A 57,671-nucleotide genomic window follows, 5' to 3' on the forward strand; every position below is an offset into this window, starting at 1 on the left:
TGTATATTTATTATAACAGAAAAAAACTTGAACGCAGCCACAAAGAAGACATTTTGCTGGTTCGTATTCGAAACCTGATCGAACAATGTGATTTCCTCCAGGCGGAAAACGAAACTTACCTCTCAAAAACAAATGTACACACAACTCAATCTGAGGATAACCATAATGAAAACCGGGCAGATGCCGCATTTTTAGCACGCGCTTTAGAACAAGTGGAAAAGAATCTTGATGTTCCGGATTATTCTGTCGAGCAGCTCAGCCGTGACCTTTGCATGGACCGGACAGGGCTTTATCGTAAATTAATCGCATTATTAGATAAATCACCCTCTTTGTTTATTCGGAATATTCGTTTGCAAAGAGCAGCCGGTTTAATACTCGAAGGAGAACTCAGCATTACAGAGATTACTGAAAAAGTTGGCTTTAGCAGTTCCAGTTACCTGAGCAAATGTTTTCAGGAAATGTATGGCTGTCGCCCGTCGGAATACGCTGAAAAGATGAAAAAATCAACATAATTACTGTTTATTTCAACATGGTTGTTGTCCCATTTTGTTTGTTGTTGAATACTTTTGACAGTAAGAACCACATATAATTAACAACTTATGAAATTTTATAAAAAAACCTGCCTTTTAATGGTCTTCGCAACATTTTTGGCAATGAGTGGAAACGCTCAAACTATCCAGCCAACAAAACAAGGAGTAAAATTTTCTGTACAGGACCAGGATATTCAAATCGAATTCTATTCGAATAATATTGTACGGGTGTACAAAACTCCCAAAGGTGTCCCATATGACAAAAAAAGTCTGTCTGTTGTCAAATCTCCCGAAACAACCTCGGTAAAATTTGAGCAAAAAGGAAACAACACCTTATTAAAAAGCAATGCCATCCATGTTGAAGTTAATCCTGAAACCGGAGGTATCTCCTTTTATGATGCATCGGGAAAATTGCTGCTTAAAGATAAAGATTATGGTGCACAGTTTTCTCCGTTAGATGATGCTGGCATTCCGTCTTATACAGTACGGGAAGGCTTTTTGCTTGACAAAAATGAGGCTGTGTATGGTGTTGGGCAGATTATGGATAATAAGTTTAATCGCCGCAACTCATCGCATCACATGCAGAATGAAAACATGTCAACTTACTCTCCGTATTTTATGTCAGTAAAAGGATATGGCGTTTTTTGGGATAACTATTCTATTTCGGAATTTAAAGATAATTTGCAAGAACTTTCTTTTGAAGGTCTGGGACATTGCTCCGATTATTATTTTATGTATGGCAAAAATGCAGACGGGGTTATTTCACAAGTTCGTGACCTGACAGGCAAGGCTCCTATGCTTCCTTTATGGGCTTATGGTTTTTTCCAAAGTAAAGAACGTTACCATACGCAAGACGAAAGCCTGAACGTTTTAAAAAAATACCGTGAACTTAAAGTCCCTCTTGATGTGGTAATTCAGGATTGGCGCTACTGGCCTGAACATAACAAGACCGACAGTACATGGAACTCACAAAGTTTTGACAAGGAAAGGTTTCCAAATCCTAAGGAATGGGTCAATGAAATTCATAAGCTGCATGCAAAACTATTGATCGTTACCTGGCCCGGATTTGGTCCAAAGACAGAGCAGCGTAAAGAATTTGACAGTAAAAAGATGATAATCAACTTTGACACCTGGCCGCCAAACAGCGGTGCGCGGCCTTATGATGTATACAATCCTGAAGCCCTGAATATTTACTGGCGTTACCTCAACAAAGGAATATTCAGTTATATTGGAAATGATGGCTGGTGGCTCGATTCAACAGAACCTGACCATATCAACAAAAAAGAATCAGATTTTACACTTCCAACCCATCTGGGTACGTACCGCAGTGTAAAGAATGCCTATAGTATGATGCATAATAAAGGAATAGCAACTAACCAGCGCGCAACAAACGGCAACATTCGCCCGGTAATATTAACCAGATCAGGATTTATCGGTCAACAGCTTTACGGCTCCAATACCTGGAGTGGTGATGTGGTTTCCTCTTGGGAAATGCTTGAGAAACAAATTCCTGCAGCATTGAACTATACTTTGATGGGGATTCCTAACTGGAACAGTGATATAGGAGGCTTTTTTGCTGATCGCTGGAAAAAAGACGGAGGCAATAAAAGCCCGGAATTTCAGGAATTATATGTCCGCTGGATGCAGTTTGGTGCCTTTTGTCCAATGATGCGTTCACATGGAACTGATCTTCCCCGTGAAATCTGGAACTTTGGCGATCGCGGAACATGGTGTTTTGATGCACAGGAAAAATCTATTAAGCTGCGTTATAAATTATTGCCGTATATCTACAGTACATCCTGGGATGTCAGCCACAATAACGGAACATTCATGCGTCCGTTGATTATGGATTTTGCAGCAGATAAGGAAACACATAACATTGGTAATGAGTATTTGTTCGGCCATTCCCTTCTCGTGGCTCCCGTAACTCAATATAAAGCAAAAACATGGCCTGTCTACCTGCCACAAGGAAGTGATTGGTATAATTTCTGGACAAATGAATATTTTAAAGGCGGACAGACAGTAAAAACCGATACACCTATAGATATGGTTCCACTCTATGTAAAGGCTGGTTCCATACTCCCTTTTGGACCGGAAGTACAATATTCCACCGAAAAAAAGTGGGATAATCTTGAAATTCGTATTTATCCGGGAGCCGATGGTGAATTTGTACTGTACGAAGACGAAAATGATAATTTCAACTACGAAAAAGGAAGCTATTCTACGATCAAATTCAAATGGAATGATACCAAAAAAACACTTACTATAGAAAACAGACAAGGCAATTTTGCCAGTATGCTCAAATCCCGTAAGTTCAATGTTGCTATTGCCGGTCCTAAGCAGGCAATAGGCGATGCTCCTGCAAAACTAATCAAGACCGTTTCATACAATGGAAAAGAAACAGTTGTAAAACTTTAAGAGAATTATTTCTCAAATTCCAAAAAACCCTTTAAAATCAGTGATTTTAAAGGGTTTTTAAATTTTGCCTTTTTTTATCCGCCCTCTAATGATGAACTAAAATTCTTAAATTAAGGAAAACCGTAAAAACAGCATTACTCAAAAACCGAACTTTAGGCAAATAATAAAATGTAATGCTAAAAAGAACTATTTTAATTGAAAACAAGTTTTCGATAACTACAAAAAATAACCAGTTAGTTTTAAAATCTGAAATAAAGGAAAGTTCTGTCCCAATTGAGGACATTGGCTTTCTTGTTCTTGACCATAATGAAATCTACCTCAGCATTCCTGCCATGAATTTACTTGTTGAAAATAACACTTCTATTATTATCTGTGGAAAAAATCATCTTCCTAATGGAATGTTGCTAAACCTCAACAGCCATCACATTCAGCAGGAAATATTTAAAAATCAAATTGAAGCCTCTATACCTTTAAAGAAACAATTATGGCAGCAGACTATAGTTGAAAAAATTAAAAACCAAGGACAGTTACTTGAAAAAATAACCCATTCCAAAAATAGTTTTGGCTTTCTGGCAAGTAAGGTTTTAAGCGGAGATTCCTCTAATATGGAAGGAGTTGCTGCACAGCAGTACTGGAAACATTTTCCGCAGCCTAACTTAGAAATGAACGGAATCAAACGAGAACGATATGGAGACTATCCTAATAATTTCCTGAATTACGGCTATGCCATCTTAAGAGCCGCAACGGCAAGAGCCCTTTCCGGAAGCGGGTTACTAAATACGTTAGGAATCCATCATAAAAATAAATACAATGCTTTTGCACTTGCCGATGATATTATGGAACCGTTTCGTCCTGTTGTAGACGAAAAAGTCTTTGAAATCATGCAGCTTTTTAATGAACAGGAACTAACCACAGCTATTAAGGCCGAGTTATTACAAATCCTGACAAGGACTGTTTATTTTAAAGAAGAAAAAAGTCCGTTAATGATCGCACTGCAAAAAACAGCTAGCTCTTTACAGCAATGTTTTACAGGAAATCGAAAAAAAATTAAATATCCGGAATTATGGAGCTTAACGGATACCGAATAATGTGGCTGTTTGTTTTTTTTGATCTCCCCACAGAAACAAAAAAAGACAGAAGAAATGCATCCGGATTTAGAAACAATTTACTGAAAGATGGTTTTTCGATGATGCAGTATTCGGTTTATGTACGCCATTGTGCGAGCAGCGAAAGCGCCGATGTACATGAAAAGAGAATCCACAGACTGCTGCCGCCTTTAGGAAAAGTAAGTGTACTCCGAATAACCGATAAGCAGTTTGGTAATATTTTGAATTTCTGGGGAAAAGCAGCCGTACCCTCAGCACCTCAGCCCACACAATTAGAATTGTTTTAAATTATTTTCAAAAAAAGTATCAACTGTCCATTTATCAGGATTTGAGTCAATATAATTACTAATGTTTAGGTATGATTTTTCATTTCGTATAATATGATCATGAAAAGAACGCTGCCAGGCAAAATCTAAAAAACCATATTCATGAATTATTTTAGATGATGTTGTTTTAAAAGCTCCTATTAAACCCGACAATGATTTTATTTTGATTTCTTCATTCTGTACAGATAAGTCACGACTTGCTCCAGATGATTTCCTACTATCAATTTCAATAATAACATGAACATGATTGGGCATTATAACAAAATTATGAATATCAACATATTGATATTGCTCCGACAACCAATACATTCGATTCTGTACAATTTCTCCAAATTTATTTAATTCCATTTTTTTTAAAAATTCATTTGGATTGGATTCATTTGGATTATGTAGGGACAGGTCGCGACCTGTCCCTACCGCGGATTCGATTAAAATTACCGATCCCAAACAACACAACCTATCCTGAACACACATCGTGACGAAATATAAATTATCACTTGAATAATCAAATCCTTTCATCCGATTTCTTTTTCTATTCTTCATAATTTTATAACATTTCTGGTATACAGAGGCAGATACTACCTGACATAGCCATATTTAATTGTGATTTTCATAATAAAAATACAGCAATACAATCATTACAAATAAAAAAATGCTTCAATCCTGGGGTATCAATCCAAAAAAGAAGCATTTTTTTATACGATATTTCGATTCAATCCTTTGATTATTAGGAGATAATAAGCCAACAGATATCGTGTTTTCTAATCTTTAATCAAACCACAACGTTTCGTAATCAAGATCGATAGTTTTTATTGATATCGTGTTTTCTAATCTTTAATCTTATCACAATAAGGCTATATGCCGTAGGTGAAAACCTTTAGTCCTGCTTCGGTGGGACTTTTCTATTTTTATAGTATAATTTATTTCCTAGCCATTCGGTATAGGTTCTTTCAAATAGACTTTATCCTAAAAAACAAAAACCCCTATTTTGAATCAAAATAGGGGTTAAATATTAATTGGAGAATAACTTAATTAAAGTCCCCATCCATATCTTAATCTGAATACTCCCGAAGCATTTACTGTTTGCAGTGTAATGTTAGTACCGCTTCCTCCTCGTGATTGAAGACTATACGAATCACCATCTCTTAATCCCGGCCAGTAAACGCTGGCAATTTTATCGTTTCTGCATACATCGCTGGTAGATACAATATACGCTATTTCATTATCAGTCTGTGGTCCGTTTTGATAATCTTTCCCTGAATTCATAGTAGCACCAAATTCAGTAATAACGGTACGGGCACCATAAATTCCGATTCTGTTACGCCAATCTGTTTGCCAGGCAGATGCACTGCGTGTTGCCCAATATGCATAGTTGTGCAATGATAATAAACAACTGGTAAAACGACTATCAGCACCAACACCTTTTACATCTTCGCTATATCCGGTTCCAGATAATAATATTCTACCCCTTGGCACACCCGGATATCTGGAAAGAAATTCAGCATAAATAGGTGTTAGTTGACTAAGTGTATAACCATGCGGCTCATTAAAAACTTCAAAATACACCCTGCTATTACCACTATATTTATTAACTACAGTTGTCCACATATTCCAAAACTTAGTGGTATCATCTATTTTTCCATCTTTTGACGAAGCAGCTTCCCAACAACCTATAATCACGTTCCATCCTTTGCTCGTTGCCTTGTCAATAACAGCATTGTAACTATTCCACCAGCTTTCTGAAACTGATGGCGGATTGATTGGAATACGAATGGTATTTACACCATTTATATTAGTTGCAAAAGCATTTAATACAGCATCAGTTTTTGCAGAAACTGTAGCATAACTGTCACTAGCTTCCAAACCGGACGGAATTACCCAGCCATCAACAAAATTATCCCTGCCGTCTGCCCAGTTTACACCTGCTATACCGTTAACACCAAGAGACTTGCCTGTAGGACTAGGTTGTGCAACTGCTGCATTAGCGGCTTCCGCCTGTGCGGCTTCGGTATCCGACTCATTTTGAGTACAAGAATTTAATGATCCCAATAAGACCACACTTAAAAATAAAAACGAATTTAGTTTTTTCATAAAATAAGATATTTAATGTTAAAAATGAAAGCCAAAAATATGCTTATTTTACCCACTCAACAGGGGATGAAATTGAAAAATTAAGGGGGCAGTTTTGCTTATTTTTAATAATTATATAATTAAATCGTTAATTTTTTTAATTAAACTACATTTTAAAATACAATTAATGAGTTTTTAATTTTTATATTTTATTCAAAAAAATATCATTAAAAACAACAAAAACAACACATAAAATACCATTTTATAAAAATACATCATAATAACACAAACATTGAAAAGAGCTCAAATGATGCTTTCTATTGAATTTTAAAAAAAACTCCCAAAACAGATTTAAATAAATTCTGTTTGGAAGTTTTTCATTATTGCAATTCTATTTTTTAAATTAAATAACTGATTGAATATAATTGATTAAAATCTTATTTGATATAAAACAAATCAATCAAAAAGTAAAAATTCGAGTCAATATACTTCCAGAAATCATTGTAACCCTGAGCGGAGTCGAAGGTTTTTTCGTGTAAAAAGCCTTCGACTCCGCCTGACATCTATTTTTGAATTATTCCCAACGGGCTTAAATATTGTCTTGTTTCTGTTTTAAATAATCCGACGGAGAAATTTTGCAGGATTCCTTAAAGCACGTACTGAAATATCCGGGGCCATTAAACCCGACTTTATAGGCAATATTGGCAATATCTGTTTCGCCCGCATCAAGAAATTGTCTGGCTCTTTTTATCCGCATGTCCCTGACAAATTCTACCGGTGTCATATTGGTTAAGCTTTTAAATTTTCTATTAAATGTTACTCTGGACATATTCAGTGAATTTGCTATAACATCGATATTAAATTCCGGATCAGTTAAGCTGTTTTCCACTATAGCTATAATATCCTTTAAGAACTGCTCGTCTTTGGTTGTAATGATTATTTCTCCCGGTTCCAATGCAATAGTTTTTACATTAGTCTGCAGGCGTTCAAAAATTTTCTTTCTTTGTTTAATTAAATTTTCAATAGAAGCCATTAGGAAATTGGTATCAAAAGGCTTTGTAATGTAATAATCTGCTCCATAATTCAATCCTTCGATTTTATTCTCTACAGAAGATTTTGCAGTTAATAAAATTACCGGAATATGACTCGTTTCGGTTGAATTTTTAAGCGCATCAAGCAGCTCGATACCATCCATCTGAGGCATCATAATATCACTTAAAATTAAATCCGGCAGTTTGTTTGCGGCTATCGCCAAACCTTCTTTTCCGTTTTCGGCTTCTAATATGCGGTAAAAACGCTGCAGCTGACTTTTCAAAAATGCCCTTAATTCATTGTTGTCCTCTACAATAAGAACCACCGGTAAATTAGTATCATCATTATTTTTAAATACCTCATCTTCCTTATTTTGCTTACTGGCAATATGCTGTAATTTTTCTTCTGCTGCTAAGTTTACCTTACCAGCTTTGCTTTGAAAAATTTTGTTGCTTAAATCTATTTCTATAGAAACCGTCAGACCTCCCCTGTCATTATTTACGGCATAAATAGTACCCTGGTGTAATTGTACATATTCCTTACAAAGTGCCAGGCCAATTCCGGTTCCTACATTTTTACTTTTGCCTGTATCTGTTTCATAATAAAGCTTAAAGATATCTTCAAGCTTATTTTCATCTACACCGGTTCCCTGATCCGCAACATTGATTTTTAAAAAAGTACCATCCATTTTAACTTCAACTGTAATAAGACTATCATTTGAAGAAAATTTAATAGCATTAGACAATAAATTATAAATTATAATATCCATTTTTTCTTTGTCCAGATTTACAGTAAGAGTTTCAGAATTGGATAGTGTTTTAATTTTTATGTTTTTTTCATATGCAGCCTGGATAAACAACGTGTTTATTTCATTTATAAAGGATACCAGTTCAACAGGCTCGATATTAAGCTCTTCATTGCCGCTTTGGACTTTTCTAAAATCAAGCAGCTGATTCACAAATCGTACCAGCCGGTTAGTGTTTTTTCTTACTGTCTCTATATAATCATTACCCAAGGGGCTTAATTTTTCGTTTCGGGCAATTTCCTCTATCGGGTTAACGATCAGGGTAAGCGGTGTTCTTAATTCATGCGAAATATTGGTGAAAAAACTCAATTTTAACTCCGTCATTTTTTGTTCTACCACAACTTTGTTTCGTAACCGAATCATAGAATACGCTATTCTTCTTGACAGTTCAAGTAAAATAACAATGATTATGGCATATAAAAAATAAGCCCAATTGGTTTTCCAAAATGGAGGAGCAATTGTAAACGACAAACTTTTTTGAGGTGTATTGGTATACAGCTCCGTGTTTAGGCATTTCACTTCAAACTGGTAATCTCCGTGCGGTAAATTTGTAAATGTTGCTTTTTTCTGGTTTTTTACCTGATGCCACGTATCATCCAGACCTTTTAATCTGTAGGCATACAATTGCTTATTATTGGATCTGTAATCTAAAACCGTGTAATAAATACTAATGGTGTTTTCCCGATAATCTAATTGAATATTGTTATTGTAATTTATATCTGCTTTTAAAGGAAATTCTGCAGATTTTACATTTGAAATTTTATTGTTGATTTCAAAATTAGTAAAAACCATTTTTGTTGTATTCTTTTGATTTTCAACTTTTTTTGGATTGAAGGTTAAGTAACCATTTTTGCAACCAAAAATCAAGGTTCCGTTTTGTAATTTTGAATTCGATGATTCTGAGAATCTGGTTTTAAGCAATCCATCATAGGAATCGTAATTTCTAAAGGCGTGATTACGCAAATTAAATTTTGAAATACCATTTTCAGTAGCCAGCCATAGATTTTTTTGATCGTCCTCAATCATACTCAGGATAAAATCACTGGGTAAACCATTTTCTTTTGTGAAATTTTCAAACTTTAATCGATTATTTTTCGTTTCAACAGCCAAATTAAGCCCGCCCCCGGCTGTTGAAATCCACATTTTATCTTCTGAATCTTTATACATGAACAATACATCATTACTGCCCAAACTGGATTTATCACTGGAAACCTTTACATATCTTGAAAATTTTAACTCATTTGGATTGTAATTTCCAGGATTAAACGTTACCAATCCATTTGTTGTTGCCACCCAGATTTGACCTTTATAACCTTCAGTCAGATATCTTACTTTGCCGGACTCTGTAACAGGAAAATTTTTAAAATTATGTGTAAAACTAAATTCACCATGATTTTCTTCCACCAAATTGATTCCATTATCATAAGTCCCTACCCAAATATGTCCTTTCTTATCCTCTAAAATAGAATAGATTAAATCACTGCTTATACTTTTAGGATTATTTTTATCAGCTTTAAATTGTGTTAATATGTATTGCGTTTTTTGAATATTTACAGGAGTTGCCTTATACAAACCTTTTCCTTTTGTACCCAGCCAAACATTTCCTTTTGCATCTTCGGTGATGGTGTATATAAGACCAATATCCTTGGTTTTATAATTCAAAAACAGGTTTTTTAATTCCTGATTATCCTGATAAACTTTTAATTTTCCTGCTTTTGAGGCAATCCATAATCTATTTGTTTTATCTGTAAAAATAGCCCTGATCTCATTCTCATATTTATTTTTAGCATTCGGAACCAAAATTTTTTGCTGAAAAATATCTTTTTGAAGAATAACTTTATTAATACCTCCATCATTAGAGCTTATCCAAAGAATCCCCGAATGGTCAAAATACAAGCTGGAAATGATATTTGAAAATTTCTGGTTTTCGTCTCCCGGTTTATTAAAAAAATACTCCAATGCATTACTTTTGGGATTGTAATATCCAAAACCGCCGCCTTTTAATTTTATCCAAACCCTGTCAAAATTGTCTTCAAAAATCCCAAAACTATTTTTTGTCTGTAAAAGAGAAGCATCCTTTTTTTGTGAAAGGAATTGAATATTTTTTTTCTTTGGATTAACCATCAGAACGCCGTTATCTTCGGGCTCAACCCACAACAAGCCTCCTTTGTCCTGATAAATTTTATAAACCGGGGAATCTGAAATTTTAAGGATAGATTCTGTTTTTAAAGTTTTTATATTAAAAGTAATGAGCTCTCCTGCAGAAGAAGTAATAAATAATAAATTTTGATTTTTTGATTTTATTATTGAGTTTATGCTTTTTTTGGAAATAGAAGTTTTCGAATAATTTTTATGAATTTTATTATAACAGAACAACTCCCCTTCATTGGTACCAAACCAAACACTATCATCTTGTGAAAAGAAACATTTTATATTATTTTTTGATATATTTTTCCTTTTATAATCCTGATTTTTAGATTTTATTATCATATCCAATCCCTTGTCAGAGCCAACCCAAACAGTGTTGTTTTTGTCTACGGAAACAAAATTTAAATCATTGGAAGCTATTGAAAAATTGTTTTTGGAACCCTGTTCGAAATGAATAATTTTAATTTGGCTGTTGTCTTTTTTTTGTGCCAGATAAATACCCTTATTATCTGTAGTCAGCCAGACATTTCCGTCACCGGCTGTATAAATATCTTTAAATTCAATTTTGTTGGTTCCTAAAATATTCGCGAGAGAAAGGAAGGATTCGGTACTTTTATCGAATCTGTAAATCTGATTATCATAAGCCTTAAGCCATATATACCCGAAAGAATCTTCCTTGATTAAGTCGATACGATTGTTGCCCAAACTACTATTATCACCGGCAGTTGCCTTATAAGTAATAAAATTTTTCCCGTCAAACCTATTAATGCCATCCCAGGTTGCAAACCACATAAAACCTTCTTTGCCTTTTATTATATCCCTGATAGCATCATGGGAAAGCCCGTCTTCTGTAGAGTAATTTTCTATTTTGCATTTTATCTGAGCTTTTAATTCATTTGCTGAACTAATAAATAAAAGTGCAATTAAAAATTTAGGGAATAGAAGTTTTTTCATTTAGGAATTCTGGTTTTTTATAAAATATATACAATTGACTATATTACCCCATTGGTACAACACAAAATAGATGTCAGGCTGAGTCCATTCGGCTTCGCTCAGGATAAACTTAGTCGAAGCCCTTTTCATCTAAAAATCCTTCGACTCCGCTCAGGATGACTTCTGGAAAATCATCAATATTTCCTTCCTCTTTTTAAAGTCTATTATTCAAAATCATTATTTAAATACAGAACCTGTCAGTCATACCTTACCAAACAGATCCGGTGATCAAAATTTAGAAGTAAATGACCAAAATTTAAAAGTCATTACTATTTTATTAAAATACATTTGACGCAGGATTAAATTACTAATCAATCAAAAATTTGGCATTAAAAAAACTGTATTGATAATTTATTTTGACCAAATATAAATATTAATTGCATTTATACCTTATAAATCTATCAATTCTACACTTAAAATAAAATCTTATCAGATTAGTGTTTTATCACAAATACACAAAAAGAGCTAAACCAAACTTAATTACTATCTAACCAAAAATTTATGAAAAAACTTGACTTTCTTGTCCTCTTTATTATAGGACTGTTATCATTTAATCAATCTAGAGCGCAAAGTTTTAATCCTGATATTGTAGTAGATATCAACGGATCAGGAAATTTTACTTCCATACAGGCGGCTATTAATGCAGTACCGGCAGGCACGCCGACAATTATTTATGTAAAGAGGGGGTTATACGATAAGGAAAAATTAATTGTTCCTGCCAATAAGACTAAAATTACCCTAATTGGAGAAAGCAGGACAGAAACCATTATTTCTTATGATATATACAACTGTAATGATGGCGGTGATGGCTTATGTCCTGACAATAAGGTGGCACTTTGGAGCAGTAATACTGATTTAGTAAAAACAGCTGCTACGCTTACCATCATGGCAAATGATTTCAAAGCCGAAAACATAACTATTCGAAACACTGCAGGAAATGTAGGTCAGGCGCAAGCCCTAACAGTTCAGTCAGACAGAAATGTATTTGTTAATTGTGACATCACTGCCTATCAGGATACCATTTATTTTTGGATGGCCGAAACTTCACGTGCTTATTTTAAATCCTGTATGATTTTAGGCCGTACTGATTATATCTATGGCCGCGGCATAGCTGTTTTTAACGAATGTGAAATTAGAAGTTACGGCGGAGCGTGGATAACAGCACCTTCAACTGAAATAACACAAACCTATGGCTTTGTATTTTATAAGTGTAATTTAACGTATCAGCCAAATAGTCCAAGAGTGGGCGATGATGGAATGAAAATCAAATTTGGGCGTCCATGGCATGCCTATCCCAAGGTGGCATGGCTTTATTGTACAATGCCTGCAGAAATTGATCCTTTAGGATGGGGAGATAAATGGAATATGGACTATGCAGATACAAGTACAGATCTGCATTTATATGAATGGATGAATACAGGTGCAGGAGCCGATATGAGCGGCAGGGCAAACTGGGCAGGTCTTAGAGCCATGACAGACCAAACTGAAGCTAATCTTTATGAACCAAAAATTGTATTGGCAGGTTCAGATAATTGGGATCCTACTGCTATACCTCCAACAGTAACAGTATTTAATTGGGATGGAGGTGCCGCTAATACAGGATGGCTGGAAGCAGACAACTGGAATCCTAATGGTGTGCCGGCAATTTCAGAAGCAGCAAATGTTGACGGTAATTTTACAATAAATGCAAATGGTGGAAATTTTGCTGCAGATTTAAACTTAATGAATGGCGCAGCCATTGACGTTTCTGCAAATAGTTCAGCCACTTTGCTTACACTGAATCAGGCAACTGTTTCTTCATCAGCCAGTGCATCATTATCTGGTACTATTAAAACAAAAGGAACGGTAACTATCAATACTTCTGGTAATCTTAATATTACTGCAGTTATTACTGGAGTGCACCAAATAACCAAGACCGGCACTGGAATATCACAATTGAACGGCAATAATTCAGGTTACACCGGCAATTTAATTATTGAATCAGGTGATTTACAAGCCAAAGCAGCAAATTCACTTGGAAATGCTGGAAAAATAACTGTTAAAACCACTGGAAAGCTAACTATAGATGTTAGTACAGCCATTCAAACAAAAACGGCTCTTTATACAGAAGGAACAGCGTCAATCGTATTGAATCAAGACATTACCATTAGTGAGTGGTATGTTGACGGTGTTTTGAAAGTAATGGGGCAATATGATGCAACCACTAATCCAGGCACCATTAGCGGTACTGGAAAAATAATTATAGGAAGGCCAAGTCAGTTTAATTTTGTTGGAGGAACAGTAAATAAAAACTGGGATAATTCAGCTCATTATTCTCCGGCTTTATTACCAGAACTGGGAGAAAGAGTAAATGTGAGCACAACTTACATAGAAGCTGTAGCATCTGTATTTAAAGGAAATATGTATTTAAGTAATGGCAAATACATTCTGTTAAGAACAACCTCAACTTTGTCTGAATGTAAAGGACCTGTAACAATGGAACAAGGCACTTCCATTAATTATGCAACAAGCGGTACAGGCTTTTATTTAAATGCTCCTGTCATATTAAATGGTGATATCACATTATTTATGAGCAGCTCTAATGTTGCGGGCAGTACTATGGATTTGCCAGGCACCTTTTCAGGCAATTATAAAATAAAAGTAAATAATAATAAAAGCGGAACTGCAAATACAGCAACTGTAAAATTAGGTGGAAATAATAGTAATTTCATAGGAACGTGGGACTTGAGTATCGCCGCAACTACCGCTGGAGGATCAACTGCAATTAACGGAACAGTAGAAAATGCTTTTGGAAAAGGAACAATTAACCTGGCTTCCACTAATAAAGCTATTTTTAATCATGCGAAGTGTGCCGGGGATGAATTAACTATGAATATAGCCGGATCAGCTTCAGCAGTATTAAACGTAGCTGTTACGGTTAAGAAATTTACTTTCAACGGAACTCAGCTTGCAAACGGAACATATAGTGCAACAACACATCCCGGTTTGTTTACAGGCACAGGTTCAATTACTGTAAATTCTGCTAATTTAAGTGTAGATGAAAAGGTTTATTTAGAATATGGTATGTTGAGAGTAAATGGTACACTTGAAAATCTTGACGTTTACTCCCTTACCGGCCAGCGCGTATACCATACCAAGTCTGCTACGGAAATAGATTTAAATGGGTTAAAGACAGGAATTTATATTGTTCGTTATAAAATTAATGGCAAACAAGGGGCAGTTAAGGTTTATAAAAAATAAGACGACCTCTTTTAAATAAATACACACAAAGTATCTGTTTCATATACCCAATAATTACATAAAATAAAATAAAATGAAATCATTATTCTCAAAATTATTCATTGGTGTTTTTGCTTTTTGCAGTTTTATTTCTGCGAATGCACAAATTACCCTTCATACCATTGGTGATTCTACCATGGCCACTTATGACGAAAGTACTTCCGATATACGAGGCTGGGGTATGATGTTTCAACAGTTTTTCACTTCAGGAGTCACGATTAATAATCGTGCAAAAAATGGCGCCAGCAGTAAAAGTTTTTATATGGAAGCACCTTATTGGACAACCGTAAAGCAACAGATAAAAACCGGTGACTATGTCATCATTCAATTTGCTCATAATGATGAAAAAAACGGAGGTCTCGATGGCGGGACTGACGCTTTAAATCCAATAAACGGAACTGACTATAGAGGGACAAATCCACAAACAACTTATAAAGATTATCTTAGAAAGTATATTGATGAGACCCGTGCTTTGAACGCTACACCAATTTTAGCAACCTCTTTATGCCGAAAATATTTTAGCGGAGGTACTATTACGCGTAAAGGTGCTCATGATTTAGGTGCTGACTTTAGTCTTCCTGCAACAGATCATACTTATGATTATGCCTATGCTATGAAAGAAGTTGCAACAGAAAAAGGAGTGCAGCTTATCGACTTAACGACCTTAACAAAAGCATTGGTTGAATCTTATGGCGATGCTGCCAGTACTGCCCAACTTTACGTATCTGCAGATTCTACACATCCCACGGCACTATTAGGAACATTAACTGCCCGATTATGTGCTCAGGAAATGGTAAAACAAAATATTTTAGCTTCTTATATCAATACATCAACAGATGTTCTGATTAATCCGACCAGCTGTGATTTTGGGGATGCATACACAGGTCAGACACTTACAAAAGAAGTAACTATTACCGGTTTTGATCTTGTTCCCGATGCAGGAGCCTTTAGCCTATCCGTGAGCGATGGTTTCTTAATTGCTGCAAATAAGACAGACACTTTTGGTTCTTCTATCAATATGAATTACACAGGCGGTAATCTTGCATTTACGAAATTTTATATTTCAGTAACTCAGTCTGTTGGCGGAACTAAAACCGGAACACTTACTGTTACTAATGGAACCGTGACAAAAACAGTTCCTCTGACAGCTAATTTTATTACATTGACAGGAGGAACTGAAGTAAGTGTTTTATGGCCATTAATTACAAATAATACGCCGGTGTTGCAAGGTCCGGCTACTGTTGTTGATCAAACTCATTCAGGCATGTCTGTTCAGTCGTATGCTGCACCTAACGGGACTTCAACTATATGGCCTGCCGGGAGTGGGTATGATACCACAAGAAAAACACAAAGAAACCTGATTGATGGTGGTGCGTGGCCAGCAGGAGAGATTGATGAAGTCTCAACACGTTATATTCAATTTGGAATTAAAGCCAATGCCGGAACAGAATTAAATATTGATTTGATCAGTTTATATGTTGGCGGCGCAGGAGGAAGCGGTATGCGTTGTCGTATTTCTTATTCAAAAGACGATTTCGCTACTACATTTGTTGCAGGAGAATTTCAGAGTATGACATCCAATACGATGAACGCTGTTTCAAAGATACCGGTTATTAAACTTGTTAATGGAGAAACCTTAAAACTACGCGTATATCCTTGGTATAGCTCAGCATCTACAGGAAAAACAATATGCCTCGCAGATGTTAAGATTCATGGAATGGCTATGCCGGCCTCAAATTTATCCACAGATGATTTTTCGAAAAACCAATTACAATGGACAATAAAAGATGGTTATATTAAGATAGAAAATGCTCCCGAAAACAGTAAATTAACAATTTATGACTTAACCGGAAAACAAGTACACAAATCATCAATCATTAGTAGTGATTCAAGTATAGAATCTCCAAAAACCAAAGGCGTCTATATTGGTAAAGTTGAATCACAAGAAGGTATAAAAACAATAAAGTTTTTGGTTTTTTAAAATGGTAATTAAATACTTGCGAAAAGCGGGTTATGAATGTTAAATAATTAGGTTTATTAAAAGGAAAGAGACTAATCTCTTTCCTTTTTCTGTTATATCTAACTAATAAAATGCAAATTGAAACAGACAATAGTTATTTCTTAACAATTGTTATCGTTCAGATTTTTAATAAGAGGGACTTTTGTGCTGTAAAATTTTAAACAACACAAAAATGAAAGTAGTAATCGTCTTCAATCATCCTTACGATGGAAGTTATTGCAATGCCATCTTAAATTCTGTAATGACAGGACTTAAAAAAAACAACCACGAAACAGATTTAATCCACCTTGATAAAGAAGGTTTTAATCCCGTAATGACAGCTAATGACCTTAAAGCATTCAGGGATAAAAATCCTGTTGATCCAAAAGTAATAGAATATAAGAAAAGACTTCAGGATGCTGAGCATATAATTTTTATATTTCCAATCTGGTGGGAGCTAATGCCGGCAATGATGAAAGGTTTTGTAGATAAAGTTATTTTTCCGGGTGTCGCATACGATTACAAAAACGCTAAAAATACATTGATGAAACCTTTGTGGAAAGAAGTAAAAGGCATAACAATGATTACCACAATGAACACACCGAATTGGCTCTACTATTTGCTTTTTGGAAATGCAATCAAAAAGGCTATGATACTTGGTACGTTTTGGAAAATCGGTTATAAAAACCGAAAATGGATTAGTTTCAATATGGTAAAGATGGTTTCAGATGAAAAAAGAAAAAAATGGTTAACCAAAGTAGAAAACAAATTTGAATCTTTGTAATGTAAAGTGCTAACAAAAAACTGCCTCATTTAAATTTCCTTAAACGAGGCAGTTTTAAAAATATTATTTCTTTGATTTTATAAAAACTTTTCTAAACTCTTTTAATAGTTTCTCCAACTCCAAAGTTGATTTACGGGCCCTTGCTCCTGCTCCTTTAATACCTTTTCAGTAAGTGATTCAGACTCTGTTTTAAATATTTCGATTTCTGCATTGATTTTTGCTAATAGATCTTTCATGTTTTTCTTATTAAATTACAGAGAATAAAAATAAAAGATGACTGACTTATATATCCAATTTGTTATTAAAATTGACCTCATCGCATCTAGGCATAAAATTACATCTCCATAAGCTGTCATTTTCTTATTTGAATTAAATAATGACTTTTTTAAGCATAGAAATAATGAAATTTTTATAGGACTTTTTATATACCTTTGATGCTTTTTGCCTTGTATCCTAACTAAACCATTTAAATAAGTACAACTAAAATGACACTATCTAAAGTACTTTCTATCCTACTATTTTCTTTTTTGATTAGTAATTCCTTTGCGCAAAAAACCAAACAGGAATTACTCAGATTAATTGAACAAAAAGATTTGTCTTTAGAAAAAAAAGGAGATTATTTATGTGAATTAAGTTGCATTTATAAAAAAACAGATTCCATAAAAGCTTATGGCTATGCTAATCAGGCATTGAAAATTGCCCGGGAAACAAAAGCTGTAAACAAACAAGCTATTGCTTATGAAGTTTTATCAGATCTGGAACGATATCTCGAGAATATCCCTCAACAAATAAAATTTGCCGATTCCTGTTACCTATTAGCATCAAAATCAAAAGATCCGGAGGCAATGGCTTATGCAAATTATGCGATTGCTTATAAACATGAAACCATCGGAAACATAGAAAAGTACATTTATTATATGCTCAAGTCCCTCTCATACTTTGAAAAACATAAAATAAGATATGATAAACTGGTGAATGGATATGAAAATCTGGCAGCAAGTTTTGGCGATACTAACGACTTGAAATTTATTGAGAAATACAGTAAAAAAGCCCTGGAATTAAGTTACGAAAGTAAAAATCAGGTCAATATTGCAAATGCATTGACTACTTGGGCCTTATTTCTTGTAAATAGTGCAGAACAAAAATCACCTGCTGATTTAAATTTACTAAAAACAGCCGAAAAAGATTATTTAAAAGCCATAGCCATATTTGAAGATGAAAAAAAGAAAGGCAATATAAATTTATCTTATGGCAGAACCTGCTTAAACCTGACGAATCTTTATTTGTATCATTTTGAAACCAACCCTGACAAAATATTAGAATATTTAAAAAAAACCGAAGAAGTCTGCCTTAAATTTAATGTGCCAATACAGCTAATGGTAATGTATGGTCAGCAAGCTCAATTTTATATGAACTTAAATGACATACCTAAGGTTGAAAAAGTGTTGGAAAAAGTAGAACAGAACATTGCGAAAAACCCAAAAATAAGCTCCCGATATTATGTCTTATTATATAAAAATTATATGGATTTGTCCGAAATAAAAAATGACTTTCCTTCTTACAGAAAATACTTTGGGTTATACGATAAAGCGTTGAGAGTGATGATTGAAAAGGAAAACACTGCCAAAGAGTACAATGCTTCTATACGCTTTGAGGCTGAGAAAAAGTCGCAGGAAATTCAATTATTGACAGATAATTTAGAATCACGAAAAAAAATTAATTACCTGTATATCGCACTTTTAATTTTTGGTTTTTTTACGCTTTTATTCATGCTGCGTTCGTACCATTTCCGACAAAAATCATATATTAAAACAAACCTGTTACTCCAAAAAGCAAATGAAGAAGCTACACTTTTATCCAAAATAAAAGAGGAAGAAGCAATGATTGCCCTGCTGGAAACTGAATTAACAGAGAAAGAGCTTCAAATTGCCATTCAGGAAAAAAAAATAAACGAACAGGAAAAAATTAAATTGCAGCAGGAATTAATGACCAATAATTTACAGTTAGAAAAGAAAAATGAAGTTTTGAAAGACATTCAAAATAAATTATCGGTAATGAAAGCAGAAAAATCTACAGACATCAAAACGATTTCTAAAACCATTGATAAAAGTATGGAAGTAGATGACGAATTTGAGTTGCTTAAAACAAGTCTTGAAAATACAAATCCTGTCTTTTTTTCGACTTTACAGGAAAAAGCTTCAGGTACACTTACAAAGCTTGATTTTAAATATTGCGGTTACATAAAATTAGGAATGAGTACCAAAGAAATTGCCAATCATATGAATATAGAAACCCAAAGTATGCGAATGGCACGTTACCGAATTAAGCAAAAATTAAATCTTGACAGGGAAACTGATCTGGACTCTTACATCACTTCAGTCCAGTAAAATCAACAGATACAGCGTTTTTAATTCAGAATATTGTGCTCTTTGTAGATACAAAATAGATACCCAAAATAAGCTCTGTAGATGGTTAGTATATACAAGATTTAATTTTTTTTGCAATTGCATGAGTAGTTTTGTATTGAATTTTAAAAACTATAAATCATGAACAAAAAGACTCTTTCCATTATTTCGTACATCACTATTATCGGATGGATTATCGCTTATGTAAATTACAACAAATTAACTGTAAAAGATTCTCTGACAAGATTCCATTTAAAACAAGGATTAGGAATTGCTATCGTAGGAATTATAATTTCAGTTGCCTTAAGTATCATTGCAGTAGTAGTACCTACTTTGGCCAGCATTTTAAGTTTAGTAAATCTTGTTGTTTTAGTATTATGGGTTATGGGAATTATTAATGCAAATAACGAACAGGAAATTCCGGTTCCAATTGTAGGTAAATTATTTACAGACAAATTCGATTTCATTAAATAAAAATTAAATTAAACCAGTATAAAACCTCATGTTTTGTGCTGGTTTTTTTAACTGAAAATTACACATTCTCCCAATTATAAAAATGAAAAAATCAATAATACTATTTTGTCTTACGCTATTGGTGAGCAGTAATTTTATTTATTCGCAAAGTGATTGCGAAAAGCAAAAGCAGGATTTGGCACAAATAATCAGTGGTCAGTACAAATGCGAAATTAACACAATAAAATATGGTGGCAGCGGCGATTACGTAAAATCAACCGGGACAGTTACCATAACAAAAATTGGAGAGAATAAAGTTAAAGTTTCTTCCAGTGCAGGTTCATATACCATTAGCGATCTTTCGGTAAATGGAAATACTATGATTTTTGGCGAAGGCCCTTCTTCTGATAATAACGGAATGAAGGATATTCATCTGAATTTATATGAAAAACCGGCAGTAATCAGTGGTCGTTCATCAAATGGAACTTCTTTATTAGAAAGAAAATCATGGAATTTTGAAGGAGTTGCTTCAAATAATAATAAACCGGAAAGTTTAAGCGACGAGCCGGCATGTAAAGAAATATATTTAAATTCTGCTGTAGAATTTGGAGGTAAAGTAATTAAAAAAAGAGATTTTCCTTTATGCATTTTGGGAAAAGCAGCTGTGGGAACAGGTACTCTTGCAGTAAAAAGAGCTGCAGATGAACAGCAGTTCTCTGATGTTTTGGTTCTTGAAACACCATTCCCGGAAGACGCTGCATGGAAAAAGAATGCGTATGAAGCACAAACCAAACGTTATTGGGAAGAAACGAATAAACCATTTATTGATAAAGCAATTGCTTTAAATGCAGAAATTCGATGGATAAATGACCCCAGACTGGATAAGAACAAATATGCAGAAAAGCCGCATGGAGCTAATTTTAACACCACAAAAGATGGTAAAAACATTAGCAGGGTTTTAAGCTATACACATTTTGAATATCAATATTTGTTAGGCAAAGGCTATATTCTGGATACCGCAACAGGTTTAATGAAAAAATAACTAAGCAACTAAAATGAAAAAAAGCTGTCTTTTATTACTCTTAATTTCTTTCTCTAATTTGATAAACTGTCAGGTTATAGATAATAATATTCAAGGATACTATCAAGCCAAATCCGATTCAAATATGTATTCGTTTTTTGAGTTTGACGGGAATGGTAAAGTAAATATCGTCGGATTGGGGACCGGCGATTATTTTACCAAAGGCGACTCGCTGATTATATATCCCGACAAAAGTATTTTTAAGTTTAAAATAAAAAACAATACACTGGTTGGAGTTTCAAGCTGGGTTGAAAACGAAACATGGGTTAAAAAAGATACCACCGTTACCAATAACAGAAAAGATGCAGCTTTATCTAAGAAAAAAGCAGCTTTATTGCATGAATATTATAAGATTGCCGATACTAAATCAGCACTTGATTTTATGCTGGATGATGCAGCTGCAAAAGCAAAAACTGAAAAAATAAATAAACTGTGCAATCAGGGTTTGAGTAAAGCCTGTTTGGATTATTTTGGGATCCTGCTTATACAAGATCAGGGGTTAGGAGCTCTTTTGGATCCGCAAAAAAATGAAAAGGCAAAACCGCTTAATCCTGAAATTATTGCTCTTGGAAATAAAATTATTGCTCAGGGAGAACCTGAAGGTCATACGGTATTAGGCACCTATTATTATATATTAGGCAACAAAGAAAAAGCTGAAGAACAATGGAATATTGGTGTTAGTAAAGGAAGTCAAAAGTCCGGAATGGCATTATTTCAAATTGAAATGGAATAAATTAAACATTAATTATGATAGAATTAATTACTACCATTATGCTGGTTTTGATAAAAACTCTTGGCGAACTTTTAATTTTAATTTTATAGTTGATTTTAAGATTTGTTTAAAGTAAATTCAAATATAGCGAGGCACTAAAAATTTAAAAATATAAAATGAAAACAAAAATTACACTTATAGTTTCTGCTTTATTATTTTTTGTCTTACAATCTTGTAAAATGGAAAATACACCCGAAGAATATTTTGACATAACCTCTTTAAATACAAATCTGGTAGCAGAGTTTGGTGCCAGGGATTTTAAAAGAATGGGAGAAGCAAAAAGTTCCAGCCAACTTTTGGCATTTGATGAAAAAAGTACATTTCCTGCAAAATCTTACGAAGACCATATTCTAAGATTTAAAATTCCTTATATTAATCAAACTATTGAAAAAATAAAGGATTTAAAACCCACAGAAGAAACTACTCCCATGATTAATGCTTCATTAGATCTATTTAATTATGTAAAAGAAAGATACCAAACAGATTATGTAAAAATAGCCCGTCTGATGGATAGCAAGGCTCCAAAAGAAGAAATTGAGAAAGCTGTTTTTGAAATGGAAACAGTAACCTTTGCTACTTTTGATGAGAAATATAAAAAATTATGGGATCTTGCACTACCTTATGCAAAAGAACACGGGATTGAAGTAAAGACTTTTTAATGTTTAAGTAAGAATTGTCAAATAAGCAAACTGAAATTTTATTCTTAAGATGACTTGTTATCATCAAACACATTGGGATAAATTTAGCCCACAAAAAAACTCTAAACCCTCTTCACAAGAGTTTAGAGTTTTTTTATTATAAATATTCTTTGTCTAAACTTGTTGAAAAAGTCAGACAAAACGATTGCAATGATTTTATTATTTTATAAATTCAAGACTTCCATCTGTTAAATTATAAAATACGCCAACAATTTTTATCTCTCCTTTGTCTTCCATCTCTTTAAGAATAGGGCTCTTTTCACGAATTTGCTCAATAGCATAATGCACATTGTTTTCTGAAACATGTTTTACAAATTCGTCATTTTTAGAGGTTTTATCACCTGTAAAATCCTGGCTCATTTTCACTGCCGGTTTTATCTTTGAAAGCATAGCTGTAATATTTCCAAGTTTCACATCATCAATTGCACCTTTTATAGCGCCACAATGTTGATGTCCCATTACTAAAACTAATTTTGCTCCTGCCACTTTACAAGCAAACTCCATACTGCCCAATAAGTCTTCGTTTACAAAATTTCCTGCTACTCTTCCAACAAAAATATCACCTAAGCCCTGGTCAAATACATCTTCAACCGGTACACGGCTATCTACACAACTTAACACAACTGCTTTTGGAAACTGTCCCGGTGCTGATTTTCTGGCTTGTTTACTATGGTCTCTTACAGTAGTTGTACCACTTTGGAAACGTTTGTTTCCTTCTATAAATTCCTGCAAAATTGCATCAGGTGTGAGCCTGGTTTGTTCTTCCTTAGTCATTACATGAGAAATTACAGGCTTTACATCTTCTTTTATGATAGAAGGCGAATTTGATTTCTCTGTTTTTGTTCCGTTGTCACAAGAAAACAAAAGTACTGCTGCGGATAGCATTACTATTGATTTAAATTGATTCTCCATTCTTTTTTAAATTAAATCTGCCTACTTTGTAAAACGGTGTTCAGCATGTCCGTTATTATTATTTTTAAATGCTCATGCGAAATTGCGACTTTAAGAAAAGAAGGATTTAACCTTCGGCTGTCTGCTTAATGATTATTCCGGAGCAAAGCAGACTATTATTTTATTGATCTTTTCGTGGCTCAAAATTAGATACTTTTTTACTTCTTTTTATTTTTTTCTCATGGATTCTTCTGTAAATTAAGGCATATTGAGTATTCCGTAATTAAAGTTTGACACTAATAGTTTTTATCATAAGTGAAATTAACCCAATAAAAAACTCCATTAAAAATGGAGTTTTCTTTCTTTATTATTTTATTTAGATAACTTACTTTTTTCAAATGATTAGTTTCGAATAACCTTTGCCGTCTTATTTCCTGTTCCGGAACTCAGGTTCACTATGTATGCTCCTTTTGAAAGTGTTGATGCATTTACAGTATACCTAAATTCGCCAGGTTTTGTAAGTCCCAAATTCTTAGTATAAACAGTCTGTCCCGACATATTTGTTAATGTAACGGTAATGCTTGCCTCTGATTTATTGTACATAATTATTTCAAATTCATTACCGCTTGCAGGGTTAGGTACAATAGAAAGGCCTCCATCTTCATCAGTAAAGGGTTCGTCTGATGCGATATCGTCTGTATTTGTCATTCTTGCAGTTGACGAGCTAATATATTCGAGTGTCCACTGCTGGTTAAAACTTACACCGCTTGGCCAGAATTGCATAACAGCACCATCAGTCGTTACACCGCCATTATCTACACATTTACCATTTGACCTGTTGGTTATTTTATAATAAGGGCCGGCAGCACTTATCGTCCATTGCTGGTTAGTACTTGATCCTCCTGTCCACTGCCCTACAGTAGAACCATCGGCAGTATGGGCAATATTATCAAGATACTTACCGCCTGTAACACATTTTAGTTTATAATAACCTCCGGAATAAGTAATTACCCAACGCTGATTATTAGACGAACCGCCTGCCCATTGCGCAACATTTGCACCATCTGTCGTAGCTCCCATATTGTCTAAATATTTACCCCCATTACGGTTTACAAGTTTATACGTGCCATTTGGTATTATCTGGCTTGCACTGCCCGGCACTGGCCATCCGTTTGACCAGCTCAGTGTTGTGGTCATAAGTTTTGGAGCACCACCATCATTTCCGTCATAAAAATGATAACTCAGCGTCGACTCGCCATATCCCACATGCCCGGGACCAATATACCTGCCATTTTTATTTGGCAAAAAAGTGGTTCCGCCATCATTCATAAGGCTGATGCCGTTTTGATCTAAATAAGGTCCGGTAATACTTGTAGAACGCCCTACCTGAGTATAATAACCGGAATTTACACCATTACAACATAAGCCTCTTTGAAAAAACACATAGTAATAGCTTCCGTTTTTCATAATATACGGAGCTTCTACATTTCCTGCCACAAGATCCCAACGGCTGGAGTTAAGCCTTAATCCGGTAGAAGGGTTAAGTTGTATCAGGTCAATACCGCTTTGCCAGTTGCCATAAACCATATACATATTTGAGCCATCTACTAAAACTGCAGGATCAATAGCGTTATTTCCGGCAACTATCATTCCCTTGTCCGTCCATGGACCCGATAAGCTGGTAGCTGTCGCCAAACCAATAGCAGCAGGAGCGCCATCACCTGCGCAGGAATAATAACAATAATAGGTGCTTCCTATTTTTATAACATCCGGTGCCCAAAAATTACCGGCAAAACCACTAACATAGTTTGCAATCCAGCTTGGCCAGGTACCTATAGGAAAAACAGTGTTTTCTGTTTGCCAGGTGCCAAAACTTGTAGACGTTGATGATATTGTGTAGATACCATTACCAGTAGCAAAATGCCAATATCTGCCATCAGTATTTCTAACGGTAGATGAAGGATCGTGTATGCCAGGTTGAGCAAACAGTGGCATTACTGTACAGAGAAATAGAGTGAGTGTAAGAATGAACGCAGCATTCTTAGTAAAAAAGCTTGCCGGAAATTGCTTGAATTTCTGGTCGAATTGGAGAAATCGTAATTTCATAAGTGGTTTGGTTAAAGTTAGTATGCAGATATATATTGTCCTGATTCGTGCACTAATCAGGATGAATATTAATTTTGAACTGAAATTCCGGGAAGAATTTCATGATAATTTTAGCCTATACTTTTACATTTTACTGGTTCTAAAACCAATTATCACTTAATCAGACTGGATAAGTTATTAAGTATTACAACATTCTATTATTTGGAATAAATTTTATTTTTAAAAAAAAATAAGTGTATTTATTACATTTGTAAAAATAACAAAATAAATCCGATAAAAAAATGAATGCATAAGAGTAGAAGCCGTCAACGCGAAAGTGCTGAAAATAATTACGAAGTTTTGTTATGAATAATTCAAAAAAAATCTTAATCTGAAGTTTAAAATAGATTAAATTTATTAGTTGTACAATAAGTGTAATGATATAATAAAAATGAATTATTTGTATAATTCGTTAAAAAACAATGAATTAATCTACTTAAAACACAATAGTTCAAAATTTCTTTAATTGTAATAATCTGTAATCATTTATAATTATAGAATAACGTTTAGTAAATAAGCACTTTATCCATACTTTTTCTTGAATCATAAAAATGGATTTTACTTTCTTATTCTTCAAGTAAAATATTTTTAAAAAAAATGAACAACGTTCAAAAAAAATACATATATTTGCAAAAGAAAATGATATTTATGAGTGTAGCAGATAGAAAAGCGCGAGAAAAAGAAGCATTAAAAGCATTGATTTTAAAAGGAGCAAAAAAACTTTTTTTAGAAAAAGGAATTGAGCAAACAACTATTAGAAATATAGCTGATGAAATAGATTATAGTGTTGGAACCGTATATGTTTACTTTAAAGATAAAAATGCTATTCTGCATGATTTGCACTCTATTGGATTTCAAGAACTTGGAAGAAATTTTCAGGAATTGTTTACTATTGAAGATCCAATGGAGAGATTAAGAAAAATGGGGATTGTATACATCAAGTTCGGAATCGAAAACCAGGAAATGTATGATTTAATGTTTAATGTTAAAGCACCAATGGAGTATCTTGAAAAATCCGATAGCGATCTTTGGGATGAAGGCGTTGTAACTTTTGACCTGGTTAAAAAAACAGTTGAAGAATGTATCAATAAAGGACATTTTGAAGGACATAATGTAGAATCGCTTTCGTTTATGATTTGGAGTTTAGTACATGGTATGTGTTGTCTTGAAATCAGACAAAGAACAAAAGGTGTGAAATTCACGAACCCTGATACTATCCTATTTGACGGATATAATGCCTACTTGAAAATAATAGATAAATTATAATTTTTTTTTGTTCAAAAAAATGAACAATGTTCAATAAACAAACAATGTGATAAAATGAAAAAAACACTAATTCTAATGACAATTTTACTTGGGTATTATGGATATTCCCAGAGTAAACTAGACGGTTACATTGAAACCGGATTAAAAAATAACGAAGTAATAAAGCAGCATAACTTTGACATTAACAAAAGTATGTATGCTTTAAAAGAAGCGCGCTCCCTGTTCTACCCTACCGTTTCCTTAAATGGAAGTTATACCAAGGCTGAAGGAGGAAGAACAATTGATATTCCGATTGGCGATATGCTGAATCCGGTATACAACACTTTGAATCAAATTACAAATTCGAATGCTTTTCCAACTTTAGAGAACCAGTCTGTTCTAATTAATCCGGATAATTTCTATGATGCTAAAATTCATACCACAATGCCTTTGCTGAATTTTGAAATTATTTATAACAAGAGAATCAAAAACCAGCAGACTTCATTACAAAAAATAGAACTGGAAATATATCAAAGGGAATTAGCCAAGGAAATAAAAATAGCCTATTACAAATACCTTCAATCGATTGAAGGAATTAAAATTTATGAGGATGCTTTAGCATTGGTTAAAGAAAACCAACGAGTAAACAAATCCTTATTTAAAAATGAAAAGATAAACCGTACAGCTGTCTTACGAAGTGATAATGAGGTAATACGCATACAGGCAAACCTTGAAACGGCAAAGCAAAACAGTAATAATGCCAGGTCTTATTTTAATTTTTTGCTTAATGAAAAGCTGGATGCTGTAATTGAAATCGATGAAAATGAAACGCCACCAATTGACGCTGTTTCAGAGAATACTCAAAACAGGGAAGAATTAAAAAAACTCACCCAGGCAAAAGAAATAAACGATAATGTAAGCAAACTCACGCAGTCGTATTGGTTTCCAAAGGTGAATGGTTTTGCTGATTTTGGAATTCAGGATTTTGATTTTGAAGTAAACAAACAATCACGCTACTATTTTGCAGGAGTAGGTTTAGAATGGAATATTTTTTCAGGAAACAAAAACAAATACAAACTCAAACAAACTGAAGAGGACAGTAAAAAAATAAGTTCGCAAATCGACAATGTAAAACAGCAGTTACTGCTTCAGTTTCAGGTTTCCCGGAATAATTTAAAATCTGCTTTGGAGCAATTCTACGCTGATAAAAATCAAAAAGAATCCGCCAAAAAATATAATGAGGATATAACTAAATTATATAAAGAAGGTCAGGCTATCTACATTGAACTTCTGGATGCACAAAATCAATGGGTAAATGCCCAACTTAATACCAATATAGCCCTTTATAATTCCTGGATCGCTTTTGCAGAATTAGAAAGAGCCAATGCAACTTTTACTTTAAACAATTAAAAATTAAGATCATGAAATCAAAGATTATTACATCCGTTCGCCTTTCAGGCTCGGGTCACGAATACCAAAAAAACAATTTTACACTTATGAGTAATAAATCAATAATTATTTCCCTATTCGCATTACCTCTCTTCTTCGCTTGCAAAGAAGAAAAAAAAGGACACACACCTTTCGAAGCTGCAGATGTTATTTCCATTAAAACTGCAACTGCCGAATCTTTGGCACTTACGAATAATATAAGTGCATCAGGATTGGTAACAACAGAAAATCAAGCCAATTACTCGTTCAAAATTGGTGGAGTTGTCAACCATATTTTTGTGGAAGAAGGACAGTTTTTCAAAAAAGGACAACTTTTGGCAACTTTAGACGCAACCGAAATCGGTTCAGGCCTGAATCAATCTGATTTGAATGTTAAGAAATACGAGCGTGATTATACCCGGGCTTTAAACCTTTATAAAGACAGCGTATATACTTTAGAGCAGCTTCAAAACACAAAAACAGCTCTTGACATTGCCAAAAAACAGAAAGATGCCGTTGCTTTTAATGCCCGTTATGCAAAAATTTATGCCACAGCCGATGGTTTTGTTACTTCAAAAATTGCTAATGAAGGTGAAGTTGTGAGTGTAGGATCTCCAATTTTGGCAATAAACGAAACCCGCCAAAACAACAATTATTTGCTAAAAGTCGGCCTGACAGACCAAGAATGGGCAGCTGTAAAAATAGGTCAAAAAGCGACTGTTACCCTTGATGGCTATCCTGACGAAAGTTTTGATGCCTCTGTTTTTAGAAAGTCGCAAGCGGCAGATGCTGCATTGGGTTCTTTTCAGGTAGAATTAAGACTGAATATGAAAAACAGCAAGCCTGCAGTTGGTATGTTTGGAAAGGCAGAAATTAAAGCAGATAAAGCCGAAGATTTTATCATCATTCCTTATAATTCACTTATTGAAGCCGACGGAAATAAAGCCTTTGTATTTATTGTAGAAAACAACAAAGTAAAACGCCAGCCTGTTACGATTAATAAATTTGAAAAGGACAAAGTATCTATCAAAGACGGGCTTCAAAAAACCGATCAAATTGTTATTTCCAACAGTGCTTATCTCAACGAACAATCAACTATCAAAATCATTAAATAACGAATCGTATGAAAATTACAAACTTTTCCGTTAAGAATTATCAGTTCACACTGATTCTGGCGCTATTAGTTGCTGTGGTAGGGATCCTTACCTTATTCACAATGCCAAGATCGGAGGATCCTTCAACACATCCGCCACAATATTTGATTACCGTTATTTATCCCGGTACGAGTCCAAAAGATATGGAGGAACAAGTCGTAAAACCTATTGAAAATAAGATTTACGGATTGGAAAATATCGAAAAAATACTAACAACCGTAGAAGATGGCGTAGCCGCTTTTCAGGTAAAATTCAAATATGGAGTGGATATTGACAATAAATATCAGGAAATATCTACTGAAATGAATGCCCTCAAGAATAGCGAACTTCCGAAAGATATTTATCAGATAAAAACCGAAAAAAATTCGTCTTCGGATGTAAAAATTCTTCAGGTAGCCTTGGTTTCCGAAAATGCATCCGACAAAAAATTGCGTGATGAAGCAGATAAACTAAAGGCAAAAATTGAAAAAATAACCAATCTTAAAGAAGTGAAATACTCAGGAATTCCGGAACAGGAAATTCGGGTGGATTTGAATTTGGAAAAATTAGCACAATTAAAAATCCCATTAAATGTAGTAATGGGAAGTTTACAAAGTGAAGCTGCCGATATTCCTGGTGGAAGTATTGATTTGGGTACCAAAGTATTCAACGTAAAAACAAGTGGTAAATTCAAAAATGCAGATGATGTTGCCAATACGGTGGTTTACAATGCCAACGGAAAAATCATCTATATGAAAGATGTAGCCGAAGTAAACTATAAATCTGAAGTTGTAAATCATATTACAAGAATTAACGGACACCGATGCGTTTTGGTTACTGCCGGAATGAAAGACAATGTAAACATTAGCGATGTTCAAAAAGAATATTTGCCACTAATAGATGCATTTTCTAAAGATTTGCCTGCTAACATCAAACTAATAAAAAACTTTGACCAGGCCGATATGGTATCAAAGCGTTTGGGACATTTAGGTTTTGATTTTGGATTAGCTATTCTTTTGGTTGTTATCACATTAATTCCATTAGGAGGAAGAGCGTCGCTTATTGTTATGATATCCATACCGCTGTCACTGGCTTTGGGATTAATTGCACTGAATGCCTTGGGATATTCCTTAAACCAATTGAGTATTGTGGGGTTGGTGGTCGCTTTAGGATTACTGGTCGACGACAGTATTGTGGTTGTCGAAAACATAGAGCGCTGGCTCCGTGAAGGACATTCTAAAATGGATGCCGTTTTAAAAGGTACACAGCAGATAGGTATTGCGGTTGTAGGTACTACGGCTACTTTGGTTATAGCCTTTTTACCACTGGCTTTTCTTCCTGATATGGCAGGTGAGTTTCTAAAAAGCTTGCCTATGGCAGTTATCACAAGTGTACTGGCTTCTATGATTGTGGCGCTGACATTGGTTCCGTTTTTGGGAAGCCGATTTTTAAAAACACACGAACACGCTCAAGGAAACATCTTTCTTCAATATTTGCAAAAGTTTCTTACCAGAGCTTACAGGGATATTATGCCAAAAGCATTGAAATTTCCAAAAACGACTATTGCCATCTCTCTGTTTTTAAGTGTTATTGCTTTTGGATTGTTTTCGGTAGCCGGATTTAAATTGTTCCCAACTTCGGAAAAACCAATGTTTTTAATCAACATAAAAATGCCACTTCAAGCTAATATTTCGGAAAGTGACAGGGTGACAAAACTTGTGGAAAAAGAATTGAAAAACCACAAAGAAATTATTTTTTACACTTCAAATGTGGGACACGGAAACCCGCAGATTTACTACAACGTGCATCCTCAGGACAGAAAATCTGATTTTGCCCAAATTTTCGTGCAATTGGACGATGAAGCAAAACCTTCAGATAAAACTAGTCTTATACAAGAATTGCGTGAAAAATTTAAAACGATGCCTTATGCTAAAGTGGAGGTAAAAGATTTTGAACAAGGACCGCCATTGGAAGCTAATATCGTAGTGCGGTTATTCGGCGAAGACCAAGCGGTTTTACGTAAGTTATCTTCTCAGGTAGAAACTATCCTGAGAAATCAGGAAGGAACAGTTTATATCAACAACGAGTTGAATACCTATAAAACCGATGTCAAAGTAAAGATTAATAAAGAAAAAGCGAGAACATTGGGTGTACTGACCAGTGAGGTCGATAAAGTAATTCGACTTGCTGTTGCCGGTTTAACAGTTGGAGATTATATAGACGACCGTGGAGATGCAAGAAACGTGACCATTACTTTACCAAGGGATAAGTTTTCTAATCTTGATGCACTGAAAAATTTATATGTAAATAATGTTCAGGGAACACCAATTGCATTGAATCAAATTGCAACAGTATCTTTTGAAACAGCACCAACAGCAATAAACCACTTTAATAAATCCCCCTTTTCTAAAGTCAGTGCCATGACAAAAGATGGTTATTTAGCAAATGACCTGCTGGTAGATATTATACCAAAATTGGATAAACTTGAAATGCCAAAAGGTTATTATTATAAACTATCCGGAGAAAAAGAATCAGAAGGTGATGCCTTGGGAGGTAACTTTCTTTCTGTAATTATATTGAGTACGTTCTTATTTATTGCTGTTTTATTGCTTCAATTTAAAACATTTAAAGGAATCATTATCGTAATGTCAATCATTCCATTAGGTATTTTAGGAGGTGTATTATTTTTAATAGCATCTGGGAATCCAATGTCGTTGGTTTCTATTATCGGTTTCATTGGATTGTCGGGAATTCAGGTCAAAAACTCCCTTCTTCTGGTCGATTTTACAAATCAATTAAGACAAGAAGGAAAGTCCATTGACGAAGCGATTGCTATTGCAGGAGAAACCCGTTTTCTTCCGGTAGTCTTGACATCAGTTACCGCAATCTGTGGTTTGATTCCCCTGGCGGTGAATCCCAATCCTCAAATATCTCCATTGGCGATTGTGCTAATTGGCGGGTTGATAAGTTCAACAATCCTTGCAAGAATTGTAACACCGGTAATGTATAAACTAATACCGCCAAGTTTAGAAAAAGAATAACAACTATTAAATATTTATAAAATGAAAAAAACAATTTTAATAACAGGAGCATCATCAGGCTTTGGATTGATGTTAGCAAACAAGTTGTACACAGAAGGACACCATGTAATTGGTACTAGTAGAAATGCAGAAAAACTGCAAGCCACAGTTCCTTTCAAGGTTTTGGCTTTAGATGTTACAGATGAAAAATCGATAGAAGAATTTACAAAGCAACTATTTGAAACCGTAAAGCAATTAGATGTTCTGGTGAATAATGCGGGTTATATGCTCACTGGATTAGCAGAGGAAACTTCAACAGAGGCAGGAAAACTTCAATTTGAAACTAATTTTTGGGGAACAGTAAATGTAACAAAAGCAATTTTGCCTTATTTCAGGAAACAAAAATTTGGTCAAATTATTACAGTGAGCTCAATGATGGGGCTTATATCTTTACCTATGCACCCAATATATGCTGCATCCAAACATGCCTTAGAAGGATTCTTTAAGTCATTGCGTTTTGAGGTAAGCCAATTTAATATCAAGGTTAGTATGGTACAGCCTATGTGGGCAAAAACAAATCTTGGCACAAATATGATTTCTGTTGATGGAAATATAACAGAATACAAGAACTATAAAGAGCAAGTGAATAAGTATATCAAAAATGGTTTGGCAAATGGAGATGAGCCTTCTGTAATAGTTGACAAAATTATTAAAGTGATAAATGCCAAAGAACCAAAATTCCGGAACATCGTAGGAAAAATGGCAGGAATGGTACTATTCCTTAATAATTACGCCTATCCAATGTTTGAAAATGCAATTCATAAAAGTGTAAGATCGGCAAAATAAATAAATTTATGCTGCCCATCAAATAATTTATATATCTAAAACAAATGGTCGAAGCGAAAAAAATATCAAGACGAGAACTAATTAAACAAAGTGGACTTGCTTTATCAGTTTTAGCTTTACCTTTTCCATTAACAACATTCTTAAATTTTAACGAAATGACAGATAATAAAAATTTTGACGTAATCATAGTTGGCGGAAGCTATGCAGGACTTTCGGCAGCAATGGCTTTGGGACGGGCATTAAGAAATGTTCTAATCATTGACAGCGGTTTGCCTTGTAACCGACAAACACCTCATTCACATAACTTCATTACGCAGGACGGAGAAAAACCAGGCGTTATTGCGGAAAAAGCAAAAAGAGAAGTGTTGAAATACGACACAGTAAAATTCGTAACTGACCTTGCCGTTAATGGAATGAAAACCGATAAAGGCTTTGAGATTTCAACGCAATCAGGGAAATTATTTTCAGCTAAAAAACTCATTTTTGCAACAGGCTTAAAAGACAAAATGCTAAACATTGATGGATTTTCTGAATGTTGGGGAATCACCGTAATTCATTGTCCCTATTGCCACGGATATGAAGTAAAGAATCAAAAAACAGGGATATTGGCAAATGGATATGGTGCATTTCATTTAGCTCGACTCATTCGTAACTGGACAAAGGATTTAACCCTATTTACCAATGGAAAATCGGAATTGACACAAGAGCAAACCGATGAAATCAAAAGACACAATATTTCAATAGTTGAAAAGGAAATCGCTTCATTGAAACACAAAAACGGTGTTGTTGAAGAAATAATTTTTTCAGACAATTCAAGTTTTGAATTGAAAGCTATCTATTCAAGACCTCCATTTGAACAACACTGTAAAATCCCCGAATTATTGGGTTGTGAATTGACAGAACAGGGACTTATCAAAGTGGATGCATTTCAGAAAACAACAGTGGATAACGTTTTCGCTTGTGGAGACAGTACCAATCCTATTCGTGCTGTATCATATGCTGTATCGACAGGGAATAATACAGGAGTATTCTTAAATAATGCAATGGCAGAAGAAGATTTTTTAGCTAAATAAATAAAAAATGTATGGAAAATAAAAGACTTCAGCTACTTCAAAGTTTCATTGGTAAACCATTTTCAGGAAGCCCGTCCCCATTCGCCAAATGGCTGAATGGGACGGTGATTTCTGTTGATGAAAATTCAGTTGAATTTCAATTTGAGGTAAGAAAAGAGATGACTAATCCTGCTGGCACACTTCATGGTGGAGTTATTTGTGGAATGTTTGATGATTGTATAGGTGTTAATTTCATGATTTTGGGCACAGAAAATTTCTTCCCTACTATTAATCTAAACGTGGAATTTTTTGGTGCGGTAAAAGAAGGAGATACTATAATCGTAAAAACAAATGTTGTAAAAAGAGGAAAATCTGTAATCAATGTAAAAGCTGATATGTTTAGTTCAAAAAGAATTATAGCCTCCGCAACATCAAATCTTGTTATAAGTGAAATGAAGATAATCATGTAGACACATTCTGTATACAACTTATTGAAATTTGTACTTCAGCCTTTATCATCCTTGAATACATGGCAATAGTTTATATTCTTTTAGGCTCTTTATAGTATTTGAATATACACAAAAAAATAAACCTTATTTCTTAAATTTGTTAAAATTTGATTGCCTGATACGTTTAAAATGTATCAGGGATTAGAATTTAAAAAACCTTGATTTGGATACATCATTCAGAGATTTGGCTAATACCACAATTAAAAGTTTCTTGAAATTTGCATAATAATTTAAACTTAAAAAAATGACAACAAAAAAATGAACTGCAGATAATACTCCTTCGCAAGAAAACAAAGCAATTTTAATTACTGGTGCAAGCAGTGGCATTGGAAAAGAAACTGCAAAGTTATTTCAATCTAAAGGCTGGCGCAAATGTTAGCCGTCACCCTATGAGCGACGGTTCAAACACTCAGCAAACAGGCAAACTACCTTATCTTGACAACAACTTTTCCTTTGGCACGACCAGTTTCAACATAAGACATTGCTTCGTTGGTTTGTTCAAAAGGAAATACTTTATCAATTATTGGACGGATTTTTCCTGCTTCAATCAAAGCTGTAATTTCGCTTAATTGTTTGCCTTCTGGCTTCATAAACAAAAACTTAAAATTGACATTCAATTTTTTTGCTTTTCGTCTTACAGAAAAACTCAGCAAATTGGTGAGCATTTGTAAATGCCAACCCAAACCAATTTCTTTGGCAAATTCGGCTGTTGGAGGACCTGTAAGAGAAACCAATGTACCACCTTGTTTCAAAATTTTCAAAGAATTTTCAAGCACTTTTGCATCTTTATTACTATGTAGCACAACATCATAGTCTTTTAAAATATTGACAAAATCTTCTTTTTTGTAATCAATTACTAAATCAGCACCCAAACTTTTAACCCATTCAATATTTGTTGTACTTGTGGTGGTAGCAACATAAGTACCAATATGTTTTGCCAGTTGAATAGCAAATGTACCAACACCACCAGAACCTGCTTGAATAAATACTTTTTGACCCTTTTTGAGTTTTGCAATTTTAACAAGTACTTGCCAAGAAGTAAGCCCAACCACAGGAATAGAGGCAGACTCTTCCATTGAAAGATTTTTCGGTTTTAAAGCCAAATCATTTTCATTTACAGCAATATATTCTGCAAAAGTGCCAATTTTAAAATCAGATGGTCTTGCATATACTTCATCGCCAACTTTAAATTTAGCAGCCTTTGCACCTACTTTTGTAACAACACCTGCCATATCCTGTCCATTGACAAAAGGTGTTTTGTAGGGCAGAAATAGTTTAAAGTCGCCATTTTTAAGAAGTGTATCTGACAAGTTTATGGCTGCTGCATTGATTTGAACCAATACTTCATTTTCATTTACTGTTGGTTCTGCCCAATCAGTTAAATGTAATTTTTCTTTTTTGCCGTAGCGTTTTACTATGAATGCTTTCATTTTTATTATTATTTAAATTTTGATTAATGATTTTTCAAATGTTTTATAAGTGAAATGCTGAATTGCCAAAAACAACGAAACACCTTTGCCAACAAGATGGCTGGATTTTGGTCTTCTATCAAACCAAAGCCTGACGAAGCAAATTAAAATTGTTTGTTTCATTTTATACTTTGACTATTTATTTGTAAATTTACTTTCGTTTTGCAAGTGTAAAAATATAAATAACTTTTAAAATGCAAGTGATTATTTTAAATTATTTTTAAAAATTTTATAAATAAGAGAATGAAAACAGTTAAAAAAAGATCCCAATGCCCAATCAGTTGTTCACTTGACATCTTTGGCGATAAATGGTCACTATTGATTATTAGAGATATGATGTTTGCTAATAAATCAACTTATGGTGACTTTTTAAAATCAGCAGAAGGTATAGCGACAAACATTTTAGCATCAAGACTTCAAAGTTTAGAAGATAACAAACTCATCGAAAAGTTAGAACACCCGGACAGTAAGGCAAAAGTGTTATATAAACTTACTCAAAAGGCAATAGACTTATTACCAATAATTGTAGAAGTTCATTTGTGGGCAGAAAAGTATTTTGACATTCCAGCCGACTTAAAAGTAATGATAAAGGAAGCAAAAAAAGATAAGAACGAATTTATTAAGGTAACGACACGACAATTAAAGAAACAAATTGCACCCTTATGTAAATAAATTATGTTTCGTTAAAACGTTCCATTATTACCCACTTTTGTATCATAATCGATAGCTGCAATTAACGGAGATTTGCCTTGATATTAAAACAATAAAATTATTACAATGAAAAAAACAATTTTTATAACAGGAGCATCCCGTGGATTGGGGAAAATTTGGACTGAAGCATTTTTAAAACGTGGCGACAATGTTGTAGCAACAGTAAGAAATACAGAATCACTAAAGGATTTGGCGTCAGAATATCAACAAAATTTATTGGTCCTGCAATTAGATGTAACTGATAAAAAAGCATCCTTTGAAGCGGTTTCAAAAGCAAAAAGTCATTTTGGAGCAATTGATGTATTGATTAATAATGCGGGATACGGGCATTTTGGTGCCATTGAGGAATTGGAAGAGCAGGAAATCCGTGCACAGTTTGAGACTAATGTACTTGGATTGATTTGGGTTACTCAGGCAGTTATTCCTATTATGCGTGAACAAAAATCAGGTCATATCATTCAGGTTTCAAGTGTTTTGGGTGTTATTGCATTGCCTACTTTAGGGATTTACAGTGCTTCTAAATTTGCTGTTGAAGGCCTGACTGAATCTTTGGCTGCTGAAGTTGCAGGTTTCGGAATCAAAGTCACTCTTGTAGAACCAAATGGCTATGAAACCGATTTTGGCGTATCTTCTGCTATACAAAGTAAGCCTTTGCCACAGTATGATGCTGTAAAAACAGCACTTCAGGAAGGAAACAAAAAAGAAGATTATGGTGTCCCTGAAGCAACTTCAGGAGCTGTTTTAAAACTGGTAGATTCAGAAAACCCTCCGTTAAGATTGCTTTTAGGCAAAGCTGGTGTACAATGGACTAAATACGCTTATGGTGAACGTTTGAAAACCTGGGAAGAATGGCAGGACGTTTCTGAAGCGGCACATGGAAAATAAAGTTTAAATTTGCAGAATCCGATTCGTCGGGTTCTGCATTTCTTTTAAAATTAAACAGATGAATCATTTCGATAAAATAAGTAGTTACAATCAGGCTATCGGACTTAAGGCTCCCGAGCATCCGTTGTTTTATATTTCCCGGGGCAATATGGAATGTTGTAGTGTTGGCAATGACTCTGAATTTACTGCTGACTTTTATATCATTATTTTCAAAAAGGTCGAATCTGGAAGTATGCAATACGGAAAAACAAAATACGATCATAACCAGGGGAAAATGTCATTCATCAAGCCGAGACAGATTACCGGATGTAAAAATATTCGTTTAGAGGAAGACTGTTTCGTAATCCTCATCCACGAGGATTTTTTATCAGGAACAACTTTGCATAATGAAATCAAGAAATATGCTTATTTTGAATACGAAGTAAATGAGGCGCTGCACCTTTCGCCCAGTGAAGAAGAAACAGTTTGGAATCTGGTGTATGCGATGGAAAAAGAATACCACAATAACGTTGATGATTACAGCAAAACGATTATTCTCAGTCATCTTAACACGATGCTTAAATATGCACAGCGCTTTTACAAAAGACAGTTTATCAATCGTGAGGAATTATCCGGGGCAACATTTACCAGGTTTAATGATATCCTTTCTTCGTATTTTGAAAATAGAAGAAATAATGATTCAGGACTTCCTACGGTTAGTTATATGGCTGAAAAACTAAATATTTCTCCACGTTATTTGAGTGATATGCTAAAACAGGAAACCGGAAAGACAGCTTTGGAACTTATTCATCTTTATTTGATTTCAGAAGCAAAAAATTTATTGAGGGAAGGAAAAATGAACATTACCGAAATTTCTGTTTCTCTGGGGTTTGAAAATGCTACGTACTTTTCGCGTTTGTTTAAAAAAGAGGTTGGAATTACGCCTAATATATTCAGAGAGCAAAATTTAAATTAATAATTTAACATATTTTAAAATCATTTCTGCTTTCAATCAATTTCGAATAAAAGCCTTCAAAATTAATAATTTTGAAGGCTTTTTAAATTCAACTTTTACTGGCAAAAAGCCATCTGAATGCAAAAAGGGTTAAAAAAATTGTTTGTTATAGTTTTCCCTCGGTTATATACCGAAAACTTCTGCCAAATGAACCGGATATTTTTCAAGGTCTTTTTCTATATCGTTACTTCTGAATATATCAAAACAGTTGTAACTATCTACAATATCGTAGCCTGAAAAACGGTAGTTACTTGTAATGGGTAAGTAAATATCTGTCACTCCTTTTCCTTCAAATGTCTTATTTGCAGGATTGTCAAATGATTCAGCTGGTGCATTCCAGGTGGCACATATCATAAACCTTTTTCCTTGCATCAGTCCGCCGGAACCATATTGTTTTGCAGCGTCTTCTCTTGTTCTGCCATCACCGAGGAGTAATTTTTTACTTGCAAAACCACTATTAAATACTTCATCAACATATTTTTTGTAAATCCAGGGTGCCCCAAACCAATTTACAGGGGTTTGGAGAATCACAATATCTGCTTCAAAATGTTTTTCTACTTCTTCATCAGCATTGTATCCATCTTCAATTTTTGTTTCTAAAACTCCAAAACCTTTTGTTTCAAAAAAATCTTTTGCTTTTTGAATAAATGAATTATTCAAAGTTCCCTCTGTCCAGCCGGCATAGGTTAAATGTGTATTAATGAGCAATACTTTTTTATTGTTTTCCATCGTATTATTGGTGTTTTTTTGTATCGTTTTATAAGTTTAAAACTTTTTCCAGGTGAGAAGGATAATTATTAAGATCATTTGTAATATCTCCTTCTTTATAAATATCAAAGCAATTATAATCGGGCAAAGTTTCGGCACCACAAAAGCGATAATTACTTGTTATTGACAGGAAAAATTCTGCTGTGCTTTTACCCTCAAACAATTTTTGTTCAGGATTGTCAAATGCTTCTGCCGGAGCATTCCAGGTGGCACATATCATGAACTTTTTTCCTTGTAAAAGTCCGCCTGTTCCATATTGTTTTGTTGGATCTTCAGGTGTTCTGCCATCACCTGTTAAAAATGATTTACTCATCAGTCCGCTATTGAATACTTCGTCAACATACTTTTTGTAAATCCAGGGTGCACCAAACCAATTTACAGGCATTTGTAAAATTACAATCTCTGCTTCCATATGTTTTTTTACTTCTTCGTCAGCATTGTAACCATTTTCAATTTTTGTTTCTAAAACTTCAAAACTTTTCGCTTCAAAAAAGTCTTTTGCCTTCTGAATAAATGAACTATTTAAGGTTCCTTCCGTCCAGCCGGCATAGGTTAAATGAGTATTGATCAACAATACTTTTTTGTTATTTTCCATTGTAATTATTATGATTTAAATTGTCTTCTCTGAGTTAATTTATAAGCCTGAAACTTTTTTCAAATGAATTGGATAATTCTCTAAATCCTGCTTGATATGTGTATTATGAAAAACATTAAAACAGTTATAGCCATCCAGAATTTCAAAACCCGAAAAGCGATAATTGGTTGTGACATTAAAAAATACATCGGCTGGTTTTTTACCTTGAAATAAATACTGTGCCGGGTCATTAAAATCCTTTTCAGCAGCATTCCAGGTTGCAGAAATCATAAATTTTTTCCCTTGCATTTTTCCGCCTGTCCCATATTGTTTGGAAGGGTCTCTTTCTGAGCGCCCATCGCCTGAAAGAAATTTTTTACTAAACATTGCGCTGGTAAAAACTTCATCTACATATTTTTTGTAAATCCAGGGTGTACTTATCCAGTTTACGGGAGTCTGCAGAATAATGATGTCGGCTTGCAAATGTTTTTCTACTTCTTCATCAATATTATAACCGCTCTCGATCTTTGTTTCCAAAACTTTAAAGTTTTGTGAAAGGAAGAATTCTTTAGCCTTATCAAAAAAAGCTTTATTTAGCTTACCTTCCGATAAACCCGGATAGGTTAAATGCGTATTGATTATTAATACCGTTTTGGGTTTAATTGCTTCTTTTGACGGTGTCGTTTGTCCAATTGATTTCATTCCGAATGATAACATCGTTATCACTATTAGAAAAATGATTTTTATCTTCATTACTTGTCCTATTTAATTATTAGACAAAGATATAGGCCATAAAAAAAATGGAAAGAAACATTCTACCAATAAAAAAGAAACAAATTACTTATAAAAAAAGGCGTTTTTGTAAAAGCGTCTTTTTTACTGAAATAATATACTATTCTTTGACTACTACTTGTGAACGATATTGTTTTGGCGCGAGATTTAGCTGCTTTTTAAAAAATTTAGAAAAATAATTCGGGTATTCAAAACCAAGCGCATAAGCTATTTCTGTGGTATTTAAGTCATTCCTTTTTTCGAGCATTTCCTTTGCTTTTACCATAACAAACTCGTGGATGTTTTCAATCGCTGACTTTTGGGTAAAATGCTTAATAATATCGCCTAAATAGTTTGGTGTCAAGCCTAATTTTTCTGCAAAGTATTGAACTGTTGGGATCTGATTAACTGGCTGATTGTAATAATTGATCAGGAGCTGCTGAAATTCAGATACGATAGGACTATACTGTACAGGATTTGACAAAAATTGTCTTTTATAAAATGATTCCACCAACGAAACTAAAACGTGAACATAAGAAAGTAACACTGATAAATTTTCTTTTCTGGTATCATAGTATTTCAGCATCAAACCAAAAATAGTCCTGATTTCCTGCTCTTCTTTTTCAAGCAATAATAATGGTTCATGTTCTCCATAATCATAATAGTTTTTGAACAGAAAACGGTTATCATCAATGAATTTCTTAGAAAACTGTAAATAGATTCCATTGAATGCAGGTTCTATATCCCAACCGTTCAATACCTCAGGGCTATTGAAAAAAAGAGCCGTAACGGGTTTCTTTTCGTCAGGATTAAAGTCCGAAGCAGATTTATCTATGAAATTGCTCTTGATCGAAATCCGGTAAAAATCAATTGATACAGATTCTGATTTTAAACGCATATTAGGAACATCATAATATCCAATATCAATGTTGTTGTCTAAAGGTTTTGGTAAACCGAGGTATTTATTGAACGATTCAATGTCTTTGAACAAGGTCATTTAGATTAATTTTTAATATTATTAATCAAATGATAAAGAAGAAGACAAGTCACGGTAAGCATCTGCTTGTTCTTGCAGTTCTTTTATCTTTCTCTCTGCTTCCGCAATGCAGTCTGCACCAGCTATCCAGCGCTTTGGGGGATTGTTTTCACTGGCAATTTTAACTAATGCCATAGCCAATTTCACAGGGTCGCCGCTTTGTGTACCACTTATACTTTCCCAAGCCGGGCGAAGCATAGATGTACGCTCTGCGTAATCTGCTATTTTGTTTTCAGACCATATTGTTGAAGATGGCTCCAATAAATTAGTTCTAAAAAAACCCGGATTTACAATAGTCGTATTGATCCCAAATGGTAACACTTCCAACTGTAAAGATTCCATCCAGCCTTCTAATGCAAATTTAGAAGTAGCATAGGCAGTACAAAGTTCATAGCCCACCAATCCGGCAGTAGATGAAATTGTTATAATGTGTCCTGATTTATTTTTTCTGAAAATTGGCAAAACAGCCCTTGTTACATTCATTGGACCAAATAAGTTAGTTGAGATTTGACGTTCTATCTGTTCCTGACTCAATTGCTCAAAAAAACCTGCGTAGAAATTACCTGCATTATTGACCAATACATCGATCGTTCCAAACTTCTCAATTGCAGTATTTATACCAACACTAATTTCTTGTGGATTTGTAACATCCAGCTGCACCACCAATAAATTTTCAGAAGTGTCGGTAAATGCTTTTGTTACTTTGCTTAAATTTCTGCCGGTTGCAATAACTTTGTTGCCCGCAGCAAGTGCAGCTTTAGCAATTTCCAATCCTATTCCGCTGCTTGCACCGGTTATCAGCCAAACTTTATTTTCTTTCATTTTGTCCTCTTTAAATTATTGTACAAATATAAAAGTTGACTTTATGAGGTTCGGAAACAGATTACCAATAAAAAAGAAACAAATTACTGATACAGAAAACGCTGTTTTGAAAACGTTTACTATTATTGGTTTTAAAGTTTTTTATTAAGCTGCAGACGATATTCTTTAGGGCTGAACCCTGCCATTTTTTTGAAAAATTTTGAAAAAAAGTAATTGGGATATTCAAAACCTAAATCATAAGCGACTTCGGTAGTGTTCATTCCTTTGTTTTGTTCTATTAGTTCTTTAGCTTTTTTAATAACAAATTCATGAATATTTTCTATTGCAGATTTTTGGATAAAATGCTTCATGATGTCTCCTAAATAATTGGCTGTCAAACCTAATTTATCAGCAAAATACTGTACTGTTGGAAGCTGATTCACAGGCTGGTTGTAATAATCTATTAAACTTTGTTGAAAATCCGTTACAATCCTGCTGTACTGTTTTAGGTCGGTTGAAAACTGTCTTTTATAAAATGCTTCTACCAAACATATCAATACATTTGCATAAGAAAGCAAAACTCCAAAATCTTTTTTTTCGCCTTTATAATATTTAACCATTAATTCAAAAACAGCACTGATTTCGTGAACCTCATCTTCAGTTAAATATAAGGCTTCGTGTTGACCATAATCCAGATACGTTTTGAATAAGAATCTATTTTCTTCTATAACTTTTTTAGACAATTGCAAATACATTCCCTTATAGGTTGGCTCTGCATCCCATCCCGGTTCAATTACTAAATTTGGCGTGTTGAAAAAAACAGCGGAAAGCAGCTCCGCATCAGGTGTAGATTTACTTCTGTATTTAATTTTAATTGAAATTCGGTAAAAATCCACCATCACAGGTTCTGAACACACTTTTATATGTGGAGGATCATAATAGCCAACATCAATATCGTTATCCAAAGGTTTAGGTAAACCAATCAATTCATTGAATGATATAAAATCTTTTAAGTAAATCATTTTGTAAAAAACTATTAATTATTACTCATTGATGTAATTGATTTAACTCTTATTTGATATAAAAACAAATAAATCAAAAGTATAAATTTGAGTAAAACATCTTTATACTTTCAGAAATCATTGTCATCCTAAGCGGGGTCGAAGACTTTCTAATATGCTACAATTACTCTCAAATTAAATTTTGGTGACGGGTATTGTTACAGTCAGTTTAATTTGATTAGATACTTTTTTAGACATTCCTTCCATTGTGCCAATTTTGTAATCCATTCTGTTTACGCTAAAACTGCTTTTGAAAATATTATTTACAAAAGTGAACGGAATAGTAATTTCTTTTTGAACTCCGTGCATAGTAAGGTTTCCAACAACCAAATAACCATGATTTGTTTTTGTAAATTGAGTTGATACAAAATTGATATTAGGATATTTTTCTGCGTTAAACCAATTATCGCCTCTTGCATGTCTGTTTTTTAACCAGTTTCCGGTTGCAATTGATCCTACTTCAACATTTAAAGAAAATTTAGAGCTTGCTAAATCATTTTCATCAAAAGAAATACTTCCTTTTATTTTTTCAAAACTTCCTTCAGCATAGCTGCCGGAAAATTTAATTGAATACCCTTCTTTAATTTGCCAATTAATAGTTTTGCTTATTGTGAAAGCAGATAATAACAAAGCTGTTCCTGCCAAAACTATAAAACATATTTTTTTCATTTTTACTTTTTTTAATTGCTGAATAGTATTCCAATAAAGGTAAATTTATTTAGTGGATTTTAGAGGATAATAAGCTATAAAAAAGTATGTTTACAAGTAGATTCAAATCTTAATTTAATAGTATGGAATATTCGAAAAATTATACTGCTGAAGACCAGCATATAGATGTACAAGGAATCATGGATGGATTATATTACCCTTTTTATATGGAGTATTGCCGCCATGATTATATTAGAGAGGTATTGGGCTTTGATTTTACAGAGCAGGCAGGCAAAGGCGTAAATATGGTTTTGTCCCAGTATAACATTAAATTTATCCGGTCTTTAAAAAAGAATGATAATTTTGATGTTACCTGTTCTGTATTTACTGATGCTCAGGGCCTGCCTCGTCTGCATTTTAAGCAATCTATAATAAAAGACGGAAAAATAATGGCGACAGCAGTATTTACAGGAACATGTGTTGCAGCAACCGGCGGAAGACCCTATTTACCTGAAGAGTTGCAAAACATAACCGATGCGGCTCCATTAGAGATTTAATTGAAAATGATAATGTCTTCAATTTGTTTTTATGGATGTTCATTAAAAAAAGCCCTTAAATATTAAGTTTAAGGGCAATTAAAATATCTTTCAGGCTATCTTTCGTTTTTAATATCAGATTTTCAATTTCAGAATGCAAAATATCAGGGTTAACTCCCGCCATAAATTAAAACGTCTGCATCAGCAACCAAACTTCTTGCCCAATCATTCAATATGATTTTATCCCAGGCTGAGGGATACTTGATTTCATAACTGGCAGAACTATGCTCGTTTAATGTCACATTTATTAATGCGGTTGCAAAATTTTCTGTTTGCATTATAGTTTCAAACCCTAAGCTTTTATAGATATATTAAAGAAAAACACACAGACAATCAATCAGTGCATTGAACTGTTTATCCATAAGAATAATTCATTGCCTGAATTTCGCAATTTTTAGGATTCAGAGATAAAATATTTTATTTATCTTTAGGAAACACAAATAATTTATTATTAATAATTTATAAAATACTTACTCATGACTTCTATAACTTCGAATGATATTTTGAAACAACAAAAAACACTAAAAATATTGGCATCAGTATTCTTATTTTTATCTTACCTTATTGGATTGAGTACATTAACAGGCACTCTGTATCTTTTATTGACTCCAAGAGGTATCGGAGGATGGATTCTACCCGCCTTTAGCTTTTTGGCAGGATTAATCGTTTTTCTGTTTTTGTTTTCCCTTTCAAAAATTATAGCCATTCTAATTGAAATCAGCTTAAAATGAAAAGAGCTATAATCTGTTTGTCATGGATTCTGATATTTGGATCCTGCACTGATAAGAAAAATAATCCGGAAGAAACAGTAGATGTGGTTTTGGTGGGAGGCGGAATTATGAGCATAACTTTAGCCAATATGCTTAACGAGCTTGATCCCTCATTATCTATTGTAACTTACGAGAGGCTTGATGACGTTGGTAAAGAAAGTTCATCGGCATGGAATAATGCGGGCACGGGACACTCGGCACTTTGTGAATTAAACTATACGCCTGAACGCAAAGACGGTACTATTGATACACATAAGGCTGTTGAGATTAATGAATCGTTTGAAATTTCAAAAGAATTCTGGTCTTATTTAGTGTCCGAAGGTAAAATTGGGCCTCCACATTCCTTTATCAATCCAACGCCTCATATGAGCTTTGTTACTGGTGAAGAGAATGTCAAATACTTAAAAAAAAGATATTTGGCGCTTCAGAAAGAACCACTTTTTACAGGAATGGAATTTTCTGATGATCAAAAACAAATCAAGAAATGGATTCCGCTTATAATGGACGGACGAGACCCTTCTCAAAAAGTGGCTGCGACAAAAATAGATATTGGTACAGATGTAAACTATGGTACATTGACCAGTGAACTGGCTTCGAATCTCGTCAAAGCCCGTAAAATGAAATTGGAATTTAATCATGAGGTAACAAATTTTAAAAGAAATGATGATGGAACCTGGAAAGTTTATGTCAAAGATTTAAAAAATAACCAAACTAAAACAATCACTGCAAAGTTTGTTTTTATTGGAGCTGGTGGTGCAACACTGCCCCTGCTTGAAAAAACCTATATTCCGGAAGCAAAAGGTTATGGCGGATTTCCTGTCAGCGGAGAATGGCTGGTGTGCAATAATCCTAAAATAATAGCACAGCATCAGGCCAAAGTATATGGAAAAGCTTCCGTTGGCTCCCCTCCTATGTCTGTTCCGCATCTTGATACACGAATTATTAATGGTAAAAAGGAACTCTTATTTGGCCCTTTTGCAGGTTTCTCCTCTAAATTTTTAAAAAATGGTACCTGGGGTGATTTACCCGAATCTTTTAATTTCTATAATATCAGGCCCATGTTAGAAGCCGGACTTGATAATGTTCCGCTTACAAAATATTTAATTGAACAAGTTGTGCTAACACCTGAACAGCGATTAGCGGCACTTCGTGAATATTTTCCAAAAGCCAAAATGGAAGACTGGAACCTTAAAATCGCCGGTCAACGGGTTCAGATAATAAAAATAGATGAAACAACCCAAGGCGGAATACTGCAATTTGGAACTGAGGTTGTTACTGCTTCAGATGGCAGTGTTGCAGCTTTGCTTGGCGCATCGCCCGGTGCTTCCACTTCAGTTCCGATTATGCTTACAGTAATTGAACAGTGCTATAAAAATGAATTAAAAACTCCAAAATGGCAGGCAAAAATTAAAGAAATGATTCCGTCTTATGGACAAAAACTATCGGATAATATCCCTTTGGCAAATAAAATAAGAAAAAATAATTGTGAAAAACTGGGAATAGTCTGGAAAGAAATCCATAAAGAGACGCTTCATTAATATACTATATATTGATTTGTAAAACTTCCGGCTAAATTTTAGAGGAAGTTTTTTGATTTTGTAGAAGAGCTTTCTTTGTATACAAGAAAACAAATACATACATTGGTTAATACCTGTTAGTAAATTTGGTTTAAAACAGTTCGAAATTAAAAAAACATTTTGCTATAAAAAAAAAAAATTACCCACTCATATCATATACAAGTGAGTAATCTATTGTGCAATTATTAAAAAAATCTAAATTATACAAGAATTGGCCTTGTATAAATCCTGTATTGGGGGAAGTTCAGGATTATAAATTCATTTTTTAATTAAAAAGAGCCACAGGTATTTCCTGCAAATGTAGCACCTGCACCTGCTGATACATCTGCCTTAACAGCTGATGCATCAAGAGTTACGATTGAATATGGAGGTGTAAAAGCAGTATTTTTTCCGGCAATATTTCCTGAAGTATTTGTAAAAATATTTCCAACAGCAGTAACAGCAGTAAAACCGGTCATTAAATCAATTGGAGTCTTAACATTTTCAAATACATTTTTTTCTACACGAATACTGGCTTCTTTACCTGCCATAACACACTGGGCACTGGCCGTACTGTTAAAATAGCTATTAATGATATGTACCTGACCAAATCTTACTCTTGGCATTCTGGCTTTGCATCCACTAGCCCACCAGCAGCGTGCAAATGTAATTCTGAATTTTCCGCGATCGCCTGTAGCATCGTCACCAGATCCAATTAAATTAGAAAATCTATGATCATCAGAACCTCCTGAACCTCCAGCTCTTGGCGCTTTCAAATAATTGAATTTGGTATAAGAAAAAGTAATATAATCTGATTTGTTTTTAACATCAAAATTTCCATCAACACCATCTCTTGATTCACAATGGTCAATCCATACATTTTGACAATCATCTAAAGTTGCGTTATCCCAGCCATCAGTATCATAGGCTCCCGGTCCTTCAAAAATCAGGTTTCTAATGATGATGTTTTTACATCTTTTAACATATATAATACCTGAGCCCGCTTTGGTTTGATCATTAGAAACCAATTTTGCACCGCTTGTACCATATATTGTTTTTCCCGTTTGATCCTGAAAAGAGATTCTTCCTCCGGAAGGTATAGTAATAGTACCTGAAACTTTTACAACTTTTACATCCTTATTTTCAATAGCTGCTTTTAATAAAGCATAAGTGTTTACTGCCTTTTCCGCTGCAGCTCCTCCTCCCGTTGTTCCTCCATTTTGTGATGCCCATCCGGGAACCTGGGCACAATTTCCAACTTTTGCTGTTAAGTTCTGACTTGTTGAGACTGTACTTTGACCATTCTGATCCGTAATTTCTTCGTTATTGCAACTTGCAAAACCGAACATCAATGCTACCAGAAGCACTGAGAATGTAGATTTAATTTTCATAATAATTAATTTGGGGATTTAATTTAAACCGCAAAATTGTGTATAAATTATTACAGAAAAGATGAACTAGTTCATCTTTTTCTCAAAAAATTATCTTATCACTATCAAATTCGTCTTTTTTTCTATTTAATTTAAAAAATCCCCATATTTTCAGGTTTGATTACAAATCCCAAACGCAGCATGCTTTTATGCTCCTGGTAATCAATCAAACTTTCTGTGTAACCTACAAACCATTGAAGTGTGAGATAATAGTTTTCATTGTTATATGGTTTCCAGTTTACCTGTGTCTGTAAAGATCCGTAATTGATAAGGCCGCTACCCTTTCTGAAAAGAATATCTGCACTCCATCGTCCCGGCATTATCTGATAAGTTGCACTCGCTTCGCCATAGCCCAGATATTTGGTAAGTTCAGGATTATCTTCCTTATCAATAATAGGAAACCATCCCCTCAGTCCGATAGTCCAACGTGGAGAAATCTGTGACTTTAATGAGAAGGCAAGCATATTCCATGTTCTGGAATAAATGGAGTCCCTGCCATTTGATTCGTGTTCTAATGAAATTGTTCCATACGTCAGCCTTCCGCCTTTTAAATAAAATGGACGGACGATGGCCACACCAGGATTAAAATTAATTTCTGAAAATGGTTTTGAGCTTGCATACATATCCCAAAAAGCTTTTTGAGTGTACATCAAATAAGGAAAAAAACCACCCCATAAAGGCTTTGAATTCAATCGAAGCTTAAAACTTACCTGATATTTTACATCAGCAGAGTTGCGGGTGATTCCAGTATTCAGTGGTATACCTGTTAAAAAATAATTGTCTTTATGAACAGAAAAACTAGGTTCTTTCAACAGTGAATCTGCTGCCCGGAAATCTTTTTTATGTTCTAAAATTTGGGAATTTGTTTTAATTGAAAATAAAATGATACAAATCAATAGGTATTTCAAGTACATTCTTATGGTATAGATTAGGGATTTTTTTTAGTATTTATGCGAATGTATGTTATTTAATGAATTCATATTAACTCAATAAACAGGAGAGTTAACTCAATAAAAATCAATCTAAACACTAGATTGATTTCGAACCAAAAAAACCCTTAAAAATCAGAGAATTTTAAAGGCTAATGATTGAATATAAACCTTTTACCTCAATCCGGATTAAGGGTAAATTCAAAATCATATAGATAAGCTATAGAAAAAACTAAATTAACTCAAATAATTATATTTTATATTTTTATCGAATCCATTAAAACATTGGTCTCTATTTTTCATACAATCTGTTAATCTAATAAATTCAGCTGTTTTTTACTTTAACACCAAACTTCCACCAATACAATTGTAAAAATGTATAACGTCTTCCGACTTTTGTATAAGTAGTAACAATGACTCCTGCTCTAAATTTGCCTCATTATTAATAACATAAGAAATAAAAAAATGAGCAAAACAATTTTAATCACAGGAGCATCATCAGGGTTTGGACTGATGCTGGCAAACGACCTTCATAAAAAAGGTTTTAATGTAATCGGTACTAGCAGAGAACCTGAGAAATACAAAGGTAAATTTGCATTCAAATTGTTGCGTTTGGATATAGATGACGATAACTCCATTAATTCATTTGCAGAACAGGTATTTAAAGAAACTAAGCAATTAGATGTTTTGGTAAATAATGCCGGTTTCATGATTACTGGTTTAGCTGAAGAAACACCAATCAATGTTGCAAGAAAGCAGTTTGAAACTAATTTTTGGGGAACGGTTAAGGTAACTAATGCATTGCTGCCACAATTCAGAAAACAAAAATTTGGACAAATCATAACAGTAAGTTCTATCGTGGGTTTGATTGGGCCTCCTAATTTATCTTACTATTCTGCATCAAAACATGCGGTCGAAGGTTATTTTAAATCTTTACGATTTGAATTAAATCAATTTAACATTAAGGTAAGTGTAGTTGAACCAGTTTGGTTTAAAACAAATTTGGGTCATAATGCAGTTTCTTCAACAGGAAACATCCAGGATTACAATATTTATAGAAAACAAGTGAATGCTGTTACACAAAAAGGATTAGATGAAGCACAGTCACCGGATGCCGTAGTAAACATTATTACTAAATTAATTGGAACTAAAGAACCAAAATTCAGCAATCCGGTTGGTAAAATGTCCGGAATGATTGCCTTTCTTCAAAGTTTTGCCCCAAAAATGTTTGAAAATTCAATATTAAAAAGCGTAAAAACAGCATAATCAAACAATTATTTTATCTACTCCAACAGAAGTTTTTGTAATGATCAATCAAAAAATTAATTTATAAGTTGGAATGTTTTCAGACTATCAAAAGCATTCCAATCTTATTTCAAATAAGAAAAAATGAAAAATAAAATTATCACTAACGCAACGCTAAAAATTCATCCAAACTTTATTGATGATGTGTTACCATTCGCAAGTGAAACAAGAAGTCATATCTTAATCGAAGAAGGCTGTGAAACCTTTATTTTAATGAAAAAAGCTGAAGAACCGGATACCATCGTAATCTTTGCAGTTTATACTTCAAAAGAAACTTATGACTGGCATCTTGAACAATATTACGTAAAGAATTTTTTCGCTTTTCTACAGGGGAAACTTATTGCTGAACCAGAGGTAATTTATTTAGAAGAAATTTAAACCCATTAAGTAAAATATAACCTTTAAGACGTAAATTTATAATTTGTAAAATGATAAAATATGAAAAATTACAAAACAATAAGTGAACTATACATCGCGAACGGTTTTCCACCTCCTGAAAATCCTTTACTTGGATTGGTAACTTTTGAAGAGCTGCAAGGCTGCACATTTGCCGAAACAGAATTTACGATGGGCTTTTATAAAATAGCTTTAAAAAAAGTAAAATCCGGGACAATTTTATACGGAAAGACGAAATACGATCATGACAATGGTTCGATGGCATTTATAAATCCCGGGCAGAAAATTACAATGAGCGATATTGAATTAACCGAAAAAGGTTTTATGATTTATATCCATGAAGATTTTTTAATGAATACCAATCTACATTCAGAAATAAAAAAATATGGCTTTTTTGACTATGAAGTAAATGAAGCTTTACACTTATCCCCAAAAGAAGAGGAAACTATTTGGGATTTATTCTACAAAATAAAGTTAGAATATTATAACAATCAGGATGATTACAGCAAAGACATTATGCTGACCCATATTGATTCAATTTTAAAATATTCACAACGTTATTACAAGCGACAATTTCTAAACAGAACCTCATTATCAGGAACAATAATTACTAAATTTACTGAAATTCTTAAATTTTATTTCGAAAGTGGAAAACTTCAAAAAGAAGGATTGCCAACCGTAAAATATATGGCATCAAAACTATCGCTGTCTTCAAGATATCTAAGTGATTTACTGAAACAGGAAACCGGTAAAACAGCTTTGGATCATATTCATATTTCATTAATTACAGAAGCCAAAAATCTACTGGTAAGTACTGACAATACTGTCTCTGAAACTGCCTATGAATTAGGATTTGAAAATCCCCCTTATTTTTCCAGGTTGTTTAAAAAAGAAGTAGGATTAACTCCGACAGAGTACCGGGAACAATTCTTGAATTAATCTCTGATTATTGGCATGGAAGTCAAATAAACTTTAAAAAGACTATAATTATGCGACTATAATTTATTTTTCCGTAAGGGGTCGGATGGATTCTATGGTAATTTGTAAAATACAAACTTTAAAAATAGCTATGAAGGCTAAATAGTGTTAAACCTTCAACAAAAGAATCCGAAGAATTCACTCCGCAAAAATATAATAATTCTAAAAATAGTGTTATGAAAAAAGCAAAACAACCATGAATATGGTCAAACAGATCCGATTTTATTGATCAAAATACTCCTGTTGATAGTACTCAATTCAAAGCGAAGATCAATATCAGCAAGAAGTTAAGAAAGGGCATACACCAGAATTTGGAGAGAGTAATTCTGATTATATAGACCAAAAACTCTTGTTGATAATGATAATCCCACTGCACTGGCTACTATGGCATCAAAGCTATGTTCAGGAGAAAGAGCCTGCCTTAAAGAAGACAGACCCTTCATCTCCCACTACAAAATTTTTAACTCCCATTTTGGTGAGCTCACTTCTATCGCTGCCAGCCCTGACCATAGCAGTAACTTCTGCCCCTGCTCTAGGAACTCCTTCACAATCTAACTCCCAAGGAATCCTGTTGCACCAGCAACGACAACTTTCTTAGTATGCATTTTTATATGTTTAAATTATTTTTATTTCTTTATTCTACAAGGAGAACAACCTTCCCATTTACTCCACCAGCTGTTAAGAAATCCTGAGCTATCGCCGCTTCTTCAAGCTTAAATATTTTGGAAACAATTGTTTGAAATTTTCCGGCTGCTATCAGGTCAATTCCGTTTTGTAAGGTCTTAGGCGATATGTCGGAAACTACAAAATAAGCTTTCACATTATATTGCTCAGCCAGCTCCTGTGATGGTGGTGTAGCAATACTCAATAGTTTACCGCCTGACTTTAAAACCTTGAAAAGCTTTTCCTGAACTTCGCCACCAGCTGTATCTGCTACCAAATCAACATCTCTGACAATATTGGCTACGTCCTGTAATTTATAATCAATTACTTCGTCAGCACCAAGGCTTTTTGCTAATGCCACCCCATGTCCCGATGCTGTTACAATAATGTATGCACCTGCAGCCTTTGCCATTTGTACCATAGCACCGCCAACTGCACCGGCACCACCCTGAATTAAAACTTTTTGGCCTCTTTCTAATTGTCCTTCTGTAAATAGTACTGATTGTGCAGTCCCTATATTGACAACTATTGAAGCTGCTTCTTCAAAAGACAAATTTTGCGGTTTAGGCAAAACAAAATTTTCGTTTGCAGTCACATATTCTGCATAGGCATTTTTCTTTGTAAGGGCAATGACCTCATCACCCGCTTTAAATTTGGATACATTACCGCCAACGGCAACAATTATCCCTGAAGCTTCGCCTCCCGGTATAAAAGGCATTTCTACAGGACGGATTTCTTTCATAAATCCCATTCGTATTTTCATATCTATCGGATTCACGCCTGCTGCCTTCACCCGGATTAAAACATCGTTTTCACTTTGGATCGACGGTATCGAAACATCAGTCAGTTCAATCACGGCTGAACTTCCATAATCTTTGTATTGAATTGCTTTCATGATTTTAAGTATAAAGTGGATAATCGGTGTAACCTGCTTCTCCCGGAGAATACAATGTGCCGAAGTCAACATCATTGAGCGGGGCGTTTTTTTCAATGCGCTTTACAAAATCAGGATTGGCAAGGAATCCGCGACCAAAGGCAGCAAGGTCTGCAGAATTGTTCAGCAGCTTTTCTTCCGCTGTTTCAGGGGTTAGTCCATTACAGATTATGATAGTATTATTAAACCCTGCACGGATTGCCTTATATGTCTTTTCAGGAATTTGAGGATTGGTCGAAAGATGGATATAGGAGATTCCCAATTTATCCAATTCACTGCTTAGATAGGCATAGGTTTGATGCACTTCTTCTGTATCGTAAGCCCCTTGATCGCTTAATTGTGAAAACGGAGAAAAGCGAATTCCGACTTTATCAGGTCCAATAGCTGCTGCAATTGCTTCAGTAATTTCTACCGTAAGACGGCTTCTTTTTATTAGATTTCCTCCATATTGATCCGTTCTGTTATTCACATTTGGGTTTAAGAATTGTTCCAGTAAATACCCATTGGCACCATGAAGCTCTACCCCATCAAAACCTGCAAGAATTGCATTTTTGGAAGCATGTACAAAATCGGCAATCACACGCGTAATTTCATCTAGACTAAGGGCTTTCGGAACAGAGTGTTCCTGCATACCAAGAGAATCGGTAAAGATTTCACCGGCCGCCTTAATATCTGAAGGACCTACGGGATGCATTCCTTCGGGCAGGTTCGCAACGTTAGAGATGCGTCCGGTATGCATGAGCTGCAGGAAAATCTTTGATCCGTTTTGGTGCACTGCTTCCGTGACTTTTTTCCAGCCCGCAACCTGTGCTTCAGAATAAATTCCGGGAATACGCGGATAACCCAGCCCCTCAGGACTTGGTGAGGTACCTTCTGTAATAATCAATCCGGCACCGGAGCGTTGTGCATAATAGTTTGCCATTAGTTCATTTGGAAGATTTTCGATAGCCCTGCTTCGGGTCATCGGCGCCATTACCAGATGATTTTTAAATTTTAGCGAGCCTTTCTCAAAAGGCGTAAGTAACTTTTTCATTTTGTCATATTTAATTATATGAACAAATTTAGAAGTTAATAAGTGGGCAAAATAACCGAAAAAGACATAAGAATAGTCCTATCCGACAATTACAATTTTAAAATTGAGCAAATTAGGTTATGCAGTATAGGAGAACTTCTTAGGCGTAATGCCGTATTGCTTTTCAAATAACCTGCTGAAATGACTAAGGTTTGAAAATCCCAACTCATAGCCAACCTCAGAAACGGAATGTTTGGCTTGTTTCAATAAAAAAGCGGCTTCTTCCATCCTCGCCTTCTGGTAATAATTATAGATTGTATCTCCAAATGTCTGCTTAAAGAGCTGCTTAAGTTTTGTTTCGCTCATCGAAGCTATACTGGCCAGCTCACTTAAAACGGGCGGAGTGCTGAGATCAGTCAATATTTCGTTGCGAATGACCAAAAGTTTCTCTGCATCATTGCTATTTATACTCTTAAAGGTTGTGTTTTCCCTCAGCGACAGCTTACTAAAAAGAAGGTACATTAATTCCTGTACTTTAATCTGTACATAAAAATTGCTCATAGAATTATTCATGTCAACAGATACAATGTTTTTAAGAAGCAATTGCATTTCCGGATCTAAACTTTCAAAAAAGAGAAAGGATGCATTCTCTGCCGTAATGGTTTTTATGGTACCGTTTGGATTTTCAATCGACAGAACTGATTGCAATCTATTAGCAGTAATACCCACTACTATATATTGAATATTACTGCCGGCAGGAAAACGAATTTCGGTTCGCAAATCATTTGTCGACAACAAAATGGAAGAATCATTTTTTTGTGAGAAAGGTATATTTTCCTCATTCTTATAGGTAACTTCCAAATCATCTTTATTGCTATAAAAGAAAATGGTACGTACATTATTAGACTTTAAAGCCGGATTGCGTTTAATAATTAAATCTTCTTTTAAAATATATCGATGGATGGTTAATCTGAAATCATCTCCAAACCCAACTTTACGTACATAGCCCTCCCCCATACTCTTTGGAATTTCCAAAACATTATCCCTCACAGGAACATTAATTTGCTGTGCAAACTGTGTTATAAAGTCAAAACCAGGGGCTGCTGTAAATTCAAAAATCATATTAATCAAGCAATTTAATTGGCATTACTAAATTAGCTTAAATAATTATATTCTAATCTTGCTTTCCCTAATGTATTAAAGTATTAATCTCTATTTTCATAATATCCCTGAGAAATACTAAAAAAATATATTCTGTAAATATTAAAATTTCTAATTTTTAATATTATTACGATAAGGCTACATGCCGTAGATGAAAATCTTTCGTCCAGCTTCGGTGGACTTATCTTTTATCTTAACTTTGCACACCTGTAAGCGTAAACACTCAAAAATATAAAATTTACAAGCTTACGTATTAGGAGTCATAATCATTTACGGTATTAAGTTCAGCATCAATTGTATCTCCTGATTTTTCCTTAATTAAATTAAGATCAGTCAAAAAAAGTGGAAGTGAAAAAAGTGGAAAATGAACCAGTAAGCTGGACTATTTGTCAGGAATGTCAGGGACGCGGTAAAAAAAGTCGAAGGATAAGTAAAAAAGTACGGCTTCAGTATCAGATTGCATTGGATAAATTTGAAAAAACGCAAGGCGAAGGTATAGCTCCACTTCCTCCCAAAGGAAATCTGTACTCATGCTTAAATTGTTGCGGGTCCGGGTTGCTGCCTGCTGCCAAACCTCTTATTGCAGATAAAGAAAACTATCCACACGTTGCAATCATTGGCGGTGGTATAGGCGGAATGGCTCTGGCTGTTGCTTGTTTGCACCGCGGAATTCCTTTTACACTTTACGAACGCGATAAAGATTTCGATGCCCGATCTCAGGGCTACGGACTCACTTTGCAACAAGCCAGCAAAGCAATTCAGGGATTAGGTATTTTCTCTTTAAAAGAAGGGGTGATTTCAACAAGACATCTGGTTCATACTCCGGAAGGAAAAATAATCGGGGAATGGGGAACCAGAAAGTGGCTTCAGTCTGATGTGAAAACGTCTTCGAAACGTACGAATGTGCATATCGCACGACAATCTTTACGATTGGCTTTACTTGAGCAGCTCGGAGGAAATAATGCGGTACAGTGGGGACATCAATTAATAGATTTTAAGGAATGTGAGGGTGAAGGTGTTGATCTCAACTTTCAAGTCGATGGGAAGATAATGAA

At 34.3% G+C, this 57,671-nt stretch carries 48 protein-coding genes and 1 pseudogene (2 of these 49 only partly in view); 29 read left to right on the forward strand and 20 right to left on the reverse strand.

Features of this window, described 5'->3' with window-relative positions:
• The 4 genes from ACEN92_RS07170 to cas2 all read left to right on the forward strand — a co-directional run.
• Positions 1 to 512, forward strand: partial view of a ligand-binding sensor domain-containing protein gene (locus tag ACEN92_RS07170; protein ID WP_495641689.1) — the 3' portion only. 2,050 nt of this gene lie to the left of the window's left edge; 512 of the gene's 2,562 nt are visible here — the last part of the coding sequence; its start codon lies off the left edge, out of view; it ends in the stop codon at positions 510 to 512.
• A gap of 87 nt (positions 513 to 599) precedes the next feature.
• Positions 600 to 2,948, forward strand: a complete 2,349-nt coding sequence (locus tag ACEN92_RS07175) for a glycoside hydrolase family 31 protein (protein ID WP_495641690.1) — start codon at positions 600 to 602, stop codon at positions 2,946 to 2,948.
• Between the two features lie 173 nt (positions 2,949 to 3,121).
• Positions 3,122 to 4,036 carry a type II CRISPR-associated endonuclease Cas1 gene (gene cas1, locus ACEN92_RS07180; RefSeq protein WP_495641691.1) on the forward strand — a complete coding sequence of 305 codons (915 nt, stop codon included), beginning with the start codon at positions 3,122 to 3,124 and terminating at the stop codon, positions 4,034 to 4,036.
• Positions 4,012 to 4,341, forward strand: a complete 330-nt coding sequence (gene cas2, locus ACEN92_RS07185) for a CRISPR-associated endonuclease Cas2 (RefSeq protein WP_495641692.1) — start codon at positions 4,012 to 4,014, stop codon at positions 4,339 to 4,341. The genes cas1 and cas2 overlap by 25 nt, the downstream gene beginning before the upstream one ends.
• On the opposite strand, the gene ACEN92_RS07190 is transcribed toward cas2, so the two are convergent.
• The 3 genes from ACEN92_RS07190 to ACEN92_RS07200 form a co-directional block, all read right to left on the reverse strand.
• On the reverse strand, positions 4,327 to 4,923 hold the full coding sequence (locus ACEN92_RS07190) for a transposase (protein WP_495641693.1): 597 nt from the start codon (positions 4,921 to 4,923) through the stop codon (positions 4,327 to 4,329). The genes cas2 and ACEN92_RS07190 overlap by 15 nt on opposite strands.
• A gap of 489 nt (positions 4,924 to 5,412) precedes the next feature.
• A complete protein-coding gene (locus tag ACEN92_RS07195) occupies positions 5,413 to 6,471 on the reverse strand; it encodes a cellulase family glycosylhydrolase (RefSeq protein ID WP_495641694.1) in 1,059 nt (352 codons plus the stop codon).
• Positions 6,472 to 7,039: 568 nt separating this feature from the next.
• Entirely contained in the window at positions 7,040 to 11,389 is a 4,350-nt protein-coding gene (locus ACEN92_RS07200) for a hybrid sensor histidine kinase/response regulator transcription factor (protein ID WP_495641695.1), read from the reverse strand.
• A gap of 540 nt (positions 11,390 to 11,929) precedes the next feature.
• Here ACEN92_RS07200 and ACEN92_RS07205 point away from each other — a divergent pair.
• The 3 genes from ACEN92_RS07205 (at position 11,930) to ACEN92_RS07215 (ending at position 17,490) form a co-directional block, all read left to right on the forward strand.
• A complete protein-coding gene (locus tag ACEN92_RS07205; RefSeq protein ID WP_495641696.1) occupies positions 11,930 to 14,668 on the forward strand; it encodes a pectinesterase family protein in 2,739 nt (912 codons plus the stop codon).
• A 73-nt stretch (positions 14,669 to 14,741) separates the two neighbouring features.
• Complete coding sequence (locus ACEN92_RS07210; RefSeq protein ID WP_495641697.1) at positions 14,742 to 16,688, forward strand: GDSL-type esterase/lipase family protein; 1,947 nt, start codon at positions 14,742 to 14,744, stop codon at positions 16,686 to 16,688.
• A gap of 211 nt (positions 16,689 to 16,899) precedes the next feature.
• The gene (locus tag ACEN92_RS07215) at positions 16,900 to 17,490 is read left to right on the forward strand and encodes an NAD(P)H-dependent oxidoreductase (RefSeq protein WP_495641698.1); all 591 of its coding nucleotides are present in this window, start codon (positions 16,900 to 16,902) and stop codon (positions 17,488 to 17,490) included.
• A gap of 63 nt (positions 17,491 to 17,553) precedes the next feature.
• Here the strand turns inward: ACEN92_RS07215 and ACEN92_RS07220 are convergent.
• Positions 17,554 to 17,726, reverse strand: a pseudogene (locus ACEN92_RS07220) (BF3379 family histone-like protein).
• 249 nt (positions 17,727 to 17,975) lie between these two features.
• Between ACEN92_RS07220 and ACEN92_RS07225 the strand changes: the two are divergent.
• The 5 genes from ACEN92_RS07225 (at position 17,976) to ACEN92_RS07245 (ending at position 22,860) form a co-directional block, all read left to right on the forward strand.
• A complete protein-coding gene (locus ACEN92_RS07225; RefSeq protein ID WP_495641699.1) occupies positions 17,976 to 19,877 on the forward strand; it encodes a helix-turn-helix transcriptional regulator in 1,902 nt (633 codons plus the stop codon).
• A gap of 159 nt (positions 19,878 to 20,036) precedes the next feature.
• Complete coding sequence (locus tag ACEN92_RS07230; RefSeq protein WP_495641700.1) at positions 20,037 to 20,369, forward strand: magnetosome magnetite crystal formation protein family; 333 nt, start codon at positions 20,037 to 20,039, stop codon at positions 20,367 to 20,369.
• Positions 20,370 to 20,451: 82 nt separating this feature from the next.
• Entirely contained in the window at positions 20,452 to 21,390 is a 939-nt protein-coding gene (locus tag ACEN92_RS07235) for a hypothetical protein (protein ID WP_495641701.1), read from the forward strand.
• Between the two features lie 124 nt (positions 21,391 to 21,514).
• Positions 21,515 to 22,162: a hypothetical protein gene (locus tag ACEN92_RS07240; RefSeq protein WP_495641702.1), complete on the forward strand. Its 648-nt coding sequence runs from the start codon at positions 21,515 to 21,517 to the stop codon at positions 22,160 to 22,162.
• A 155-nt stretch (positions 22,163 to 22,317) separates the two neighbouring features.
• Entirely contained in the window at positions 22,318 to 22,860 is a 543-nt protein-coding gene (locus ACEN92_RS07245; RefSeq protein ID WP_495641703.1) for a hypothetical protein, read from the forward strand.
• A gap of 198 nt (positions 22,861 to 23,058) precedes the next feature.
• On the opposite strand, the gene ACEN92_RS07250 is transcribed toward ACEN92_RS07245, so the two are convergent.
• Together ACEN92_RS07250 and ACEN92_RS07255 are read right to left on the reverse strand one after the other, a co-directional pair.
• Complete coding sequence (locus ACEN92_RS07250; RefSeq protein ID WP_495641704.1) at positions 23,059 to 23,811, reverse strand: carbonic anhydrase family protein; 753 nt, start codon at positions 23,809 to 23,811, stop codon at positions 23,059 to 23,061.
• Positions 23,812 to 24,192: 381 nt separating this feature from the next.
• Positions 24,193 to 25,896 (reverse strand): family 43 glycosylhydrolase, encoded by a 1,704-nt coding sequence (locus ACEN92_RS07255; RefSeq protein WP_495641705.1) that lies wholly within the window; start codon positions 25,894 to 25,896, stop codon positions 24,193 to 24,195.
• Positions 25,897 to 26,583: 687 nt separating this feature from the next.
• Here ACEN92_RS07255 and ACEN92_RS07260 point away from each other — a divergent pair.
• Genes ACEN92_RS07260 through ACEN92_RS07290 form a run of 7 tightly spaced genes read left to right on the forward strand, consistent with a single transcriptional unit; the run spans position 26,584 to position 35,129 of the window.
• Positions 26,584 to 27,201: a TetR/AcrR family transcriptional regulator gene (locus ACEN92_RS07260; RefSeq protein WP_495641706.1), complete on the forward strand. Its 618-nt coding sequence runs from the start codon at positions 26,584 to 26,586 to the stop codon at positions 27,199 to 27,201.
• A gap of 54 nt (positions 27,202 to 27,255) precedes the next feature.
• Entirely contained in the window at positions 27,256 to 28,590 is a 1,335-nt protein-coding gene (locus ACEN92_RS07265; RefSeq protein WP_495641707.1) for a TolC family protein, read from the forward strand.
• Positions 28,591 to 28,601: 11 nt separating this feature from the next.
• The gene (locus tag ACEN92_RS07270; protein WP_495641708.1) at positions 28,602 to 29,723 is read left to right on the forward strand and encodes an efflux RND transporter periplasmic adaptor subunit; all 1,122 of its coding nucleotides are present in this window, start codon (positions 28,602 to 28,604) and stop codon (positions 29,721 to 29,723) included.
• 8 nt (positions 29,724 to 29,731) lie between these two features.
• Positions 29,732 to 32,782, forward strand: coding sequence for an efflux RND transporter permease subunit (locus ACEN92_RS07275; RefSeq protein ID WP_495641709.1), 3,051 nt, complete (start codon positions 29,732 to 29,734; stop codon positions 32,780 to 32,782).
• A gap of 21 nt (positions 32,783 to 32,803) precedes the next feature.
• A complete protein-coding gene (locus ACEN92_RS07280) occupies positions 32,804 to 33,607 on the forward strand; it encodes an SDR family oxidoreductase (RefSeq protein WP_495641710.1) in 804 nt (267 codons plus the stop codon).
• Positions 33,608 to 33,651: 44 nt separating this feature from the next.
• Entirely contained in the window at positions 33,652 to 34,680 is a 1,029-nt protein-coding gene (locus tag ACEN92_RS07285; RefSeq protein ID WP_495641711.1) for an NAD(P)/FAD-dependent oxidoreductase, read from the forward strand.
• Between the two features lie 11 nt (positions 34,681 to 34,691).
• Positions 34,692 to 35,129 (forward strand): PaaI family thioesterase, encoded by a 438-nt coding sequence (locus ACEN92_RS07290; protein ID WP_495641712.1) that lies wholly within the window; start codon positions 34,692 to 34,694, stop codon positions 35,127 to 35,129.
• Between the two features lie 464 nt (positions 35,130 to 35,593).
• Here ACEN92_RS07290 and ACEN92_RS07295 read toward each other — a convergent pair whose 3' ends face one another.
• The gene (locus ACEN92_RS07295) at positions 35,594 to 36,598 is read right to left on the reverse strand and encodes an NADP-dependent oxidoreductase (protein WP_495641713.1); all 1,005 of its coding nucleotides are present in this window, start codon (positions 36,596 to 36,598) and stop codon (positions 35,594 to 35,596) included.
• A 282-nt stretch (positions 36,599 to 36,880) separates the two neighbouring features.
• Here ACEN92_RS07295 and ACEN92_RS07300 point away from each other — a divergent pair, with 282 nt between their 5' ends.
• The 3 genes from ACEN92_RS07300 to ACEN92_RS07310 all read left to right on the forward strand — a co-directional run bounded on the left by ACEN92_RS07300 (position 36,881) and on the right by ACEN92_RS07310 (position 39,188).
• Positions 36,881 to 37,309: a winged helix-turn-helix transcriptional regulator gene (locus tag ACEN92_RS07300; protein WP_495641714.1), complete on the forward strand. Its 429-nt coding sequence runs from the start codon at positions 36,881 to 36,883 to the stop codon at positions 37,307 to 37,309.
• Positions 37,310 to 37,414: 105 nt separating this feature from the next.
• On the forward strand, positions 37,415 to 38,233 hold the full coding sequence (locus ACEN92_RS07305; RefSeq protein WP_495641715.1) for an SDR family NAD(P)-dependent oxidoreductase: 819 nt from the start codon (positions 37,415 to 37,417) through the stop codon (positions 38,231 to 38,233).
• Positions 38,234 to 38,291: 58 nt separating this feature from the next.
• Complete coding sequence (locus ACEN92_RS07310) at positions 38,292 to 39,188, forward strand: helix-turn-helix domain-containing protein (protein WP_495641716.1); 897 nt, start codon at positions 38,292 to 38,294, stop codon at positions 39,186 to 39,188.
• Between the two features lie 162 nt (positions 39,189 to 39,350).
• Here the strand turns inward: ACEN92_RS07310 and ACEN92_RS07315 are convergent, their stop codons facing one another.
• The 7 genes from ACEN92_RS07315 to ACEN92_RS07345 all read right to left on the reverse strand — a co-directional run bounded on the left by ACEN92_RS07315 (position 39,351) and on the right by ACEN92_RS07345 (position 44,907).
• Positions 39,351 to 39,956 (reverse strand): NAD(P)H-dependent oxidoreductase, encoded by a 606-nt coding sequence (locus ACEN92_RS07315; RefSeq protein ID WP_495641717.1) that lies wholly within the window; start codon positions 39,954 to 39,956, stop codon positions 39,351 to 39,353.
• 28 nt (positions 39,957 to 39,984) lie between these two features.
• On the reverse strand, positions 39,985 to 40,590 hold the full coding sequence (locus ACEN92_RS07320) for an NAD(P)H-dependent oxidoreductase (protein WP_495641718.1): 606 nt from the start codon (positions 40,588 to 40,590) through the stop codon (positions 39,985 to 39,987).
• Positions 40,591 to 40,629: 39 nt separating this feature from the next.
• Positions 40,630 to 41,322: an NAD(P)H-dependent oxidoreductase gene (locus ACEN92_RS07325; RefSeq protein WP_495641719.1), complete on the reverse strand. Its 693-nt coding sequence runs from the start codon at positions 41,320 to 41,322 to the stop codon at positions 40,630 to 40,632.
• A gap of 139 nt (positions 41,323 to 41,461) precedes the next feature.
• Positions 41,462 to 42,337 carry a helix-turn-helix domain-containing protein gene (locus tag ACEN92_RS07330; protein ID WP_495641720.1) on the reverse strand — a complete coding sequence of 292 codons (876 nt, stop codon included), beginning with the start codon at positions 42,335 to 42,337 and terminating at the stop codon, positions 41,462 to 41,464.
• 21 nt (positions 42,338 to 42,358) lie between these two features.
• Positions 42,359 to 43,198, reverse strand: a complete 840-nt coding sequence (locus tag ACEN92_RS07335) for an SDR family NAD(P)-dependent oxidoreductase (RefSeq protein ID WP_495641721.1) — start codon at positions 43,196 to 43,198, stop codon at positions 42,359 to 42,361.
• A gap of 131 nt (positions 43,199 to 43,329) precedes the next feature.
• Positions 43,330 to 44,199, reverse strand: a complete 870-nt coding sequence (locus ACEN92_RS07340) for a helix-turn-helix domain-containing protein (RefSeq protein WP_495641722.1) — start codon at positions 44,197 to 44,199, stop codon at positions 43,330 to 43,332.
• Between the two features lie 174 nt (positions 44,200 to 44,373).
• Complete coding sequence (locus tag ACEN92_RS07345) at positions 44,374 to 44,907, reverse strand: YceI family protein (protein ID WP_495641723.1); 534 nt, start codon at positions 44,905 to 44,907, stop codon at positions 44,374 to 44,376.
• Positions 44,908 to 45,029: 122 nt separating this feature from the next.
• Here ACEN92_RS07345 and ACEN92_RS07350 point away from each other — a divergent pair, with 122 nt between their 5' ends.
• Positions 45,030 to 45,443 carry an acyl-CoA thioesterase gene (locus ACEN92_RS07350; RefSeq protein WP_495641724.1) on the forward strand — a complete coding sequence of 138 codons (414 nt, stop codon included), beginning with the start codon at positions 45,030 to 45,032 and terminating at the stop codon, positions 45,441 to 45,443.
• A gap of 149 nt (positions 45,444 to 45,592) precedes the next feature.
• On the opposite strand, the gene ACEN92_RS07355 is transcribed toward ACEN92_RS07350, so the two are convergent.
• Entirely contained in the window at positions 45,593 to 45,760 is a 168-nt protein-coding gene (locus ACEN92_RS07355; protein WP_495641725.1) for a hypothetical protein, read from the reverse strand.
• A 198-nt stretch (positions 45,761 to 45,958) separates the two neighbouring features.
• On the opposite strand from ACEN92_RS07355, the gene ACEN92_RS07360 reads away from it, so the two are divergent.
• Together ACEN92_RS07360 and mqo are read left to right on the forward strand one after the other, a co-directional pair.
• Entirely contained in the window at positions 45,959 to 46,213 is a 255-nt protein-coding gene (locus ACEN92_RS07360; protein ID WP_495641726.1) for a hypothetical protein, read from the forward strand.
• Positions 46,210 to 47,790, forward strand: coding sequence for a malate dehydrogenase (quinone) (gene mqo, locus ACEN92_RS07365; protein WP_495641727.1), 1,581 nt, complete (start codon positions 46,210 to 46,212; stop codon positions 47,788 to 47,790). The genes ACEN92_RS07360 and mqo overlap by 4 nt, the downstream gene beginning before the upstream one ends.
• Before the next feature lie 308 nt (positions 47,791 to 48,098).
• On the opposite strand, the gene ACEN92_RS07370 is transcribed toward mqo, so the two are convergent.
• Positions 48,099 to 49,199, reverse strand: a complete 1,101-nt coding sequence (locus ACEN92_RS07370; RefSeq protein ID WP_495641728.1) for a pectate lyase family protein — start codon at positions 49,197 to 49,199, stop codon at positions 48,099 to 48,101.
• A 131-nt stretch (positions 49,200 to 49,330) separates the two neighbouring features.
• Positions 49,331 to 50,152 (reverse strand): phospholipase A, encoded by an 822-nt coding sequence (locus tag ACEN92_RS07375; RefSeq protein WP_495641729.1) that lies wholly within the window; start codon positions 50,150 to 50,152, stop codon positions 49,331 to 49,333.
• A gap of 480 nt (positions 50,153 to 50,632) precedes the next feature.
• Here ACEN92_RS07375 and ACEN92_RS07380 point away from each other — a divergent pair, with 480 nt between their 5' ends.
• The 3 genes from ACEN92_RS07380 to ACEN92_RS07390 all read left to right on the forward strand — a co-directional run bounded on the left by ACEN92_RS07380 (position 50,633) and on the right by ACEN92_RS07390 (position 52,807).
• Positions 50,633 to 51,433: an SDR family NAD(P)-dependent oxidoreductase gene (locus ACEN92_RS07380; RefSeq protein WP_495641730.1), complete on the forward strand. Its 801-nt coding sequence runs from the start codon at positions 50,633 to 50,635 to the stop codon at positions 51,431 to 51,433.
• 123 nt (positions 51,434 to 51,556) lie between these two features.
• Complete coding sequence (locus tag ACEN92_RS07385) at positions 51,557 to 51,850, forward strand: putative quinol monooxygenase (protein WP_495641731.1); 294 nt, start codon at positions 51,557 to 51,559, stop codon at positions 51,848 to 51,850.
• Positions 51,851 to 51,910: 60 nt separating this feature from the next.
• Positions 51,911 to 52,807, forward strand: a complete 897-nt coding sequence (locus ACEN92_RS07390) for a helix-turn-helix domain-containing protein (protein WP_495641732.1) — start codon at positions 51,911 to 51,913, stop codon at positions 52,805 to 52,807.
• Positions 52,808 to 53,480: 673 nt separating this feature from the next.
• Here ACEN92_RS07390 and ACEN92_RS07395 read toward each other — a convergent pair.
• The 3 genes from ACEN92_RS07395 to ACEN92_RS07405 form a co-directional block, all read right to left on the reverse strand.
• A complete protein-coding gene (locus tag ACEN92_RS07395; RefSeq protein WP_495641733.1) occupies positions 53,481 to 54,404 on the reverse strand; it encodes an NADP-dependent oxidoreductase in 924 nt (307 codons plus the stop codon).
• A gap of 4 nt (positions 54,405 to 54,408) precedes the next feature.
• Positions 54,409 to 55,476, reverse strand: coding sequence for an alkene reductase (locus ACEN92_RS07400; protein WP_495641734.1), 1,068 nt, complete (start codon positions 55,474 to 55,476; stop codon positions 54,409 to 54,411).
• Positions 55,477 to 55,593: 117 nt separating this feature from the next.
• On the reverse strand, positions 55,594 to 56,577 hold the full coding sequence (locus ACEN92_RS07405) for a helix-turn-helix domain-containing protein (RefSeq protein WP_495641735.1): 984 nt from the start codon (positions 56,575 to 56,577) through the stop codon (positions 55,594 to 55,596).
• Between the two features lie 387 nt (positions 56,578 to 56,964).
• Here ACEN92_RS07405 and ACEN92_RS07410 point away from each other — a divergent pair, with 387 nt between their 5' ends.
• Positions 56,965 to 57,671 carry the 5' portion of an FAD-dependent oxidoreductase gene (locus ACEN92_RS07410; protein ID WP_495641736.1) on the forward strand. 748 nt of this gene lie beyond the right edge of the window, so the window shows 707 of its 1,455 coding nt (coding positions 1–707); the start codon lies at positions 56,965 to 56,967; the stop codon falls past the right edge of the window.

Source organism: Flavobacterium sp. Flavsp81, assembly GCF_059491325.1.

What these genes read in the sequence shown, in the direction of transcription:
- ACEN92_RS07175 (WP_495641690.1), top strand. Translation starts at nt 600, where the DNA reads ATGAAATTTTATAAAAAAACCTGCCTTTTAATGGTCTTCGCAACATTT.
- cas1 (WP_495641691.1), top strand. Translation starts at nt 3,122, where the DNA reads ATGCTAAAAAGAACTATTTTAATTGAAAACAAGTTTTCGATAACTACA.
- cas2 (WP_495641692.1), top strand. Translation starts at nt 4,012, where the DNA reads ATGGAGCTTAACGGATACCGAATAATGTGGCTGTTTGTTTTTTTTGAT.
- ACEN92_RS07190 (WP_495641693.1), bottom strand. Translation starts at nt 4,923, where the DNA reads ATGAAGAATAGAAAAAGAAATCGGATGAAAGGATTTGATTATTCAAGT.
- ACEN92_RS07195 (WP_495641694.1), bottom strand. Translation starts at nt 6,471, where the DNA reads ATGAAAAAACTAAATTCGTTTTTATTTTTAAGTGTGGTCTTATTGGGA.
- ACEN92_RS07200 (WP_495641695.1), bottom strand. Translation starts at nt 11,389, where the DNA reads ATGAAAAAACTTCTATTCCCTAAATTTTTAATTGCACTTTTATTTATT.
- ACEN92_RS07205 (WP_495641696.1), top strand. Translation starts at nt 11,930, where the DNA reads ATGAAAAAACTTGACTTTCTTGTCCTCTTTATTATAGGACTGTTATCA.
- ACEN92_RS07210 (WP_495641697.1), top strand. Translation starts at nt 14,742, where the DNA reads ATGAAATCATTATTCTCAAAATTATTCATTGGTGTTTTTGCTTTTTGC.
- ACEN92_RS07215 (WP_495641698.1), top strand. Translation starts at nt 16,900, where the DNA reads ATGAAAGTAGTAATCGTCTTCAATCATCCTTACGATGGAAGTTATTGC.
- ACEN92_RS07225 (WP_495641699.1), top strand. Translation starts at nt 17,976, where the DNA reads ATGACACTATCTAAAGTACTTTCTATCCTACTATTTTCTTTTTTGATT.
- ACEN92_RS07230 (WP_495641700.1), top strand. Translation starts at nt 20,037, where the DNA reads ATGAACAAAAAGACTCTTTCCATTATTTCGTACATCACTATTATCGGA.
- ACEN92_RS07235 (WP_495641701.1), top strand. Translation starts at nt 20,452, where the DNA reads ATGAAAAAATCAATAATACTATTTTGTCTTACGCTATTGGTGAGCAGT.
- ACEN92_RS07240 (WP_495641702.1), top strand. Translation starts at nt 21,515, where the DNA reads ATGTATTCGTTTTTTGAGTTTGACGGGAATGGTAAAGTAAATATCGTC.
- ACEN92_RS07245 (WP_495641703.1), top strand. Translation starts at nt 22,318, where the DNA reads ATGAAAACAAAAATTACACTTATAGTTTCTGCTTTATTATTTTTTGTC.
- ACEN92_RS07250 (WP_495641704.1), bottom strand. Translation starts at nt 23,811, where the DNA reads ATGGAGAATCAATTTAAATCAATAGTAATGCTATCCGCAGCAGTACTT.
- ACEN92_RS07255 (WP_495641705.1), bottom strand. Translation starts at nt 25,896, where the DNA reads ATGAAATTACGATTTCTCCAATTCGACCAGAAATTCAAGCAATTTCCG.
- ACEN92_RS07260 (WP_495641706.1), top strand. Translation starts at nt 26,584, where the DNA reads ATGAGTGTAGCAGATAGAAAAGCGCGAGAAAAAGAAGCATTAAAAGCA.
- ACEN92_RS07265 (WP_495641707.1), top strand. Translation starts at nt 27,256, where the DNA reads ATGAAAAAAACACTAATTCTAATGACAATTTTACTTGGGTATTATGGA.
- ACEN92_RS07270 (WP_495641708.1), top strand. Translation starts at nt 28,602, where the DNA reads ATGAAATCAAAGATTATTACATCCGTTCGCCTTTCAGGCTCGGGTCAC.
- ACEN92_RS07275 (WP_495641709.1), top strand. Translation starts at nt 29,732, where the DNA reads ATGAAAATTACAAACTTTTCCGTTAAGAATTATCAGTTCACACTGATT.
- ACEN92_RS07280 (WP_495641710.1), top strand. Translation starts at nt 32,804, where the DNA reads ATGAAAAAAACAATTTTAATAACAGGAGCATCATCAGGCTTTGGATTG.
- ACEN92_RS07285 (WP_495641711.1), top strand. Translation starts at nt 33,652, where the DNA reads ATGGTCGAAGCGAAAAAAATATCAAGACGAGAACTAATTAAACAAAGT.
- ACEN92_RS07290 (WP_495641712.1), top strand. Translation starts at nt 34,692, where the DNA reads ATGGAAAATAAAAGACTTCAGCTACTTCAAAGTTTCATTGGTAAACCA.
- ACEN92_RS07295 (WP_495641713.1), bottom strand. Translation starts at nt 36,598, where the DNA reads ATGAAAGCATTCATAGTAAAACGCTACGGCAAAAAAGAAAAATTACAT.
- ACEN92_RS07300 (WP_495641714.1), top strand. Translation starts at nt 36,881, where the DNA reads ATGAAAACAGTTAAAAAAAGATCCCAATGCCCAATCAGTTGTTCACTT.
- ACEN92_RS07305 (WP_495641715.1), top strand. Translation starts at nt 37,415, where the DNA reads ATGAAAAAAACAATTTTTATAACAGGAGCATCCCGTGGATTGGGGAAA.
- ACEN92_RS07310 (WP_495641716.1), top strand. Translation starts at nt 38,292, where the DNA reads ATGAATCATTTCGATAAAATAAGTAGTTACAATCAGGCTATCGGACTT.
- ACEN92_RS07315 (WP_495641717.1), bottom strand. Translation starts at nt 39,956, where the DNA reads ATGGAAAACAATAAAAAAGTATTGCTCATTAATACACATTTAACCTAT.
- ACEN92_RS07320 (WP_495641718.1), bottom strand. Translation starts at nt 40,590, where the DNA reads ATGGAAAATAACAAAAAAGTATTGTTGATCAATACTCATTTAACCTAT.
- ACEN92_RS07325 (WP_495641719.1), bottom strand. Translation starts at nt 41,322, where the DNA reads ATGAAGATAAAAATCATTTTTCTAATAGTGATAACGATGTTATCATTC.
- ACEN92_RS07330 (WP_495641720.1), bottom strand. Translation starts at nt 42,337, where the DNA reads ATGACCTTGTTCAAAGACATTGAATCGTTCAATAAATACCTCGGTTTA.
- ACEN92_RS07335 (WP_495641721.1), bottom strand. Translation starts at nt 43,198, where the DNA reads ATGAAAGAAAATAAAGTTTGGCTGATAACCGGTGCAAGCAGCGGAATA.
- ACEN92_RS07340 (WP_495641722.1), bottom strand. Translation starts at nt 44,199, where the DNA reads ATGATTTACTTAAAAGATTTTATATCATTCAATGAATTGATTGGTTTA.
- ACEN92_RS07345 (WP_495641723.1), bottom strand. Translation starts at nt 44,907, where the DNA reads ATGAAAAAAATATGTTTTATAGTTTTGGCAGGAACAGCTTTGTTATTA.
- ACEN92_RS07350 (WP_495641724.1), top strand. Translation starts at nt 45,030, where the DNA reads ATGGAATATTCGAAAAATTATACTGCTGAAGACCAGCATATAGATGTA.
- ACEN92_RS07355 (WP_495641725.1), bottom strand. Translation starts at nt 45,760, where the DNA reads ATGCAAACAGAAAATTTTGCAACCGCATTAATAAATGTGACATTAAAC.
- ACEN92_RS07360 (WP_495641726.1), top strand. Translation starts at nt 45,959, where the DNA reads ATGACTTCTATAACTTCGAATGATATTTTGAAACAACAAAAAACACTA.
- mqo (WP_495641727.1), top strand. Translation starts at nt 46,210, where the DNA reads ATGAAAAGAGCTATAATCTGTTTGTCATGGATTCTGATATTTGGATCC.
- ACEN92_RS07370 (WP_495641728.1), bottom strand. Translation starts at nt 49,199, where the DNA reads ATGAAAATTAAATCTACATTCTCAGTGCTTCTGGTAGCATTGATGTTC.
- ACEN92_RS07375 (WP_495641729.1), bottom strand. Translation starts at nt 50,152, where the DNA reads ATGTACTTGAAATACCTATTGATTTGTATCATTTTATTTTCAATTAAA.
- ACEN92_RS07380 (WP_495641730.1), top strand. Translation starts at nt 50,633, where the DNA reads ATGAGCAAAACAATTTTAATCACAGGAGCATCATCAGGGTTTGGACTG.
- ACEN92_RS07385 (WP_495641731.1), top strand. Translation starts at nt 51,557, where the DNA reads ATGAAAAATAAAATTATCACTAACGCAACGCTAAAAATTCATCCAAAC.
- ACEN92_RS07390 (WP_495641732.1), top strand. Translation starts at nt 51,911, where the DNA reads ATGAAAAATTACAAAACAATAAGTGAACTATACATCGCGAACGGTTTT.
- ACEN92_RS07395 (WP_495641733.1), bottom strand. Translation starts at nt 54,404, where the DNA reads ATGAAAGCAATTCAATACAAAGATTATGGAAGTTCAGCCGTGATTGAA.
- ACEN92_RS07400 (WP_495641734.1), bottom strand. Translation starts at nt 55,476, where the DNA reads ATGAAAAAGTTACTTACGCCTTTTGAGAAAGGCTCGCTAAAATTTAAA.
- ACEN92_RS07405 (WP_495641735.1), bottom strand. Translation starts at nt 56,577, where the DNA reads ATGATTTTTGAATTTACAGCAGCCCCTGGTTTTGACTTTATAACACAG.